A 56,039-nucleotide genomic window follows, 5' to 3' on the forward strand; every position below is an offset into this window, starting at 1 on the left:
GCCGCTGTTCAACCGGCGCGACGACGACTGGGGCGGCGACGCCGAGCGTCGCTATCGTGTGGTCGGGCGAATCATCGACGCCGTCAGGCGGGCCGTCGGGCCGAAGATCCCGATCGGGATCAAGATAAACGCGACGGATCAATTGGAGGGGGGCGTCGAGCGTGCGGACTTCTTGACGACGGTCGGGTTGCTAGACCGTTCCTCGATCGACCTGATCGACATCAGCGGCGGCGCCTATTTTCCCGGCGCGAAGGCGGCGAGCGACGGCGCGGCCAAAGGACCCTATTTCCTTCAGGCCGCCGAGGCCGCGCGGTCGCTCACCCGCAAGCCGCTGATGACGGTCGGCGGCTTCAAGCGGTTGGCGCAGGCGCAGGACGCGCTCGAAAGCGGCGTCGTGGACCTGATCGGTCTCGCCCGCGCGCTCGCGCTCGACCCGGATTTACCCAAGGGCTGGGCCGAGCGGGGCGCCGACGCCGATCCTAGCTTCCCGCGTTTTGACGATCCGCCCGCCGGGGGGATCACCGCCTGGTACACGCGGCGCCTAGCAGCGCTCGCCAATGACCGCGACGGGCCTGCGCCAAGCGCCCTCGACGAGGCCGTGAAGGCGGTGGAGACGGCGCGCGACGCGGCCTCCGCGCGGTGGCGCGCGGTCCATGCGGCGTCCGATTAAGACGTCGCCCGGCGGTCAGAGCCGCCGTTCGATCGCATCCCAAATCTGGGCTTCCAGACAGACCTCGTCGTAGCGATTGACCTCCTGCAGGCCGGTCGGCGACGTGACGTTGATCTCGGTCAGGTAGCCGCCGATCACGTCAATGCCGACGAAGATCAGACCGCGCTCCTTCAGCATCGGGCCGATGGCGGCGCAGATCTCGCGGTCGCGCGCGGTCATCTCGTCCTTCACCGCCTTGCCGCCGACATGCATGTTGGAGCGGCTCTCGCCCTCGGCCGGGATGCGGTTGATCGAGCCCGCCGGCTCGCCGTCCACCAGAATCACGCGCTTGTCGCCCTGGCGCACGGCGGGCAGATACTTCTGCACCATGAAGGGCTCGCGCGGGAAGGCGACGGCGAACATCTCCAAAAGCGAGGCCAGATTCTCGTCCCCCTTCTGCAGCCGGAAGACGCCGGCTCCGCCGTTGCCGAACAGCGGCTTGACGATGATGTCCTCGAACTCAGCCCGGAACGCCTCGACGTCGCTCTTGCTGCTGGTGATCAGCGTCGGCGGCATGAATTCCGCGAATTGCGTGACCAGCAGCTTCTCCGGCGCGTTGCGCACATGCGCCGGGTCGTTCACCACAAGCGTCTTCGGGTGGATGTGCTCCAGGATGTGGGTCGCAGTGATGTAGCCCATGTCGAAGGGCGGGTCCTGGCGCATGAGCACCACGTCGACGTCCGTTCCCAAATCCAGCGTCGTCTGGTCGCCCAGCGTGTAGTGGTCGCCCTTGACCCGGCGCAGGCTCATCGGCCGGGCGTGGGCCCAGACCTCGCCGTCGCGAAAATTCAGATCGGTCGGACGATAATGGAACACCTCGTAGCCGCGCTTCTCCGCCTCCAGACCGAGCACGAAGGTGCTGTCGCCGTCGATGTCGATGGTCTCGATCGGATCCATCTGGATCGCGACCCGCCTGGCCTCGCTCATGGCCTTCCCGCTCCGTGGTTCAATTGATCTTGCGCCGCAAATCGTCGATCAGCGCCGCCGCCTCCTGGCGCGCGTCCTCCCGGCTTTCCCGTTCCCTGTAGATTTCCAGCGCAGCGATCGCCGTGCGGAAATTGCCGATATGGGCGTTGACCAGCCCCGCTTCGCGCCACAGGGCGGCGCGCTCCGGCGCGATGGTCAGCATGCCGTCCAGAATCTCCGCCGCGCGGTCGAGCTGCTGGCCCTGGATCAGGCGGAGTTTCAGATTGTTCTGCAGGCGCAGCAGCACGTCCTTGTCGTCGGCCGCCTCGTAATGCGCGGCCTCGAGTTCGGCGTCGGCGCCCAGCGTCTGCTTGATCAGCGCGCGCAGCGAGGCCGCATCAAGCGCCGCGCCGTCGTTGAACGGATCGATCACCGCCCGCGCGCCCGCGCTTTCCAGCCGCACCAGAAAATGGCCCGGGAAGTCGAGACCGGAGGCCTCGAAGCCGACGGCGCGGGCGGTCTGGATGTAGAGCACGCCGAGCGACACCGGCAGCCCTTTGCGCCGGTCGATCACCCGGATCAGGTTGGCGTTCTGCAGGTCGTCATAGGTCTCGCGGTCGCCCTGATAGCCGTGCAGGCCGAACAGGACGTGGGTCAACGCATCCTGCGCGTCCTCGACCGACAGGCGGACGCCGGGCTCGTCGCCGACGATCGCGCGGACGTCGGCGGCCAGCCGGTCCAGATGCTCGCGATAGGGGGCGAGCTTCGCGGCCGGCGCCTCCAACGCGGCGAGCGCGAGCGCGCCCTGGGCGAGGTCGATGCGCTCCCCGCCGTCCGCTCGGCCGATCGCCTGGAGGAGCTTCCGAGCCTCAGGCTCCGGGGTGTGATCGGCGAGACTCACGAACTCGGCTCCGGCGCGGGGGTCTCGTCCGGCGCGTCGGGCTTGTTCAACTCCGCCTCCAGCGCCGCCAGCAGCGTGGCGCGGCGCGCGCCGTCCTTCAACAGCATGTGGCTGACGATGCGCCGAACGTTGGGGATGGTGCGGGCGTGCGCCTCGACGCGCGCGATCTCGGCCTGACTTTGCGCCACGCCGAAGAGATAGAGCGTCCCGCCGACCGCCTGAAGATTGTAGTTCACCGCCTTCACATCGGCGTCGAAGGTGATCTTGGCGCGCAACTCGCTCGTGATCCGGATGTCGGCGGTGGTGTCGATCGTCCCGACGCCCTCGCCGATCAGCACCTCGTTCACCACGTCGACGATCCCGTCGGTGGCCCAGGCGACGCGCACGGCCTCCACGCGATCGTCCGGCTCCGGCACGATCCCGGTCAGCAGCACGCGGCCCTCATAGACGTCGACATTGACCCGGCGGAAGGTGTCGAAACTGTAGTCGGCGAGACGCTTCTTGACGCCGATCTCGTCGGCCTCGTCGCGCACCGCCTGCTCCAGCCCGCGCTCCTCCATCGCCGCGCTGCCCGCCATCGCGCCCGCGCCCACGGCCACGCCGACCGGCGTGCAGCCGCCCAGCAGGGGGAGCGCGGCGAGCGCGGCGAGCGCGACGGCGGCGGCGCGAAGCGTGGCGGGGGCGAAGAACATGGTCGTCATGAAAGGGGGCGGGCCCGGTCCGGCGATTTGTGACGGTCGATCTTAACCCTAGGGCCGCCGGGCGTCGGCGGCAATTCCTGCGGCGCCCTACTCCGTCAGATCGTCCCAGAACTCCTTCACCTTGGAGAAGAAGCCTTCGGTCTGCGGGTTCTGGTTCTTGCCGCCGCCTTCCTTGCGGAACTCCTCCAAGAGCTCCTTCTGGCGCTTGGTCAGCTTCACCGGCGTCTCGACCATGATCTCGATATACATGTCGCCGCGCTGGTTGGCCTGCAGCACCGGCATGCCCTTGCCGCGCAGGCGGAACTGCTGGCCGGTCTGCGCGCCTTCGGGGATCTTCACCTTGGCGCGTCCGCCGTCGATCGTCGGCACCTCGATGTCGCCGCCCAGCGCCGCGTCCGCCATTTCGATCGGCACGCGGCAGGCGAGGTCGGCGCCCTGGCGCTGGAAGATCCGGTGCGGCGCCACCGACAGAAAGATGTAGAGGTCGCCCGGCGGCGCGCCGCGAACGCCCGCCTCGCCTTCGCCGGCGAGACGGATGCGCGTGCCGTCCTCGACGCCGCGGGGGATGTTGACGTTCAGCGTCTTGTCCCGGTGCACCCGGCCCGCGCCGTTGCAATCGCCGCACGGCTTGTCGATCACGCGCCCTTCGCCCTGGCATTGCGGGCAGGTGCGCTCGATGGTGAAAAAGCCTTGGCTGGTGCGCACCTTGCCGTCGCCGCCGCACGTCCCGCAAGCGACCGGCTGCGCGCCTTCGGCCGCGCCGGAGCCCTCGCAGGTCTCGCACGGGACCGAGGTCGGCACCTTGATCTCGACCTTGCGGCCGTGGAAGGCGTCTTCCAGGCCGACTTCCAGATTGTAGCGCAGATCCGCGCCGCGCGGGCTCGACCCGCGGCGCCGGCCGCCGCCGCCGCCCATGAAGTCGCCGAACATCTCCTCGAAGATGTCGGTGAAACCGCCGAAGCCGGCGCCCCGGCCGCCGCCGAAGCCGCCGCCCTGCTCGAACGCGTCATGGCCGAAGCGATCGTAGGCCGCGCGCTTCTGGTCGTCCTTCAGCGCCTCGTAGGCCTCGCCCACTTCCTTGAACTTCTGCTCGGCCTCTTCATCGCCCGGATTGGCGTCCGGGTGGTACTTCTTGGCCAGCTTGCGATAGGCGCTCTTCAGCTCGTCCTTCGAGGCGTTTCGATCGACGCCCAGGATCTCGTAATAGTCGCGTTTCGCCATCGCGGATAATCCCCGTCATCCCCTCGCTCGACGGTCGGCTCTCAAGTCCCAAGCGGAAACCCGGCCGCCGAACGGCGAAAGGCCCCGGGAGAGCGTTCCCCCGGGGCCTCCGCCGGTCTTCGGACTTATTTGTCCTTCTTGTCGTCGTCCACTTCCTCGAAGTCGGCGTCGACGACGTCGTCCTGCCCCTTGCCGGAGGCTTCGGAGGCGTCGGCGCCGGCTTCGGCGCCGCCCTCTTCGCCCTGCTGGGCCTTGTACATCGCCTCGCCGAGCTTCATGGACGCCTGGCTCAACGCCTCGGTCTTCGACTTGATCGCCTCGGCGTCTTCGCCGTCCTTGGCGTCCTTCAGCTCCTGAAGCGCCGTCTCGATGGCGGACTTGTCAGCCGGATCCAGACCCTCGCCGTGGTCCTTCAGCGCGGTCTCAGTGGTGTGGATCAGGCTGTCGGCCTGATTGCGCGCCTCGACCAGCGACTTCTTCTTCTTGTCCTCCTCGGCGTGGGACTCGGCGTCCTTCACCATGCGCTCGATCTCGTCGTCGTCGAGACCGCCGGAGGCCTGGATGCGGATCTGCTGCTCCTTGCCGGTGCCCTTGTCCTTGGCCGAGACGTTGACGATGCCGTTGGCGTCGATGTCGAAGGTGACCTCGATCTGCGGCACGCCGCGCGGCGCGGGCGGGATGCCGACCAGGTCGAACTGACCCAGCAGCTTGTTGTCCGCCGCCATCTCACGCTCGCCCTGGAAGACGCGGATGGTGACCGCCGACTGATTGTCCTCGGCCGTCGAGAAGGTCTGCGACTTCTTCGTCGGAATCGTCGTGTTGCGCTCGATCAGGCGCGTGAACACGCCGCCCAACGTCTCGATGCCGAGCGACAGCGGGGTGACGTCCAGCAGCAGCACGTCCTTGACGTCGCCCTGCAGCACGCCGGCCTGAATGGCGGCGCCGATGGCGACCACCTCGTCGGGGTTCACGCCGCGGTGCGGCTCCTTGCCGAAGAAGTTCTTCACCGCCTCGATCACCTTGGGCATCCGGGTCATGCCGCCGACCAGGATGACCTCGTCGATCTCGCTGGCCTTCAGGCCGGCGTCCTTGAGGGCGCCCTTGCAAGGATCGATCGTGCGCTTCACCAGACCTTCGACCAGCGCCTCGAGCTTCGAGCGGCTGAGCTTGATGTTCAGGTGCTTCGGCCCGGACTGATCGGCGGTGATGAAGGGCAGGTTGACGTCGGTCTGCTGCGCGGAGGAGAGCTCGATCTTCGCCTTCTCGGCGGCCTCCTTGAGGCGCTGCAGGGCCAGACGGTCCTTGCGCAGATCGATGCCGTTCTCTTTTTTGAACTCCTCCGCCAGATAGTCGATGATGGCGATGTCGAAATCCTCGCCGCCGAGGAAGGTGTCGCCGTTGGTCGACTTCACCTCGAACACGCCGTCGCCGATCTCCAGGATCGAGACGTCAAAGGTGCCGCCGCCGAGGTCGTAGACCGCGATCGTGCCGGTGCCCTTCTTCTCGAGCCCGTAGGCGAGCGCGGCCGCCGTCGGCTCGTTGATGATGCGCAGCACCTCGAGGCCCGCGATCTTGCCGGCGTCCTTGGTGGCCTGGCGCTGCTGGTCGTTGAAGTAGGCCGGGACGGTGATGACCGCCTTGTCGACCGTCTCGCCCAGATAGCTCTCGGCCGTCTCCTTCATCTTCTGCAGAATGAAGGCGGAGACCTGAGAGGGCGCATACTGCTCGCCCCGCGCCTCGACCCAGGCGTCGCCGTTGTCGGCCTTGACGATCTTGAAGGGCATCTGGTCGCGATCCTTCGCGACCTCCTTGTCCTCGAAGCGCCGGCCCATCAGCCGCTTGACCGCGTAGAGCGTGTTCTCCGGATTGGTCACCGCCTGGCGCTTGGCCGAATGGCCCACCAGACGCTCGCCGTCTTCCGTGAAGGCGACCATCGAGGGGGTCGTCCGCGCGCCCTCGGTGTTCTCGATGACCTTCGCGTCCTTGCCGTCCATCACGGCCACGCACGAGTTCGTGGTGCCGAGATCGATGCCGATAACCTTACCCATTTCGCTTTCACCTCCGATTTCAAGCGGGCGTCGCCGAGCCTTGTGATCCAAGCGCTGTCTCGGACGCCCCTTCTCTGCAAAGGTCCGATGCGCCGTCCGTCTCGGGGCCGAGCGTACGGCCGGGAAGGCCGGGATGTGACGGCGTCGGTTCCGCGGGCTATATAGGCAGGGCGAGCGAGCGCTGCAACCTGACGGCCCGGAGAAAGATGGGTCGGAGAAAGATGGGAACGCCGATGCCCGCCGAGAGCCGTGAGCCTCGCCCGATCGACCGCCGTCCGATCGACCGCCGTCCGATCGAGCCGCCCGCGCCGCAAGACGGCGCCGGCGGCGCGCGGCTATACGAAAACGCGCTGGACGCGACGGCGCAGGCGGCGCTGGCGGAGACGGTGCGCCGCGCGTTGGCCGACGCCCCGCTGTTCCGGCCGACCATGCCCAGGACCGGCAAGCCGTTCAGCGTTCGGATGACCAATCTGGGACCGCTCGGCTGGGTGGCCAGCAAGGAGGGCGGCTATCGCTATCAGGGGACTCATCCGGAGACGGGCGCCCCCTGGCCCGCGATCCCGGATCAGGTGCTGGCGGTCTGGCGCGAGGTGACGGGCCTGCCTTTCGATCCCGAGGCCTGCCTCGTCAACTGGTACGGACCCGACGCCAAGATGGGCCTGCATCGGGATGAGGATGAGGACGCGCAGGACGTCCCCGTCGTGTCGATCTCGCTCGGCGACGAGGCGCGCTTTCGCCTCGGCGGACCGGAACGCAAGGGGCCGACGACGTCGCTCCGCCTGCGCTCCGGCGACGTGCTGGTGCTCGACGGGCCGGCGCGGCGCTGTTTTCACGGGGTCGATCGGATCTATCCCGGGACCTCGACGCTGTTGGAGGGGCCGGGGCGGATCAACCTGACGCTCCGCCGGGTGACGCGGCCCGGCTAGCGGCCCGACCCTTCGCATTTCCCTCGAATGCCCGCCTTAGTCTCGCCTTGGTCCGCCCCTTTTAAGGATGGGCTCGCCTCCCCAAGTCCGGTGTTGCGACCGAGGGGCGGGCGCACGATGCGAGACTGAGACGAACCAACCAAGGGGGTCCAAGACCGATGATGTTCGCCAACCACCCGAGCGCATTCCGCCGCATCGCCGCGGCGATGGCCTTCACCTTCGCGCTGATCAACCTGCCGATGGGCGCCGCCCAGGCCGGCATGGTCGCTACAGATCAAGTCGTCGAGCAGAGCGCCGGCGCCGAAGCCGTCGAGGCGCGCGAGACCGTGGGCGCCTTCCTGGCCCGCGACGACGTCCGCCAAGAGCTGCAGGCGATGGGCGTCGATCCGTCCGAGGCGCAGGCCCGCGTCGCGAGCCTGAGCGACGCCGAGGCCGTCGATCTCGCCAACACGATCGAGGAGGCGCCGGCCGGTCAAGGCGCGCTGGGCGCGATCATCGGCGCCGGCGTCTTCATCTTCGTCGTGCTGCTGATCACCGATCTGCTTGGCTTCACCAGCGTCTTCGACTTCACCAACAAGGGATCGGCGAACCCGAGCTGATCCCGGCGTGCTGCGCGATCATCCCGTTGGGCCGATGTCGATAGGATCGATCGTCAAGACGGGGGCCGCCGCCTTGAGGGCGGCGGCCCTCGTTTTTCTGTGCGCAGGTCTCGCCGCCTGCGCCGGGACGCCGGTCGCCGACCGATTGACGGCGGCGGAGACGCGGCCCGACGATCTGCCGGTGCGCGCCGAGCTCGCCGCCACGCCCTTCTTCGCCCAGACTGCGTTCTATTGCGGGCCGGCCGCGCTGGCGGCCGTGCTGAACGAAACGGGCCTTGAGACCACGCCAGAGGCGCTTGGCGCGCGGGTCTTCACCCCCGGCCGCAAGGGCAGCCTGCAGGCCGACGTGGTGACCGCCGCGCGGCGGGCCGGACGCCTCGTCCTGCCGGTTGCAAGCATGACGGAGGGGCTGGAGGCCGTCGCGGCGGGCGATCCGGTGCTGATCCTGCAGAATCTGGGCCTCGAGGCCGCGCCGCAATGGCACTACGCGATCCTCATCGGCTACGATCTGGACGCCGAAACGGCGATTCTGCGCAGCGGCACCACCCGCCGGCTGGTCGAGGATCTGGCGACGCTGGAGCACACCTGGCGGCGCAGCGGCTTCTGGGGCCGCGTCGCCGCCGCGCCGGACGGGCCGGTCCCGACGACGGCGCGCGCCCATGACTGGCTGGCGGAAGCCGCCGGGATCGAACGCGCCGGCCTGGGCGCGGAGGCGCTCGCCGCCTATCGCACCGGCGCCGATCACTGGCCGCAGGACGGTCGCTTTCCGCTGGCGCTCGGCGGCGCGCTGTTCGCGCAAGGCGATCTCGCGGGCGCGGAGAAGGCCTTGCGCGAGGCGGTCGCCCGGTCGCCCTCAAGCGATGCGGCCCTCAACAATCTCGCCTATGTGCGCTTCCGCCAGGGCGCACTGGAAGACGCGGAGGAACTGGCCCGCCGCGCGATCGACCTGGACGGGCCGAACCGAGAGGCCGCGCGGGAGACCCTGGCGGAGATCCGGGCCGCCCGCGCGTCATAAGGCCTCTCACGCGGCGGCGGCTTTCCGCCGGGGCAGCAGAGGCGCGGCCAACAGCGCCAGAAAGCCGACGTTCAAGACGGCGTTGAACCACGCGCCCGCCAGGACGGAGCCGATCCCGTCGGCGACGAACCAGGCCAGAATCCCCGGCAACAAGAGGGCGCGCGCCAGCGCTGGGTCGCGCGGGAAGACGCGGGCGCCGACCAGATAGACGGTCCAGCCCCAGCCGACCATCAGGCCGCCGGCGATCGCCGCCAACAGCCCGGCGTCGGGGCCGAACGCCGCCGGCGCGCCGTCGAGCGGCAGGAAGACGAGGTCGAGCAGAAACGTCAGGGCCGGCGCCCCGAGCGGCGTCACGCCGACGATCATCGCAAGCCCGGTCGCGGCGACGATCAATCCGCCGGCGCGAATCATCGCAGCGCAGGTCGCAAGGGAAGCGGTCATGCGGGTTCTCCTTTATCGGTCGATGGGGGTGCGCCCTCTATGCGCCCTCTCGCGACCGGCGAACAATTACCCGTGAGGTAAGCGTTTTCCCGCGCCGGCTGGGCTATGCTGGCGGGCATGAGCGACGGATTCGCGACACGCTTGAAGGAGTGGCGCCGGCGTCGACGGATGAGCCAGCTGACGCTGGGCTTGGCCGCCAACGTCTCCGCCCGGCACATCTCCTTTCTGGAGACGGGCCGCGCGCGGCCGAGCCGCGGGATGGTGTTGAGCCTGGCGGAGCGGCTGGCGGCGCCGCCGGCGGTCCGCAACGCGATGCTGCTCGGGGCGGGCTTCGCGCCGATTTACGGGTCGCGACGCTGGGACGACGCCGAGCTGGCGCCGGTACGCGCGGCGGTGGATCGGCTGTTGACGCGCCACGCGCCCTATCCCGGATTCGCGATCGACCGGCATTGGCGCCTGGTGCAGACGAACGCGCCGGCGAGCGCCTTGTTCGGGACCGTCGGTCTGTCGAGCGGCTGCGACCTGATCGCGGCCTTGACGCCCGGCGGCGCGCTGGCGCCGATGATCGAGAATATCGAGGAGGTGCACGCCTATATGGCCGCGCGGCTCAGGACCGAAGCGGCGCATCTGGGCGGCGACGCCGTGCTGGAGGAGGCCGCGGCGCGGCTGACGCAGGCGGCCGGTCCGCCCGCGTCAGCCGACGGCGCCCTGTTGCCGGCGGCGGCGGCGACCCGACTGCGCGTCGGCGATGCGACGCTCTCGCTTTTCTCCACCGTCGCCCAATTCGGCGCGGCGGACGACGCGACGCTCGCCGACCTGCGGATCGAGTTGCTGTTCCCGGCCGACGCGCCGAGCGAACGCTGGCTGACGCAGGCCTTCTCGGCCCTTGCAGACCCGCCTCCGCGCTAGTATAAGCCCGCGGTTCCGGTCCGGGCGCAGTGCGTGCGGGCCCGGTTACTTGTTCGCGGCGCGTCCGGGCCTTTTGGGTATGCCCGGCCGCCATGAGGAGCGGGAGGCGATGCGTTTCGACGGATCGCGCCTCCCCGAACCGACAGCGTTAATGGAGTGTCGCGAAATGCCCAAGCTGAAGAACAAGAGCTCCGCCAAAAAGCGGTTCAAGATCACGGGCAAAGGCAAGGTGCGGTTCTACAGCGCCTACCTGCGCCACAACACGTCGAACCGGCCGATGCAGATGAAGCGTCAGAACCGCGGCGGTCAGATCATGGCCGACTGCGACGCCCGGATCGTGAAGCGCAATTTCCTGCGCGCGTGATCAGACCCCTTTGGACGTGAGGAGCTAAGACAATGGCGCGAGTCAAACGGGGCGTCACCACGCACGCCCGGCACAAGAAAGTCATCAAGGCCGCCAAGGGCTATCGGGGCCGTCGGAAGAACACCTTCCGGGTCGCGAATCAGGCCGTGGAGAAGGCCGGGCAGTACGCCTATCGCGACCGCCGCGTGAAGAAGCGCGAGTTCCGCGCGCTTTGGATTCAGCGGATCAACGCCGCCGTGCGCGAGGCGAGCGAGCAGCAAATGACCTACGCCCGCTTTATGGACGGCATCAAGAAGGCCGGGATCGATCTCGACCGGAAGGTGCTCGCCGACATCGCGGTGCATGAGCCGGACGCCTTCAAGGCGCTGGTCAAGCAGGCGCAGGCGGCCCACGCGTAATCAGGGGCGTACGGCCGCCTCGCGGCCGTCGACCTCCAGCGCGATCGATCAAGGACCGGCCGGTCCGTCTTCCGCCCTTCGGGCGGGCTGGCGGACGGGGGCCGGTCCTTTTCGTTCGTCCCCGCGCCGGCCGGCCCCTTCCGCGCCTCCCTTTCCAACCCGGCCCCTTTCCAACCCGGCCCCTTTCCAACGCGGCCCCCAGGGGCTAAACGAACTTCACCCTTTGAGCACGGCCCGCAGACGATCCGCGGGCGAAAGAGCGGAAGAGCGATGACGATCGATACCGAAGGCCTGGCCCAGGAGCTGATCGAGCGCATCGAGCGCGCGCAGGACCTGCAGAGCCTGGAGGCGTTGCGCGTCGAGGCGCTGGGCAAGAAAGGCCGAATCACGGCCGAGATGAAGCAGCTGGGCGGTCTCGACCCGGACGCGCGGCGCGAGGCGGGACAGGCGCTGAACGCGGTCAAGGACCGCGTCGCCGGCGCGATCGAAGCGCGTAGAAAGCGGCTTGAGGATCAGGCGTTGGAGACGCAGCTGGCGGCCGAGGCGGTCGACGTCTCCCTGCCCGCGCGGCCCGAGCGCCGCGGCAAGCTGCACCCGATCAGCCAGACGGTGGACGAGATCATCGCGATCTTCGGCCAGATGGGCTTCGAGGTCGCCGAAGGCCCCGACATCGAGGACGACTACAAGAACTTCACCGCCCTCAACATCCCGCCGGAGCATCCGGCCCGCCAGATGCACGACACCTTCTATCTGGCGGACGCGGACGGTCGGGTCGACATGTCGACCGTGCTGCGCACCCACACGAGCCCGGTGCAGGTCCGCACGATGGAGACCACGACCCCGCCGATCCGCGTGATCGCGCCGGGGCGCACCTATCGCTCCGACAGCGACATGACCCACACGCCGATGTTCCATCAGGTGGAGGGGCTGGTCGTCGACAAGAAGACCCATTTCGGCCATCTGAAGGGCTGTCTGCAGGATTTCTGCAGCGCCTATTTCGAGGTCGAGGACGTGCCGCTGCGCTTCCGGCCGAGCTACTTTCCCTTTACCGAACCCTCGGCGGAGGTGGATATCGGCTGCTCGCGCAAGGGCGGGGAGCTGACCATCGGCGCCGGCGACGATTGGCTCGAGATCCTCGGCTGCGGCATGGTGCATCCGAAGGTGCTGGCGATGTCCGGCATCGACCCGGAGGAATATCAGGGCTTCGCCTTCGGCATGGGGATCGAGCGCATCGCCATGCTGAAATACGGCATCCCCGACCTGCGCACCTTCTTCGACGCGGACGTGCGCTGGCTCGACCATTACGGCTTCGCGCCGCTGGAAGCACCCACCTTGATCCGGGGGCTGACGCCATGAAATTCACCCTCTCCTGGCTGAAGGATCATCTGGAGACGGACGCGTCTCTCGACGAGATCGCGCATGCGCTCACCGACCTCGGACTCGAGGTCGAAGGGGTGGAGAATCCAGCCGAAAAGCTGGCGCCGTTCAAGATCGCCTACGTCACGGAGGCGAAGCCGCACCCGAACGCCGACCGGCTGCAGATCTGCATGGTCGACGACGGCTCGGGCGAGCCCATCCAGGTGATCTGCGGCGCGCCGAACGCGCGCGCGGGCATGAAGGGCGTCTTCGCGCCGGCGGGCGCCTACGTCCCCGGCACGGACCTGCTGCTGAAAGCGGGCGAGATCCGCGGCGAGAAATCCAACGGCATGCTCTGTTCCGAGCGGGAGATGGGCCTTTCCGACGATCACGAGGGCATCATCGACCTGCCGGAGGACGCGCCGGTCGGCGCCGGCTTCGCCCAGTGGAAGGGCCTCGACGATCCGGTGATCGAAATCGCGATCACGCCGAACCGGGCCGACTGCCTGGGCGTGCGCGGCGTAGCGCGCGATCTGGCGGCGCGCGGGATCGGGCGCCTGAAGCCGTTCGAGACGCCGAGCGTCGCGGGGGCCTACGAAAGCCCGCTCAAATGGGTGCGCGGCGAGGCGATCGGGACGGCCTGCCCCTATGTCGCCGGGCGGCATTTCCGGGGCGTGAAGAACGGCCCCTCGCCCGCGTGGCTGCAAAAGCGGCTGACGGCGATCGGGCTTCGCCCGATCTCGGCGCTGGTGGACGTCACCAACTACGTCACCTTCGACCTGGGCCGGCCGCTGCACGTCTTCGACGCCGCCAAGGTCAAGGGATCCGAGCTGACGATGCGCCGGGCCGAGGACGGCGAGACGATCCTCGCGCTGGACGGCAAGGAGTATACGCTCGAATCCGGCATGACCGTGATCGCCGACGCGGGCGGCGTCGACGGCATCGGCGGGATCATGGGCGGCGAGCTGTCCGGCTGCACCGAGGAAACGAGCGAAGTCTTCCTCGAGGTCGCGCTGTTCGACCCGATCAAGACGGCGGAGACGGGCCGGAAGCTCGGCATCGACTCGGACGCGCGCTATCGCTTCGAGCGAGGCCTGGACCCGCAGTCCGCCGTCTGGGGCGTCGAGGTCGCGGCGAAGATGATCCTCGATCTGTGCGGCGGCGAGGCGTCGAAGACGGTCTCCGCCGGCGAGATCCCGGATGTGAGCCGTCGCGTGCGCCTGCGGCCCGCGAAGCTGAAGAGCTTCGGCGGCGTCGATTTGCCGGCGGACGAGGCGGCGGGGATCCTGGAGCGGCTCGGCTTCGGAACCGAAATCCATGACAACGAGATCATCGCCCAGCCGCCGAGCTGGCGCGGCGACATCGAGCATGAGCACTGCCTGATCGAGGAGGTCTTGCGCGTCCACGGCTACGATAAGGCGCCCGCGGTGAGCCTGACGCGCGACGACGGATCGCTGCCGCAGCCGATCCTGACGCTCCTCCAGCGGCGCACCGGCTTCGCCAAGCGCGAACTCGCCTCGCGCGGGATGCTGGAGGCGGTGACTTGGTCCTTCCTGCCGCGCGGGGAGGCGACGGTGTTCGGCGGCGGCGCGGACGAGCTGCAGCTCGCCAATCCGATCAGCGCGGATCTGGACGCGATGCGCCCGTCGGTTCTGCCCAACCTGCTGGGCGCGGCCCAGCGAAACATCGACCGCGGCCATCCCGACCCCGCGCTGTTCGAAGCGGGACCCGCCTATCGCACCCGCGCGCCCGACGGTCAGGACCTGGTCGTCGCAGGCGTGCGCGCCGGCAAGGCCGGGCCGCGCCATTGGGCGGCGGCGCCGCGCGACGTCGACGCCTTCGACGCGAAGGCCGACGTGGAGGCGGTGCTGGCGGCCTGCGGCGCGCCGGTGGACAAGCTGCAGGTCACGACGGACGCGCCCGACTGGTACCATCCGGGCCGCTCCGGCTGCCTGCGCCTCGGCCCTAACGTGCTGGCGCGCTTCGGCGAGATGCATCCCAAGATCCTGCGACGCTACGAGATCCGCGGCCGCGTCGCGGCATTCGAGATCTTCCTGGAGGCGATCCCTGAGCCGAAGGCGAAGAAGGGCGGCGGCAAGACCCGCCCGCTCCTGAAGCCGTCCAGCCTGCAGCCGGTGACGCGCGACTTCGCCTTCCTGGTGGACGCCGAGGTGCCGGCCGACAAGATCCTGCGATCGGCCGTCGGCGCCGACAAGCAGTTGGTCGCCGGGGCCAGCGTGTTCGACGTCTATCAGGGCGCCGAGCTGGAAGGCCGGAAATCGGTCGCCATCTCCGTCACCCTGCAGCCGAGCGAGAAGACCCTGACCGACAAAGAAATCGAGGCGGTCGGCGCCAAGATCGTCGCCAACGTCGAAAAGCAGACCGGCGGGGCGCTGCGCAGCTGACGGGGGAGCGGCCATGGCCGGAGGCGGGGAGGCGAAGCGGACGGGCGTTCAGCGCAAGCAGTCCTATTCGATCCCCTGCGCCAGCGCCTTCCGCGACCGCGTCGCGGCGCTGGCCGCCGCCAAAGGCGTCAATGTCGGCGACATCGCGCGCTCCATCATGCTGACGGCCCCGGCCGCGGCGATCGACGCCTTTCCCGATCCCGGCGAGCCCGCCAAGGACGATCGCGAGACCGTGGTGCTGCAATCGGGCCCCAGCGCCGGCAAACCCTGGAAGCGCAAGCCGCGCCTGCAGGTCCGACTGCCCAAGGGCCAGGACGTGGTGCGGCTGCGCAAGGCGCTGGCGCTGGCGATGGCGATGGAGGCGGGCGCGGTGCGCCTGAGCGTGGAGGACGGCAAGAGCCCCGACCGCGCCGCCGCCGAAGCCGCCTTCCGCGAGGAGGCCGAGCGCCTGCGCGCCATGGTCAAGGTGCTGGCGGCCGAGCCGCTGCCCGACGGCGTGCGCTCGCGCGACGAGGCGCTATTCGTCCTCGGCTTCCCGCCGGGCGCGCGGCCGGGCGCGGACCGGGTCAAGGCGCGCTACCGCATGTTGGCCGCCGTGCTGCATCCGGACAGCGGGGTGGGCGACACCGCGCAGATGGCGCAGCTGAACGCCGCCATGTCCTTCCTGCGCCGCAATTGAGCGTTTTATTCCTTTTTGGAATATTTATGCTTAATTTGCTTGACCGCGCTGCGGGGCCGGTCTATCAGCCTCTCCCATGACGCTCGCCCGCCGTATCGCGGAGGCCCGCCGCCAGGCCGGCCTCACCCAGGCCGATCTCGCCGATCGCCTGGGGACCGCGCAATCGACGCTGGCGCGCTGGGAATCCGGCGCGCGGGAGCCCTCGCGCGCCGCCGTGCGCCGCATGGCCCAGGCGCTGCGGGTAAGCGTCGGGTGGCTTGAATCCGGGGAGGGCGCGGGTCTCGGCCGCACGTCCGGCCCCGTACAATCGGGGGATCGCGCGGTGGAGGACCACAAACATCTGATCGAACGGGTGATCGACCATCCGGTGATCGCCTTCCAGGGGGTGCCGGGCGCCTTTTCCCATCTCGCCTGCACGCAAGCCTTTCCGGCGATGACGCCGGTCGCCTGCCCCAGTTTCGAGGACGCCTTCCAGGCGGTGGAGACGGGCGAGGCGGGCCTCGCCATGATCCCGATCGAGAATTCGCTGGGCGGGCGGGTCGCCGACGTCCATCACCTGCTGCCGGAAAACAACCTCTACATCGTCGCCGAACATTTCCAGCCGGTGCATCACTGCCTGCTGGCGCCGCGCGGCGCCACGCTCAATGGGCTGAAGACGGCGGCGAGCCACCCGCAGGCCTTGAGCCAGTGCCGCAAGACGCTGCGCGAGCTCAAAATCCGCTCCATCAAGATGGCCGACACCGCCGGCGCCGCCCAGGCGATCGCGGAGGCGGGCGATCCGAGCGCGGCGGCCGTCGCCTCGGAACTCGCCGCCGAAATCTACGATCTGGAGATTCTGCGTCCCCGCATCGAAGACAAGATCGGCAACGTGACCCGCTTCGTCGTGATGGCGAAGCAGCGGATAGAACCGCCGCCCGGCGGGGTCAAATGCCTGACCAGCTTCGTCTTCACGGTGCGCAGCGTGCCGGCCGCACTCTACAAGTCGCTCGGCGGTTTCGCGACCAACGGCGTCAACATGATCCGACTGGAGAGCTACATCTCGGTCGCCGACTACTCGACAGCCCGCTTCTACGCCGAGATCGAGGGCCACCCCGGCGACAAGAACGTCGACCGCGCGCTGGAGGAACTCGATTTCTACACGACGCGCGTCAAGCTGCTGGGGACCTACCCGCAGGCGGGCTTCCGGGCGGAGGAGTGAGGGGCGGGCGCCCGCGGCCGCTCCTCTTGGGGAAGAATGTCATCCCGGCCGCAGCGCGGCGAAGAGCCGGGATCTCGACGCCCCGGCATCGACGGCCCCGCATCGACGCCCCGGCAGGCGTCGCGAGATCCCTGGGCGGCCTGACGACCGCCCGGGACGCCAGTGAAGGGCGCGGCGCCCCTCAACAATCGAGCGTGCTCGCCCGCTCCCATTCCGTCAGCGCGCGGGAGTAGCTGTCCCACTCCGCCGTCTTGTGCTGAATGTAGGCCTCGCTGAATTCGGCGCCCAGCGCGGCCGTCAGCTTTTTGTCGGCGGCGAAGGCGCGGATCGCGTCGATCAGGTACAACGGCAGCTTCTTGGCGCGCACCTTGTGACCTTCGGCGTACATGTCGATGTCGAGACGCTTTGGCGGATCCTTCTTCCCCGCCACGCCCATCAGCCCCGCCGCCAGGAACCCGGCCTGCAGCAGATACGGATTGGCCGCGCCGTCGGCGAGACGGAATTCGAACCGCCCCTCCTCGGGCACGCGCACCATGTGGGTGCGGTTGTTTCCGGCCCAGGTGATCGTGTTCGGCGCCCAGGTCGCGCCGGAGGCGGTGACCGGCGCGTTGATCCGCTTGTAGCTGTTGACCGTGGGATTGGTCAGCGCCGCAATCGCCGGCGCGTGGGCCAGCACGCCCGCCAGGAAGTGATAGGCCATCGGGCTCAGGCCCAACTCGTCCTTCTTGTCGTCGAACAGGTTCTTCTTACCGGTCTTGTCCCAGACCGAGACGTGGCAGTGGCAGCCGTTGCCGGTCAGATGGCTGAAAGGCTTCGGCATGAAGGTCGCGCGCAGGCCGTGGCTCTCGGCGATCGACTTCACCATGAACTTGAAGAAGGCGTGACGGTCGGCCGTGACCAGCGCGTCGGCGTAGTCCCAGTTCATCTCGAACTGGCCGTTCGCGTCCTCATGATCGTTCTGATACGGACCCCAGCCGAGGGAGATCATCGCGTCGCAGATCTCGGAGATCACCTCATAGCGGCGCATCACGGCCGACTGGTCGTAGCAGGGTTTGGGGTCGGTGTCCCGCGGATCGGAGACGTCCGAGCCGTCTTCGGCGATCAGATGATACTCCGCCTCGACGCCGGACTTCATGACGTAGCCCTGCGTCGCCGCCGCCTCGATCTGGCGCTTCAGGACCCAGCGCGGCGCCTGCTCGACCGGCGCGCCCGCCATGTAGAGGTCGCTCGCAACCCAGGCGACCTCGGGCTTCCAGGGCAGTTGGATGACGCTCGCCGGGTCGGGCACGGCGAACATGTCCGGGTCGGCCGGCGTCATCACGAGATGCGTCGCGAAGCCGGCGAAACCGGCCCCGTCCTTCGCCATCCCGTCGATCGCCTGCGCGGGGACCAGCTTGGAGCGTTGGACGCCCTTCAGGTCGGTGAAGTTGATCAGGAAATATTTGACGCCGTTCTTCTTCGCGAACGCGCCCAGCTCGCCAGCAGCCATGATGCTCCCCCTTGTTCTCGCTCGTCGGCAGTCCTCAATCGCACCGCCCCGCCGTCCTGTTCTTCGTCATCACGCCCGGCTTGTTCGCGCCGGTTCGCGTCAGCCTATCACGGGATTACAGTCTCCCGGGGATCCAGTCGGTGCCGGCCAGCGGCACCTTCGCCATCGCCGCGGCCTCGATGGTGAGCGCCTGCAGATCCTCCGGCTCCAGATTGTGCAGATGGCTCTTGCCGCACGCGCGCGCCAGCGTCTGCGCCTCAAGGGTCAGCACGCGCAGATAGTTGGCGAGCCGCTGACCGGCCTTTTCCGGATCGAGGCGCTCGGCCAGTTCCGGATCCTGCGTGGTGATGCCCGCCGGGTCGCGCCCCGCCTGCCAATCCTCATAGAAGCCGGGGGCGGTCCCCAGCTTCTCGTATTCCTCGGCGAGGTCCGGGCGGTTGTCGCCGAGCGCGATCAAGGCCGCCGTCCCGATCGAGACGGCGTCCGCCCCCAGCGCGATCGCCTTGGCCACGTCCGCGCCGGACCGGATCCCGCCCGAGACGATCAACTGAACCCCGGTGCGGTGCAGGTTCAACTCCTGCAGCGCCTCGGCCGCCAGGCGCACCGCCGGCAGGGTCGGGATGCCGACATGTTCGATGAAACACTCCTGGGTGGCGCCGGTGCCGCCCTGCATGCCGTCGACCACGATCACGTCCGCGCCCGCCTTCACCGCCAGCATGGTGTCGTAATAGGTGCGCGTCGCGCCGACCTTGACGTAGATCGGAACCTTCCAGCCGGTGATCTCGCGCAGCTCGCGAATCTTGATCTCCAGATCGTCCGGGCCGGTCCAGTCGGGATGACGGCAGGCGCTGCGCTGGTCGATGTCCTTCGGCAGGGTGCGCATCTCGGCGACCCGGTCGCTGATCTTGTGGCCCAACAGCATGCCGCCGCCGCCGGGCTTCGCGCCCTGACCGATCACGACCTCGATCGCGTCGGCCTGGCGCAGATCGTCCGGGTTCATGCCGTAGCGGCTGGGGAGATACTGATAGACCAGCTTGGTCGAGTGGCCGCGCTCCTCCTGCGTCATGCCGCCGTCTCCCGTGGTGGTCGACGTGCCGACGGCCGACGCGCCGCGCCCCAGCGCCTCCTTCGCCTGGGCGGAGAGGGAGCCGAAGCTCATCCCCGCGATCGTCACCGGGATGTCGATCTTGAGCGGCTGTTCGGCGTGGCGCGTCCCCAGCGTCACGTCGGTCCCGCAAGCCTCGCGATAGCCTTCCAGCGGATAGCGCGAGACGCTGGCGCCAAGGAAGACCAGATCGTCGAAATGCGGGACCTTCCGCTTCGCCCCGAAGCCGCGGATCTTGTAGATGCCTTCGCGCGCGGCGCGCTGGATGTCGTGGATCGTCGCGCGGTCGAACAGCGCGCTTTCGCGAAGGCGGCTCGTGTCCATGCTCATTAATAGGCGCCCAGATTGTCGATCTTGAAATTGTAGAGTTTGCGCGCCGAGCCGTAGCGCCGGAAGTCGGAGACCGGACGGTCCAGGCCGGCGCGCTTCAGAAGCTCGGCCAGTTCGGCCTTGTGTTCGTCGCGCATCTCCTTCTCGACGCAGTCGGCGCCAAGCCCGTGGGCCGTCCCGCGCAGATAGATCCGCGCCTCGTAAATCGAATCGCCCAGCCCGTCGTCCGCGTCGCCGCAGATGACGAGCCGCCCCGCCTGCGCCATGAAGGCGGAGTTATGGCCGACCGAGCCGCCGACGACGATGTCGACGCCCTTCATCGAAATCCCGCAGCGGCTCGACGCGTCGCCCTCGATCACCACCAGCCCGCCATGGCCGGTGGCGGCGGCCGATTGGCTGGCGTTTCCCGTGACTCGCACGGACCCGGACATGATGTTTTCCGCCAGACCGACGCCCGCATTGCCGCGCACCATGACGTCGGCCGCCTGGTTCATGCCCGCGCAGTAGTAGCCGACATGGCCGTCGATCTCGACCGTCATCGGGTGCTTGAGACCGGCCGCGACGGCGTGCGCGCCGCCCGGATCAGCCAGTTGGAAGCGCCGCCCCTCGACCGGCCCCTCGCGGCCCTGCAGGCGGGCGTTGACGGCGCGCACCGCTTCGCCGTGCTTAAGGTCCAGCGACTCGCTTTCGGCGACCTCGCTCATGCGCTCCCCCAGGTGTAGACGGTCGCGGGCTTGGGCTCCCAGACGCTCGCGTTCTCGACGCCGGGCAGGCGGCTGATCGAGCGGTACTCGCTCGCCATTGCGACCCACTCGTCGGTTTCGGCCAGGACCGCCGGCTTGCAGGCGATCGGATCGCGCAGCACGGCGAAGCCGTTCTTGGCGCCGACGGCGAAGGTGTAGAACCCGTCCAGATCCTTGAGCGCCGCTTTAAGCGCCTCCTCCAAATCCAGGCCCTGTCGCAGACGATGCGTCAGATAGCCGGCCGCCACCTCGCTGTCGTTTTCGGTCTGGAAGACGAGGCCGCCCTCGCGCGCCAGCCAGCGCTTCAGCCCGTTGTGGTTGGACAGCGAGCCGTTGTGGACCAGGCACAGATCGTCGCCGGTGTTGAAGGGGTGCGCGCCTTCCGTCGTCACCGCGCTTTCCGTCGCCATGCGGGTGTGGCCGATCATGTGGGTGCCGGTCATCTGCGGCGCGCTGAACCGGGTCAGCACGTCTCTGGGCAGGCCGATCTCCTTGTAGATTTCGAGCGAGGCGCCGGCGCTCATGATGCGCACGGCCGGGCGATCCTCAATCAGCCAGTCGCGCATGGCGGCCGCGCTCGTCGGGCCGTCGAGGACGGCGTGACTGGCGTTCGCGCTCGCCTGGATGTCGACGCCGAGCGCGTCGCCCATCGCGGCGGCGAGCTCGCGCCAATCCTCCTGCGGATCGGCGCTGTAGAGCGTCACCTTTCCGAAGGCGCCGGCGTCGGGCTTGTCGCTGCGATAGACCGCGAAGCCGGCGCTGTCCGGTCCGCGATCGGTCATCTCTTCCAACATCGGCGAAAACAGCGCGCCCAGTTCAGCCCGCCGATCGGGGGTCTTCAGGTACAATCCGACGATTCCGCACATGCCTGGCCGGCGCTCCTTCAGCCTCTGGATCCGCAACGGGGCGTATTCCTGTCATGAAATAACTTTTAATTCAAGGAATAATCAGCCCGCATCGTCCGCGCGGTAGGAAATGATGGAAAGATAGATCGCGGGCAGCCTCACCAGCTCCTTAGGCCCGTGCACCGAGACCGCGTCGAAGAACAGCGAATCCCCCGGCTTCAGGGTGAAGGTCTGGTCGCCGTGGCGGTAGATCAGCTCGCCTTCCAGCATGTGGATGAACTCCACCCCGTCGTGGCGGAACTGGTCGTAGGCCTCCGACTCCTCAGTCAGCGTGATAAGGTAGGGCTCGACCCCCACTTCGCCGCGCACGCCGGAGCCGAGCAGCTGGTAGAGGTGGCCGGCGCGCGTGCCGCGGCGATCGATCTGCAGACCCTGTCCGGCCGGCACGTAGGAGACGTCCCGGCTCAATTCGAACGGCGTGAAGAAGCTGGAGATCGGCACCGAGAGGGCGGCCGACAGCGCAGAGAGCGTGGAGAGCGAGGGGCTCGCCTGGCCGTTCTCGATCTTTGAGAGCATGCCCTGGCTCAAGCCGGCGGCGCTCGCCAGCTCGGCCATCGTCATGTCCTGACGCTTGCGGCAGCGCCGGATCTCCTGGCCGACATATTCCTCCAGCGGTCGCGGCGCGTCCTCGGAGCCTGATGGGTCGTCAGTGCTCATGGGATGCGAGCATACCGAACCTGCCGGATGGAGCGAGAGGTTTTCTTGAGGCCTCGGCCTTTCCCCTCATAATACCGACGGGAACGAGCCGCCGCCGGTTGGCCCGGCTCAAGGCCGGGCCGACGGCTTACGCCGCCGCCCCCGCAAAAGCGTCATCCCGGCCGCAGCGCAGCGGAGAGCCGGGAGACCCGGAGTCTGAGCGAGGCGCCGGTGCTGGGACAACCCCTCTCGCCCTGCCGCCGCGAGTCGGCTAAAGGGAGCGGCATGTCGATCGAGAGCTTTTCCGACCATCATCCCGACGTCGCGCTTGAAGCCGCCGACCGGGACCGATTGCTGAGCGGCCTTAAGGAGGTTTTCGGCTACGAGCGCTTACGCCCGGGGCAGGATACGGCGCTGGCCCACATCATGGCCGGGCGCAATCTTCTGGCGGTCATGCCGACGGGCGCCGGCAAGTCGATCTGCTATCAGCTGCCGGCCGTCGTCGGCGGGGGGCTGACGGTCGTCGTCTCGCCGCTGATCGCGTTGATGCGCGACCAGGTCGCGGCGCTGCGCGCCGCCGGGGTCGAGGCGGGCAGCCTCAACAGCTCGACCGACGGGCAAGAGCGCGAGCGCATCCTGGCCGCCTTGAAGGCGGGGAGCCTGCGCCTGCTCTATCTCTCGCCGGAGCGCCTCGCCTCCGGCGACGCGGTGCGGCTGTTGGAGCGCGCGGACGTCAAGCTGCTGGCGATCGACGAGGCGCATTGCGTCAGCCAATGGGGCCACGACTTCCGCCCGGAATACACGCGGCTGGGCGAGGTGCGCCGGCGCCTGGGCGAGCCGCTTACGATCGCGCTCACCGCGACGGCCGACCGCGCGACTCGCGACGATATCGCCCGTCAGCTGTTCGACGAGCCGCCCGCCGTCCTAGTCAACGGCTTCGACCGGCCGAACCTGCGCCTCGCCATGCGGCCGAAATCGACGCCGCGCCGGCAAATCCAGGATTTCCTGGCGCTGCATCGCGGGGAGAGCGGCATCGTCTACTGCAACTCCCGCCGCCAGACGGAGGAGCTGTCGGTCGATCTGGCGGCCGACGGCGTCGACGCCCACGCCTACCACGCGGGCATGGAAAAAGAGGCGCGCGAGCGGGTGCAGGATCTGTTCCTGGCGCGCGACGGGGTCGTGATCTTCGCCACCGTCGCCTTCGGCATGGGGATCGACAAGCCGGACGTGCGCTTCGTGGCCCACGCCGGCCTGCCGAAAAGCGTCGAGGCCTATTACCAGGAAATCGGGCGCGCCGGGCGCGACGGGCTGCCGGCCGATACGCTCACCCTCTACGGCGTCGACGACATCCGCCTGCGCCGGCGCCAGATCGATGAGAGCGAAGCCCCGGAGGAGCGCAAGCGCGTCGACCGTCAGCGCCTGAACGCGCTGGTCGCGCTGTGCGAGGCGCCGCGCTGCCGGCGCCAGACGCTGCTCGCCTATTTCGGCGAGACGGAGACGGAGCCGTGCGGCAATTGCGACCTGTGCCTAGACGGGGTCGAGACCGTCGACGGCACGGTCGATGCGCAGAAGGCGCTCTCCGCCATCCTGCGCACCGGTCAGCGCTTCGGGATGGAGCATCTGATCAGCCTGCTGCGCGGCGAGCAGACCGATAAGATCGCCCGCTTCGGCCATGACAAGCTGCCGACCTTCGGCGTCGGCGCCGATCGCACCAAGAACCAATGGCGCGGCATCTTCCGCCAGCTCTACGCGCTGGGGATCGCGAACTTCGATCCGGCCGACACCGGCGCCTGGACCGTCGGTCCGCACGGCCGCGCGGCCCTGAAGGGGGAGGAGGCGGTGCGCCTGCGCCTGGAGCCGGAGCGCGCGATGCGCAATCGCCGACGCGACCGCCAGCCGGCGGCGCTGCCCGACGACGTCGATCAGGAGCTTCTCGGCCGGCTGAAGGAGCGCCGCCTGACGCTGGCGCGCGAGGAGGGGGTGCCGGCCTATGTCGTCTTCCCCGACCGCACCCTGATCGAGATCGCCGCGGCGCGACCCGGCAGCCTGGAGGATTTCCGGCGGCTTCACGGCGTGGGCGCGCGCAAGTTGGAGCGCTACGGCGAGGCCTTTCTAGAGGTGGTGCGCGGGGGCTAAGGTCTTCGCCGGATGTCGGGTCACAGGAGGAAACGGGCATGACCGCGCCGCGATGGGCGATCGACAGCGAGACCGGCCGGCTGCGCGAGGTGCTGCTGTGCCGGCCGGATCATTACAGCTGGCAGGCGACCAACGCCGTCGCCGTGAAGACGCTGAGCGACAAGACCGCCGCGCCCGACCGCGCCGCCTTCGACGCGCAGTATGACGGCATGGTGCAGGCCCTTGAGGCGGCGGACGTGACCTGCCGTTACCTGGCGGCGCCCGAGCCGCAGCTGCCCTATCAGGTCTACACCCGCGATTCGAGCCAGATCACCCCCTGGGGTCCGGTGATAACCCAGCTCTATCGCCCGCAGCGGCGCGGCGAATACGCCGGCGTCATCCGCTTCTATGACGAGACCTGCGGCGGCCCTTGGCGCTATTCGACGGCCGGCACGCTGGAGGGCGGCGACATCCACATCATCCGGCCCGGCCTGTTGCTCGTGGGCTATTCCGGCGAGCGCACGGACGAAGCCGGCGCACGCCAATTCGCCCAATGGTTCGAAACCGAGGGCTGGGAGGTGCGCCTTGAACCCTTCCCGGAGCATTTCCTGCATATGGACGTGATCTTCTCGATGGTGGCGCGCGACCTCGCGCTCGCCTGCCTTGAGGTGATGGACGACGATCTGATCCGCTGGCTGCAGGACCGCCAGATCCGTCTGATCCCGGTCAGCTACAAGGACGCGATGCAGCTTTCCTGCAACGTGCTGGCTCTGGGCGACGAGCGGGTGCTGTCGGCAAGCCATTCGAGCGCCGTCAACGCGGCGCTGCGCGCGGAGGGGCTCACCGTGATCGAAACCCCGCTCGACCTCTTCACCCGCGGCGGCGGCGGGGTTCATTGCATGACGATGCCGCTGGCGCGGGATCCGGTGTAGCGGCTCGCGCATCCCGCCCTCCCGCTTGAAGAGCGGAGGGTCGGGGAGAGAGAGAAAGAAAACCTCTCGGCGCGGGAGCGTCGAGGCGATTTGAGCGGACGTAAGGGCGCGACCATGACCCTCCCCAACCTCTCCATCGACGTCGATCGCTTCTGGGCGACGATCGAGGCCTCGGCCGCCATCGGGCCGGGGCGCAAAGGCGGGCTCAGGCGCTTGGCGTTGGACGCGGCCGACGCCGAGATGCGCCGGCTCTTCACCGGGTGGTGCGAGGAGGCCGGCTATGCGGTCACGACCGACCGGCTGGGCGACCTTTTCGCGCGGCGCCCGGGCCGGGACGAGAGCCTGGCGCCGGTGCTGATCGGCAGCCACCTGGACACGCAGGCCGCGGGCGGGCGCTATGACGGGATCGTCGGCGTGCTGGCCGGGCTGGAGGTCATGCGCTCCCTCGACGACCTCAAGATCGAGACCGAGCGGCCGATCGAAGTGGTGAACTGGACCAACGAGGAGGGCGCGCGCTTCACGCCGCCGATGATGGCGAGCCAGGTCTTCGCCGGCCGCCAGACGCTGGAGTGGGCCCTGGCCCGCACCGACGACGCCGGCGTCACGGTGGCCGACGCGCTGGCCGAGCATGGGCTCGCCGGCGAGGCGCCGGTCGGCGGCCGGGCGATCGACAGCTATTTCGAACTGCATATCGAACAGGGGCCCGACCTGGAGGCCGCCGGCGTCCCCCTGGGGATCGTCACCGGCGGCTATGTCGCGCGCGGCATGCGCATCGGGATCGACGGCGACAACGCCCATTCCGGCCCCACGCCGATGCACCGGCGCAAAAACGCGCTGGTCGGCGCCGCGCAAGCCGCCGTCGCGGTCGACGAGATCGGCTGGCGATACGCCCATCTGGACGGCAAGACCACGATCGCCCGGCTTGAGGCCTGGCCGAACAAGCCTGGGATCCTGTCCAGCGAGGCGACCCTCTTCGTCGACTTCCGCAGCCCGGACGCCGCCACCACGCAGTCAATGGAGGCGGAGATCCGCGCCGCCTTGCCCGAAGCGGCGCGGCGCAGCAACTGCACCGTCACAATCGTTGAGGATTGGACTTTCGGCGGCCCGGCCTTCGACCCCGACCTGATGGATCTCTGCCGCCGGACGGCGGAAAGGCTGGGCGTCGCGACGCTGGATCTGATGAGCCAGGCGGGCCACGACGCCTACCACCTCTCCCATCTCTGCCCCAGCGTGTTGCTGTTCACGCCCTGCGTCGACGGGATCAGCCATAACGAGGCGGAGGCGACGACGGCCGCAGATCAGGCCCCGGGGGTGACGGTTCTGTTGAACGCCGTCGCCGAGCGCGCGGGCGTCGGCCCCTGAAGGGCGCGGCGGCGCGGCGCCTCTATCCCGCCGGCGGCTCCAGCGCGTAGCCGGCGGAGCGCACAGTGCGGATCAGGTCCGCGCCGCCCTCATCGTTCAGCGCCTTGCGCAGGCGGCGGATATGGACGTCCACCGTGCGCAGCTCGACATAGACGTCGCGGCCCCACACGGCGTCGAGCAGCTGTTCGCGGCTGAAGACCCGGCCCGGATGCTCCATGAAATGGCGCAGCAGGCGGTATTCGGTCGGCCCCAGCTTCACCTCGCGCTCGCCGCGGCGAACCCGGTGGCCGGCGAGGTCCATGCGGATGTCGGCCACGGTCAGCGATTCCTCGGAAAGCGCCGGGCGGGCGCGGCGCAACAGCGCATGGACCCGCGCCGTCAGCTCGGCCGGCGAGAAGGGTTTGGGCACATAGTCGTCGGCGCCGGCGTCGAGACCGCGCACGGTGTCCGCCTCCTCGCCGCGCGCGGTCAACATGATGATCGGCAGCTGCTTGGTGCCGGGCCGCCTGCGCAGCTGGCGGCAGACCTCAATGCCCGAGAGCTGCGGCAGCATCCAGTCGAGCAGCACCAGATCGGGCGGGTTCTCCTCGACCGCGACGAGGGCCTCCTCGCCGTCTGAAACCGCGTCCACCTCGAAGCCTTCATGCTCCAGATTGTAGCGCAGCAGGGTCACGACCGCCGTTTCGTCCTCGACGATCAGGATCCGGGGCTTCAAGCCGCTCATCGGCCGGGGTCCTCCTCCGCATCCTCGCCGAGATCGTCGTCGTCCGGATCCATCACCGTGTAGTTCGAGGCGTCGGCCTTGGGACGGCGATCGGCGAGCATCTCGCCCTCGACCTGGAAGTGAATGATCTCCGCGATGTTGGTCGCGTGGTCGCCGATCCGCTCCAGGTTTTTGGCGATGAACAAAAGGTGGGTGCAGGGCGTGATGTGCCGCGGATCCTCCATCATGTAGGTCAGCAGCTCGCGGAACAGGCTGGTGTAGAGGCTGTCGACCTCCTCGTCGGATTCCCAGACCTCAACCGCCTTCTCGACGTCGCCCTGCAGGAAGGCGTCCATCACGTCCTTCAACATCGCCTGCACCAGCGCGCCCATGCGTGCGACGCCGCGGGTCAAGGGCGTGACCGGCATCTGGCTCAAGGCGGTCGCGCGCTTGGCCATGTTCTTGGCGTAATCGCCGACCCGCTCCACCTCGGACGAACAGCGCAGGGTCGCCAGGATGAAGCGCAGGTCGTTCGCCACCGGCTGGCGCAGCGCCAGCATGCGCATCACCAGCGCGTCGATCTCGCGCTCGATCGCGTCGATCTGCTTGTCCTGGTCCTTGACCTTGGCCGCAAGCTTTTCGTCGCGCCGCTCCACAGCCTGCAGCGCGGCCTGAAGCTGGGTTTCGGCCAACGCGCCCATCTGGGTGATCTGCTTGGTCAGCCGCTGGAATTCCTCATCATAGGCGGCGACGATATGCGTGCCCTGCTCCGACATCGGTGATCTCTTTCCCGTTTGCGGACGACCCGCGCCCCCGCGCGCCGCCCGACGACCAACCTATTGTGCGGCCCCGTCGTCCGACGGGGCGGCGCCTCTTATCCGAAGCGTCCGGTGATGTAGCCTTGCGTCTTCTCGTCCTTGGGATTGGTGAAGATCGTCTCGGTCTCGCCGTACTCGATCAGATCGCCCAGATGGAAGAAGGCGGTCTTTTGGGAGACGCGGGCGGCCTGCTGCATCGAGTGGGTGACGATGACGATCGTGTAGTTCTCGCGCAGCTCGTGGATCAGGTCCTCGATCTTCGCGGTCGCGATCGGATCCAGCGCCGAGCACGGCTCGTCCATCAGGATCACTTCGGGCTGCACCGCAATGGCGCGCGCGATGCACAGCCGCTGCTGCTGCCCGCCGGAGAGGCCGGTGCCCGGCTGATCCAGGCGGTCCTTCGCCTCCTCCCACAGGCCCGCCTTGCGCAGAGAGGTCTCAACCAACTCGTCGCATTCGGCCTTGTTGCGCACGATGCCGTGGATCTTCGGCCCGTAGGCGATGTTCTCGTAGATCGATTTCGGGAAGGGGTTCGGCTTCTGGAACACCATGCCGACGCGCGCGCGCAGATGCACCACGTCGACCTTGGGGTCGTAGATGTCCTCGCCCTCCATCTCGATCGAGCCCTGGACGCGGCAGATGTCCACCACGTCGTTCATCCGGTTGAGGCAACGCAGGAAGGTCGACTTGCCGCAGCCGGACGGGCCGATCAGCGAGGTGACCGCATGCTCCATGATGTCGATGTCGACGTCGAACAGGGCCTGCTTGTCGCCGTAGAAGACGTTGACCTGGCGCGCCTTCATCTTGGTGCGGCCGTCCGCGCGGGCCTTCGGGGCCGTGGGAGTCGGCGCGGCGGCGGGCGCGTTGGCGGCGTGTTCGGGGACGCCGGTCTGGGTCTGGTCGCTCATTCGGATCGCTCCTTCGCGGGTCGACGGCTCGGGGCGGCTCGGCTCACCAGCGCTTTTCGAATTTCTTGCGCAGCAGCACGGCCGTCAAATTCATCGTAATCAGAAAGGCGAGCAGCACCATGATCGCGGCCGAGGTGCGCTCGACGAAGGCGCGCTCGGGGCTGTCCGCCCAAATGTAGATCTGCACCGGCAGCACCGTCGCCGGATCGGTGAAGCCGCCCGGGATGTCGACGATGAAGGCGACCATGCCGATCATCAGCAGGGGCGCGGTCTCCCCCAACGCCTGGGCCATGCCGATGATGGTTCCGGTCAGCATGCCGGGCATGGCGAGCGGCAGGACGTGGTGGGTCATCGCCTGGATGCGGCTCGCCCCCATGCCGAGCGCCGCCTCGCGGATCGAGGGCGGCACGGCCTTAAGCGCCGCACGTCCCGCGATGATGATGGTCGGCAACGTCATCAGCGTCAGCACCATGCCGCCGACCAGCGGCGCCGAGCGCGGGAACCCGAAGAAATTCAGGAACATCGCCAGGCCCAACAGGCCGAAGACGATGGAGGGCACGGCGGCGAGGTTGTTGATGTTCACCTCGATCAGGTCGGTCCATTTGTTCTTCGGCGCGAACTCCTCGAGATAGACCGCCGTCATGACGCCGATCGGGAAGCTCAGCAGCAGGGTGACCACCAACACGTAGAAGGAGCCGACGACCGCGCCCCAGATGCCCGCCTGCTCCGGCTCGCGGCTGTCGCCGGCGGTGAACAGCGTGGTGTTGAAGGGCAAGGAGATCAGGCCGCGATTCTCCAGGTCCCACAGCCACATGACCTGCTTGTCGGAGAGGCGTCGGTCGGATTCGGCGACCGGCAGGGTGAGGATCTCCCACGAGTCCGCGGGCGCGTCGTTCACGCTCTCCAGAGGCAGGTAGACCTCGCCCGTCGCGCGGCTGTTGTCCACTGAGGTGATCTTCACGACGCCGCCGTTGATGCGCACCAGATAGGAGGGCATCCCCTCGTTCAGCGCTTCGGCGACATCGGGCTGATCGATGCGGCGCTGCAGATCCTCGATCTGTTTTTGCGCCTCCTCGATGTCGTATTCGTAGGAGGCGATGGAGCTCTCGAGGTCTGAGCGCACCTCCTCGTCCTCGACCGACTGCAGCTGGCTTTCGAAACGCTCGATGCGCGCTCGGTCGCCTTCGATGTCGTCGCGCAGATCTTCCGCCCGCTCCGCCAGCATCTCTTTCACCGCGGTCAGGATCGCGCCGAAGTCGTTGGCGGTGGACAGGATCTGAATCTCGCCGCTCGTCCCCGTCGGCGAGGCGATTCCATTGACGCGGGCGGCCGTCTCGACCTCGACCGTCTTGTCCTTGACGTAGATGTCGGCGTCGTCGTTCAGCTTCACCTCGACCGGGATCGTCTGACCGACCAGGGAGGGGTCCTCCAACACCCGCTGGCGCACCACGCCGTCGGCGGAGCCGCTCATCAGCTCGAGCAGGTGACGCCGCTCGCTACGACCCTCGACGGTGGGGAACAGGGCGGTGAAGGCGTCGCGGGTGATCCCCCGATAGCTGCCGTCGCGCAGGCTGTCCAGACTGCGATCTCCTTGCGGGTCGACCTCGCCTGGATCGATCTCGACCTCTATCGTCACATGGCTTTGCCAGAACGCCGAATAGCCCTTGGAGATGATGTCGTAGAACAGGATGAACAGGAAGGTCAGCGCCAACCCGATGGCGACGACGCCGTAGAGCTGGAAGCGCTTCTCGGCGGCGTAGCGGCGCTTCAACGAGGCGTGTACGCGCTTCGAGACCTCGTCCGGGGACGCCGGCGTCGTTCCGTTTGCGGTCGCGTCAGTCATACTGCTCTCGGTATTTGCGGACCACGCGCAGCGCGATCACGTTGAGGATCAGGGTGACGACGAACAACAGCAGCCCCAGCGCGAAGGCGGCGAGCGTCTTCGGACTGTCGAACTCCTGGTCGCCGGTCAGAAGGGTGACGATCTGCACCGTGACGGTGGTCACCGCCTCAAACGGGTTGGCCGTCAGATTGGCCGACAGACCCGCCGCCATGACCACGATCATCGTCTCGCCGATGGCGCGGCTGACCGCCAGCAGAAGGGCGCCGACGATGCCGGGCAGCGCGGCCGGGAGGACGACCTTGCGGATCGTCTCGGACTTGGTCGCGCCCAGCCCGTAGCTGCCCTCGCGCATCGCGCTGGGCACGGCCGAAATCACATCGTCGGAGAGCGACGAGACGAAGGGGATGATCATGATCCCCATCACCGCGCCGGCCGCCAGCGCGCTTTCGGACGCGACGTCGAGGCCGATCGAATCGCCCAGATCACGCAGCGTCGGCGCCACGGTCAGCGCCGCGAAGAAGCCGTAGACCACGGTCGGGATGCCGGCCAGGATCTCCAGCACCGGCTTGAGGACGCCGCGCACCTTCCGGTTGGCGTATTCCGCCATGTAGATCGCCGAGAACAGCCCGATCGGCGCCGCCACGCACATGGCGATGAAGGAGATCAGCATCGTGCCGGCGAAGACCGGGATCGCGCCGAAGGCGCCGGAGCTGCCGACCTGATCGGCGCGGATGGCGATCTGCGGCGACCATTGAAGGCCGAACAGGAATTCGGTGATCGGGATCTGGGCGAAGAAGCGCGAGGCCTCGAAGACCAGCGAGAGCACGATGCCGAGCGTGACCAGGATGGCGATGGTCGAGCTCAGCATCAGCACGGTCATGATGATGCGCTCGACCCGATTGCGCGCGCGCAGATCGGGGCTGATCCGCCGGAACGCCAGCAGCAGCCCGCCGGAGCCGAGCGCCAGCGCGATCACGAACATCGCCGCCTTCGCGGTGACCATCAGATTGGAATAGCGCGCGGCCGCCTCCTGGATCGCCGGGGACGGGTCGCTGGAGGTGATGCCGCCGGTCGCGAGGTTGCGGATGTCGTTCATCACCAGGCCGATGCGGCTCTGATCGAGGCCGGAGAGCTCCTCGGTGATGTCGGCGAGGATCATCTGCTCGACGATGGTCCCCTGGAAGGCGGACCAGACGGCCAGCAGCGCCGCCGCCGGGATCGCGCACCACAGCGCGGCGTACATGCCGTAATAGCTGGGCAGCGAATGGAGGCGGGCGCCGCGGCCGTCGCGGGCCTTCAACGCCCGGCTCTGTCCGAGGTAGTAGGCGAAGCCGATCAGCACGATCAGCGCGACGGCGAAAGCGAGCGTCATGACGGACGAGCCTCTCCTGCGGTCGGCGCGCGCGGCGCGCCTTGAGCAAAGCGGATCACGGGCCGCCTCCTACCCATTCGGGGTCGACGCGGCAAGCAAAGGGACGAACGAATAGCGGAAAATCGGCCGGGGCCGGGACGGCGTCGTCCGCCGAAGGGACGGGCCGGAAAGAGCCGGGCCGGAAGGGGCGGCGGACCCCGAAAGATCCGCCGCCCCCGAAGGCTCCGGTGCGAAGCGCCTTACGAACCGATCGGGGTCAGGTTCTCGGCCGCCTCGCGGAACTTCTTACGCTCGGCCTCCGGCATCGGGATCAGGCCCTTGTCGACCAGATACCCGTCCGGACCCCAGGCGTCGTTCGAGGTGAACTCGTCCAGATACTCCTTCATGCCGGGGATGACGCCGACATGCGCGTTCTTGACGTAGAACCACAGCGACCGGCTGACCGGGTAATCGCCCGTGGCGATCGCCTCGAAGGCCGGCGGGGTGCCGTCGATCGTGGCGCCCTGGATGTCGTCCTCGTTCTGCTCCAGGAAGGAGTAGCCGAAGATGCCGAACGCGGCCGGGTTGGCCTCCAGCTTCTGAACGATCAGGTTGTCGTTCTCGCCGGCCTCGATGAAGCGGCCGTCCTCACGCATGGTGCCGGCCACCTCCTCGAAGGCGTCCTCGTCCTCTTCGGCCATCTTGGCCATGGCGGGGATGCTCTCGGCGCCCTCGAACATCACCAACTCGACGAAGGCGTCGCGCGTGCCGGACGTGGGGGGCGGGCCCAGGACCTCGATCTCGGCGTCCGGCAGGGCCGGGTCGATCTCGGACCACTTGTTGTAGGGGTTCATGACCATCTCGCCGTCCGCATTCGGAACTTCCTTGGCCAGCGCCAGGAAGATCTGCTCGCGGGTCAGGGAGACGTCCTCGCCGGCCTTGGAGTTGGCGAAGACGATGCCGTCGTAGCCGATCTTGATCTCGGTCACCTTGTCCACGCCGTTCGAGTTGCAGCGCTCGATCTCCGAGCTCTTGATGCGACGCGAGGCGTTGGTGATGTCCGGATGCTCGACGCCGACGCCGGCGCAGAACAGCTTCAGGCCGCCGCCCGAGCCGGTCGACTCGATGACCGGGGTCGGGTAGTCGGTCGTCTTGCCGAAGTTCTCGACCACGGCCGAGGCGAAGGGGAAGACCGTCGACGAACCGACGATACGGATCTGGTCGCGCGCCTCGGCGGCGCCGGCCATCGCGACGCAGCCGAAAGCGGCGATCGCGACGGTTTTCGTAAGTGCCTTCATGCTGATTTCCATCCTGAGAGTCGTGTCGTGAAGCGTGTTGCGTCCGCAATAAAGGGGAGCGGTCACGCCCGTCCCCCCTTAAGCGTTAGGGCGGGAGATACGCCCCGGGCGCTGCGCTTTTATGATGGAAATATTACGTCTTCGTGACAGCGGCTTAGACGTCGCGATTCTTTCGCCGACCGACTGTCATATCGCGAGCGGCGGGTCGCGCCGCGCAACTGCGCCGGGAAACGATCCCCTTCGCAGCGCCTCGCGGCGGAGCGCGCCGAGAGACGGCGGCCTGCCGCCGTCAGCCGGTCGCGCGCCGTTGCGGCGTGCGGGGCGCCGCCGCCTCGCGCCGCGCCTCGGCGGCCAGCGGCAGGGTGACGGTGAAGCAGCTGCCCTCGCCTTCGCGGCTGGTGATCGACAGCCGGCCGCGATGCCGGTTGACGATGTGCTTCACGATGGCGAGGCCGAGGCCCGTGCCCCCCAGCTCGCGCGAGCGGGCGGCGTCGACGCGGTAGAAGCGCTCCGTCAGGCGCGGGATGTGTTCGGCCGGGATGCCGGCGCCCTGATCGCGGACGTCGACCGCAAGGCGGCGCGAATCGCGCGCCCGCACCTGCACCGAGACCTCGGTCCCGCGTCCGCCGTACTTGATCGCGTTGTCCACCAGATTGAGGAAGACCTGGGTCAGCTGATCGGCGTCGCCGCGCACGACAGGCTGGAACTCGTCGGGCGGAGCGAACGTGAGGACGGCGCCCCTCTGCTCGGCCTTCATCGCCAGCATGCCCCGCACGCCCTCTAGGATTTCGGCCAGATCGACCGGCTCGGTCGGACGGCTATGCTCGTCCAGTTCGATGCGCGAGAGGCTCAGGAGATCGTTGATCAACCGGAACATGCGCTCCGACTGCTCCTGCATGATGGCGAGGAACTTGTCGCGCGCCGCCGCGTCGTCCCGGGCCGGGCCGCGCAGGGTTTCGATGAAGCCGGTCAGGCTGGTCAGCGGCGTGCGCAGTTCGTGACTGACGTTGGCGACGAAATCCACGCGCATCTGTTCGGAGCGGATCAGGGCGGTGACGTCCTGCAGGTCGACCAGCAGCACGGCCTGGTCCGGCTCGCCGCCCTCCTCAGCGGCGCGTCGCGCGGGCGGCGGCTCCACCGGCTCGATCCGGGCGATGAAGGTCGCCGGCGGCGGCCCGGGCAGCGCGACCTCGACCTGCTGCGCCCCCTGTCCCGCCAAGGCGCGGTCCACCGCCGCCAACAGGTCGGGATGGCGCAGGCCCTCGCCGATGTCGCGGCCGACGAGGTTCTTGTCCAGCAGTCGCTCCGCCCCCCGATTGGCGCGAACCACGCGCCGACGTCGGTCCAGAAACAGCAACGGGTCGGGCAGCGAGGAGACGATGCGGTCCGCCACGCTCGCCTTGTAGCGCAGCGCCTCGGCTTGGGCCTCCGCCTCCTCGGCCATGCGGTTCAACCGGTCGAGCGCGGCCTTTTCGGCCTTCACGCGACGGCGCACCGCGTACAGCGATCCGCCGGCGATCGCCGCGACCAGCATGACGGCGGGACCCGGCGCGATCAGGTCGCGGTGGACGAACCAGCCGATCAGCGCCAGCGCCGGCAGCACCGCGGCAAGGAAGGATCTGACGCCGGGACCGATCATCGTCGCCTCTCGCCCGCATCGCCCTGCGGGATGGGGGGTGTCGCCGTCCGCGCGTTAGAGCAGCGAATCGTAGGCCGCCAAGGCCGCGGTCGCCACCAGATCGCTGACGCTGGCGCCCATCTGCACCACCTGCGCCGGCTTCGAGAGGCCGACCAGCAAGGGGCCGATCACCGTGCCGCCGCCCAGCTCCTGCAGCAGCACGGTGCCCAGATGGGCCGAATTGATGCCCGGCATCACCAGTACGTTGGCCGCGCCGGACAGCCGACAGAAGGGATAGACTCGCTCCATCAGCTCGTAATTCAGCGCGGTGCCGGCCGACAGGTCGCCGTCATATTCGAAATCCGCCCCGCGCAGGTCGAGGGTCTCGACGGCCGCGCGCACGCGCTCCGTGGAGTCGCGCATCGGGTTGCCGAAATTCGAGCTGCACAGGAGCGCCACCCGCGGCTCGTGCCCGAGGCGGCGCGCGTAGGCGGCCGCCTCGGTTGCGATGTCGGCCAGCATCTCCGGGTTGGGCAGATCGTGCACGCTGGTGTCGGCGACGAAGATCGTCCGGCCGCGTGCGAGCAGAATGGTCACGCCCATCGCCCGCTCGCCCGGCTTCGGGTCGATCACCTTCGTCACGTCGTCGAACGCGACCGAGAAGGAGCGGGTCGCCCCTGTCACCATCGCGTGCGCGTCGCCAAGCGCCACCATGCAGGCCCCGAATACGTTGCGATCGCGATTCACCAGCCGCTGGCAATCGCGATAGAGATGTCCTTTGCGCTGCAGGCGTCTATAGAGGAAATCCGTGTACTTTTTATTGTTCTCCGACAGACGCGCGTTGTGCACCTCGATGTCGACGCTTTCGTCGATGCCGAGCTTGCGCATCGTCTCGCGCACCATCTCCTCGCGCCCGATCAGCACCGGCTCGCCGTAGCCGGCGTTCTTATAGGAAACGGCGGCGCGGATGACGCGCTCCTCCTCGCCTTCGGCGAAGACGACGCGGCGCGGGTCGCTGCGCACCTTCTCGAAGATCATCTGCAGCATCGAGGCGGTGGGATCGAGGCGCGCGCGCAGCTCGGTCCGATAGCCCTCCATGTCCATGATCGGCCGCGTAGCGACGCTGGACTCCATCGCCGCCTGGGCGACCGCCGCCGGAACCGCGACGATGAGGCGCGGGTCGAAGGGGGCGGGGATGATGTATTCCGGCCCGAACTGCAAACGCTGGCCGCCGTAGGCCGCGGCCACCTCGTCCGGCACGTCCTCGCGCGCCAGCGCCGCGATCGCCTCGGCGGCCGCGATCTTCATCGCGTCGTTAATGGTCGAGGCCCGCACGTCCAGCGCCCCGCGGAAGATGTAGGGGAAGCCGAGAACGTTGTTGACCTGGTTCGGGAAGTCCGAGCGCCCGGTCGCCATGATCGCGTCGGAGCGCACGGCCGCCACCTCGTCCGGCGTAATCTCCGGGTCGGGATTGGCCATGGCGAAGATGATCGGCTTGTCGGCCATGCTCTCCACCATCGCCTGGGTGACCGCGCCTCTGACCGAGAGGCCGAAGAAGATGTCCGCGCCCTCCAGCGCCTCGGCCAAGGTGCGTTTGTCGGTCGGGGCGGCGTGGGCCGACTTCCACTGGTTCATGCCCTCTTCGCGGCCCTGATAGATCACGCCCTTGCTGTCGCACATGACGACATGGTCGTGCGGCATGCCCATCGCCTTCAGCAGCTCGACGCAGGCGATCGCCGCCGCGCCGGCGCCGTTCACGACAAGCGTCGCCTCCTCCAGCTTCCGACCCGAAAGGTGCAGCGCGTTGATCACCCCCGCGGCCGCGATGATCGCGGTTCCGTGCTGATCGTCGTGAAAGACCGGGATGTTCATCGCCTCGCGCAGGCGCTGCTCGATGATGAAGCACTCCGGCGCCTTGATGTCCTCCAGATTGATCCCGCCGAAGCTCGCCCCCAGCAGCCGCACGCAGTTCACGAACTCGTCGACGTCCTCGGTCTCGACCTCGAGATCGATGCCGTCGACGTCGGCGAAGCGTTTGAACAGGACCGCCTTGCCCTCCATCACCGGCTTGGAGGCAAGCGCCCCGATGTTGCCGAGACCGAGGACCGCGGTGCCGTTCGAAATCACGGCGACCATGTTGCCCTTGGCGGTGTAGTCGTAGGCGGCCTGCGGGTCTTTTTCGATGCGCAGGCACGGCGTCGCCACGCCCGGCGAATAGGCGAGGCTTAAGTCGCGTTGGGTCGTCAGCGGCTTGGTCGCGACGACCTCGATCTTGCCCGGGCGTCCCTGGGCGTGAAACAGCAGCGCGTCTTCTTCGGTGATCTTGCGGCGTTGATCGGCCATGGGCGGTTGCTCGCGTCCCTCGATATCCACATGAAACGCCGTCTCATTTGAGCGGACGGCCTCCCGGCATAGTGACGGGGGGGAGGCGCGCTTACAACATAAGTCGGCCGCGTCGCGAAACCGTCCTCCGAATTCCTCTTCCGCGTGACTTCTCGTTTAACTAGTGTAAGAAAATAAAAACAACCACGAACGGCGAGTTGGGGAAGGACGCGATGAGCGAGCATCTTAAAGGCGCCGGCGGGACGGCGGGCGGGGCGAAACCCGGTGTCGATTGCGCTGACGATCCGATCCAGTCGCTGGTTCGGATGTTCGTCGAGATGGTGCAGAAGGGCCGAATCGAGGCCGGGCAGTGCCCGGCGCGCCGGCCCGTATTCCTGAAGCCGCACGGCGTGGTGAAGGGAGTCTTCAAGATCCGCGAGGATCTGCCTGACGCGCTCAAGGTCGGGCTGTTCGCCGGGAGCGAGTATCCCGCCTGGGTGCGCTTCTCTTCCGACACGCTGCCGAGCGTCAGCGACTGGAAAACGACGCTGGGGATCGGGATCAAGCTGTTCGACACCCCGACGCCCAAGATCTTCGGCCAGCCGGAGGAGACCACCTTCGATTTCATCCTGCAGAACATGGACGTCTTCTTCGTCAACACGGCGGCGGACATGTGTGCGTTCACCAAGGCGGGCGTCGTCGACGGCGATTACGGCCCCTATCTGAAAGCGCATCCGGGGACGGCCAAACTGCTGGACGAGATGGCGAAGCCCGCCGCCTCCGTCCTCGCCTCGCCCTATTGGAGCGGGCTTCCCTTCGCCTTCGGGCCGGATCGCTTCGTCAAATACAAGCTGGAGCCGGCCCTCGCGCTCGACCCGCCGGCGGATCAGCCGGCGGACCCGACCTATCTCGCCGCCGACCTGGAGGCGCGGATGAAGGCGGGCGAGCAGCGCTTCACCTTCTGCCTCCAGTTCCGCACCGATCCCAAGACCATGCCGCTGGACGAGGCGACGGTGCGCTGGCCCGAGGCGGAGAGCCCCTACATCCCGGTCGCCGAGCTGATCCTGCCGGCGCAGGACATCACGCGTCGCGGCCAACCTGACTATGGCGAGAACCTCGCCTGGAACATTTGGCGCGTCACCAAGGAGCATGAACCGCAAGGCTCGATCGCCGCCGCGCGCAAGGTGGTCTACGCCGCCTCGGCCGAGCAGCGGCGCAACGTCAACGGCGTGCCCGACGGCGAGCCGGCGCATCCCCGACCGCTGATCGATCCCGGCCCGTGCAAGGATGCGGAGATCGTGCGCGCCGTCATCCATCCGGCGATCGGCGTGATGCGGGTCGGCGATTCCCCGGACGCCTACTTTATCGGCCCGGAGGTCCCGACGCCTCAGAACAAGCCGGCCGGCTTTTATCGCGACGACCAGGGCCGCCTGAAGCGGCAGGCGGCGCGCTTCCGGGTCTTCGGCTTGAACGCGCAAGGCGCGGTCGTGCGGGAGTTGACCGCCGGCGACGCCGACATCCGCTGGACCGCCCATCTGGCGAACCGGAAGGCCGCCTGGTATCGCTTCGACAAGGCGATGGACATTCCGCAGGCGAAAGATCTCGCCGTCCCGCTGCGCAACGCGAAGGTTTCGGAAGACGATCGCCACATCCTGGCGATCGATCCGGGGCCGCGCTCGATCAGCGGGGTCTCCGCGTCCGGGGGCGCGGAGCACGCCTTCGACAGCGGCGAGTTCAAGGGCGTCGTCGTTCCGCTCGGCGAGATGCGCACGGACGAGAAAGGGCGCCTTGTGCTGCTGGGCGGCCACGGCGTCTCGCGATCGCCCTCCGGCGCGCCGCCGGTCGACATGAAGGACCCGCAGACCTTCAACAACGCCGACGATTGGTATGACGATATGTCGGACGGTCCGGTCGACGCGCATGTGACGATCGACGGCCGCGCGGTGCCGGTGGAGGGCGCCTGGGCGATCTGCGCGCCGCCCAACTACGCGCCCGACGCGATCGGCTGGCGCACGATGTACGACCTGATGACGGACACCGCCGTCGCCGCCGGCTGGCTGCCGGTCCCGGAGACGACGAGCTTCGCCAAGGACGTGCTGCCGCAACTTTATCGGCTGAGCAATCTGCAATGGGTGAACAAGGGGCTGGCCGCAATGTTCGGCGCCGGCGGACCGATGGACTTCGCCGATCCGGCGACGATCGCGCGCCTCGCCCAGACCGGCGACGCCTTCCAGGCGCTGCGCCGCCAGCTGATGAACACCTTCCGCCCGAAGGGGCTGGGCTTCAACGATCCGCGGCTGTGGCCGTGGATTTACGGCGACGGCTTCGGCGACAAGCCGTTGTTGGAGGCGAGCGCCGACAACACGATGCTGGAGACGCCCAGCATCCAGATGCTGCATCTGACGCGCTGGGTCGACGGCGACTTCGTCAATGATTGGGATCCCGACGCCGAGCCGCCGACGACGATCGACGAGGTCCCCCTCGTCGATCAGCCGGCGACGCTGGACCGGGCGGCGATGGATTACTGTCTGGCCGACGCCTTCCATCCAGGCTGCGAGATGACCTGGCCGATGCGCCACCCGACGCTCTACGAGAAGCCTTATCGTCTGCGCCGCCGCGGCCCGGACGAGCGCGAGCCCTTCTTCGGCGCGACCATGTCGTCGGCCCAGGCGCTCTCGCTCGGCGGGCCGCTGCACGGGCAGGGGCCGGGCGACGTCACCAAATGGATGGGCCTTCCCTGGCAGGGCGACACCGCCTACTGCCGGTCCGGCTACGACCCGGACTTCGATCCCTATGTGCCGACCTACTGGCCGGCGCGGGTGCCCAATCAGGTGCTGACCAAGGCCGCCTACGACATCGTCATGGACGAGAGCAAACCGCGGGACGAGCGTCTGGCCGCCTTCATGAGCCGCGCCAGCTGGTACCGCTTCATCGATCAGGCCGACGGAATCGCAGCGCGCATGGAGCGGATGGTCCATCACTTCGGCCAGCAGGGCGTGGTGGAGCCGATGCCCGGCCCCCGGGACGACCCCGACATCCCCGCGACGCTTTACGTCGAGACCCTGGCCGAACCGCAGATGAAGGAGATGGCGCAGGCCTTCGCCGCGGTGGAGAGCGGCGAGGCCGATGCGAGCCAGAAGATCCTGGCCGCCGCGCCGCCGGAGAGCGTCGCGCGGGACCCCCGCGAACGGCGGTTGATCGAGTCCGGCTGGGGCGACGAGCGCCACCTGGCCGACGCGCGCTATATCCGTCGGCGCTAGGGCGGCGTGACGCGGACCTTTGATGTCGCCGTCGTCGGGGCGGGGCCGGCCGGCGCCGTCGCGGCGACGCTGCTTTCCCGCGCCGGCCGCCGCGTCGCGCTGATCGACCCGGCCGACGCGGCGCGCCCTGGGATCGACCCCGAAGGTCCGCCGAAGATCGGCGAGACGCTGCCGGCGGCGGCCGACCGACTGTTGCGCGCCCACGGGCTGCCGGCGGCCGGCGACGATCCGGCCCACCGGCCGATCGCCGGGTCGATCACGCTATGGGGCGGTCCGCCGCAGCGCACGGACGCCTTCGCAGACCCGGAGGGGCCGAGCCTGCGCCTCGACCGACGGCGGTTCGACGCCGCGTTGCGCGGCGCGGCGCTCGACGCCGGCGCGCGCCCCCTGCGCGCCCGACTGCGTCGGGTTGCGCGCGACGCGAACGGCTGGCGGCTGACGGCTGAGGGCGGTGCGCTATCGGCCGGCTGGCTGATCGACGCGACAGGCCGGGCGGCGGCCCTCGCCCGATCGCTCGGCGCGACGGTTGAGCGCGAGTCGCCGCAGATCGCGCTCTGGGCCGTCGGCGCCCCGTCGCCCGTCGGCGCTCCGCCCGCCGTCGACCGGACCTTGATCGAGCGCGAGTCCGGCGAGGCCGGCTGGTGGTACGCCGCGCGGCTGCCCGACGGCCGGCCGCTGGCCGCCCTGCACACGCCGCCGCGCGTCGCGGTGCGGCTGCGCGCCGATCCGACCCGCTGGCGCGCGCGGCTGGCGGCGACGCGGCTGATCGCCGATCATTTAGCCGCCGAGGCGTTCGCCGATGCGCCGCTACAAGCCGCGGACGCGCGCGGCGGCCGGCTGCTGCGCCCCGTCGGGGACGGATGGCTCGCCTGCGGCGACGCCGCCCTGCATGTCGATCCGATTGCGAGTCAGGGATTGTTCAACGCGCTCGCCGGCGGCGTGTCGGCTGCGCGCGTCCTCACGGCCGACGACCACGGAGGCGCCGCGGACGCATACGTCGCGCGCCTCGCCGACGTCTGGGCGCGCTATCGCCTGCGGCGGGAGACCCTGTCGGTGAGGTTGGCGGCGGGGGAGCGGCGGGGAAGCGCCAGCGCCGGGCCTTGCAGCGACCGCCCCTACCCCCGGCCCTTCCCCCTGTGACGGGGAGAGGGAGGAAAGGATCACTCCGGAAGCTGGAAATCCTTCAGCTCGCGCACCAGGAATTGGGACTGCAGGCGCTCGGCCTGTTCGAAGCCGATCAGCTGTTTGAACTCGGCCATCGACGTGACGGCGCGCGGCAGGTCTTGAGTGCTGTGGGCTTGGGCCAGTTTGGCGAGGTTCTCCTGCATCGCGCGGGTCGCGCTCATTAGCGCGACGAGTGGGAAGACGGCGAGGCCCGCAACCTCCTCGATCTGGGCGCCGGTCAAGTCGGTCTCCAGCCAGCCCAGCACCTGCAGCGACAGGGGAACCCCCGCCGCCTCGCGCAGCCGCTTCAGATCGTCGAGAGTCGTGAAGGTCTTGGAGATCGGTTGAACCAGATCGGCGCCGGCTTCGACATAGGCGCGCGCGCGGGCGATCGCCTCGTCGACCGTGGGGGCGTCGGTGCGCGCGACGATGACGGTCGCAGGGTTGCGGCGGGCGGCGACGGCGGCCTTGATCTTCGCGGCGCTTTCGTCGAGCGGGAGGATCTGCACGGACGCCGCCGCCGCCGGGCAGCGTTTCGGCGCGTCTTGATCCTCCAGGATCATGCCGGCGACGCCGGCGGCCTCGAACTCGCGCACCGTGCGCATGGCGTTGAGCGCGTTGCCGTAGCCGGTGTCGGCGTCGGCGATGACGGGGACGTCGACCGCGGCGCAGACGTTGCGAATGACGTCGCGGTTCTCGGTCATGGTGTAAAGCTCGACGTCGGGCGCGCCCAGCGTGGAGGCGGAGACGCCGAAGCCCGTCGTCATGATCGCGCGGAAGCCCGCCTGTTCGGCCAGCTTGGCGCTGAGGGCGTCATAGGCGCCGGCCGCCCACAGGCACGTTTTCGCGGCCAGCGCCGCGCGCAGGGCGTTATCCGTCATGGCGAAGCTCCTTCACGCGGTCGGATCGACGGCCGACCGATCGACCTTGCGATGCAGAAAGGGGACGAGGCCGCCGGCCTCCAACATCTCGACGTCGCCCTGGGACAGCGGCTCGAAGGGCAGTTCCGTGGCTTGGGTGAGGTTGCGCACCACGCCGGCGGCCCAGTCGACTTCCAGCTCGTCCCAACGCTCGACCGCCGCGAGGATCCCCGGGCAGGGCACCTGAGGAAAGCCCATCGCGATCTCGCCGCGCCAGTAGCCGGGGGCGAAGCTTTCCGCGATAACCCCGGCGATCCCGAGATGGCGCATCGCCTTCATCGGCGGATAATGCGGATGACCGTAGCCGAAATTGCGGGCGCCGATCAGCAGATCTCCGGGCAGGACCTTGTCGGCGAAGAATTTATCGTAGGTCTGCATCGCCGCGGCGGCGAGTTCGTCGATGTCCTGGATCTTGATGTTCTTCACGCCGACGATCTGGTCGACGTCGAAATCGACTTCCTCGAAGACGTAGGCGGCGCGTCCGCGCAGATTTGTCAGCGCCATGACGTCCCCCCTTAAAGATAGGCGCGCGGGTCGGCGACCCGGCCTTCGATGGCGGACGCCGCGACGGCGGCCGCGTTGCAGAGATAGATTTCCGAATCCGGCGAGCCCATGCGGCCGCGAACGTTCAGCGTGCCGGTCGAGACGGCGCGCTGGCCCTTCGTCATGGTCGCGATGCGCCCGAAGCAATAGTCGCAGGACGAGGAGGACACGAAGGCCCCCGCCTCGGCGAGAGTCGCGATCAGCCCCTCCTTCGCGGCCTGGGTCATGATCTCCTGGCTGGTCGGGATCACGTGCAGCTGGAAGCCGGCCTTCACCTTGCGGCCCTTGAGCACCTGGGCGGCGATGCGCAGATCCTCGATCCGACCCGAAACGCAGGAGCCGAGATAGCCCGAGTTCACCTCGAGGCCGAGATAATCCTTGAGGTCGGCGGTGTTCGCCGGGCTCGGCGGGACGACCACGATCGGCTCCAGGTCCGAGAGGTCGATGACGTGGCGCGCGGCGTAGGTCGCGTCCGGATCGCTGACGACCGGATCGAGCTGTTTGCGCGCCAGCGGCGCCGCCTTCGCAAGCGTCGCTTCGTCCGGATTGACGACCGCCGTGATCGCGCCGGTGAACATGGCCAGCCCGCACATGCTCTGCCGGCCTTCCAGCGAGATCTCGGCCAGCCCCTCGCCGCCGAACTCCAGCACCTGGAAGCGGCAGGAGCTGGGTCCCAGCGTGCGGACCACATGGTGGAACACGTCGCGCGCCATCACCCCTTTGGGCAGGCGGCCGACCAGATCGACGCGGGTGGTGTGCGGCACTTTGAAGGAGATGTATTCGCGCACGAAGGCCTCCAGCAGATGGCGGCGGACCCCGATCGCGAGCGTTCCAAAAGCCCCCAACTGGCTGATGTGCCCGTCGAAATGGACGACGAAGGCCCCCGGCGTCGCATAGCCCGCTTCGGCCGCCACCTGGTGGCCGATGCCGGCGCGTTCGTAGAGCGCCACGCCGTTCTCCGCGCACCACTCCCGGGTGCCGATATGAAGCTCCTCCTCCTGCGGGGTGGCGGCGGGGACCATGTGGTCGATGAAGATGCCGTAGCGCTCCGGTTCGGCCACTCTGGCGATCCCGAACTCCTCCTTCATCTGCTTGAAGATGACGTCGGTGTAGCCGGGAAAGTCATAGGCCAACACGAAGTCGGGCTTCACCTCGACATCGCTGCCCGCCGTCGCCGGGCCGCCGCCGGCCGCCCGACCCAGCACCTTCTCCGCCAAGGTGTATCCCATCGCCGCTTCCCCCGCGTCGTCTTAGGAGCTGTCGAAAAAATTCCGCATTGCCGGTCGCTCAGACCGACGCCGGGGGCGATTACAACGCCGCCCGCCCCTAAGCGTCAACATGCAAATATTTATGTCATCAGGTGATACGGTAACCAATGTTGTTTAACTTCAATACTTTACGACTTAGGGCAAAAAGGATTTTTAGAAGCGTAGGTGTCATTACGTGACATTTCTGTTGATAATTGACACCTTGAAGCGCTTCCGCCTACCTTTGTCCGACAAATGAGGGGCGCGGAAAAGACGCCCCCAACGATCACCCGCCCGCGGCGCAGACTCGAGGGCGACTTTCGTGTGCGGATTAGGGAGGAACCGATGATCCGATCATTCAAGCTGGCCGCGTTCGGCCTGGCGGCGGCGCTGGGGCTGTCCGCGATGGGGGACGGGGCGCAGGCCCAGACCCGAGAGTTGACCTTCGGCGAGTTCGGGCCGAACCGCGGCACGCGCGCCGCCGGAATCGAGTGGCTCGACAGCCAGCTGCGCGAGCGTACGGGCGGCGAACTCGGCCTCAACATCATCTGGGGCGGCGCGCTGCTGGGCGCGAAGACCGCGGCTCAGGGAATCTCCGACGGCGTCGCCGACATGGGCTCGATCGTGCCGGTCTACGCGCCGGGCAAGCTGATCTCCTATGAGGCGGCGGACGTCCCGCAGTTCGGCGACGAGTGGGTCGGCATGCGCGCGGTGCACGAACTGATGAACACCAACGAAGCCGCGCTGGCCGAGTGGGATGCGGCCAATATGGTCTATCTCACCAACTACACGACCGGCCCCACCCAGCTGCTTTCGAAAGAGCCGATCCGCACGATGTCGGATCTTGACGGCAAGACCTTCCGCGCCACCGGCCCGTTCGTCGCCGCGCTGGAGTCGGCGGGCGCCAGCACCGTTTCCGTCGGACAGCCGAAGGTCTACGAGGCGCTGTCGAACGGCACCGTCGACGGCTCCACCACCTACTACTACGTCATGAAGGCCTATAAGCATTACGAGCTGGTCGACTATCTGACCGAGCTCAACATGGGCCAGGTGCTGGCGTTCGGCATCGCCATGAACAAGGCGAGCTTCGAAAGCCTGAAGCCGGAGCATCAGGAGATCGTAAAAGACCTCGGCGACGACTTCATCGATTACATGGCCGCGAAGATGTACGAGTCCCGCCAGAGCGTGAAGGCGGAGCTGCAGGAAGGCATCGAGGGTCACACGGTCGAGATCGTCGAGCCGGACGGTCAGATGCGCGCCGAGTTGATCGCCATCGCCGAGAAGGACGCGCTCTCCTGGCTGGACAAGGCCGCGGACAAGGGCATGGACGGCGACGCCATGCTGGGCGAGTTCCGGGCCCTGATCGCAAAATACAGCGAGGAGCGGGACGCCAAGGGCTACCCCTGGGAGCGCTGATCGCCTGACGCGGACGGCGCCGCCGCCGCTCGGGCCCGGTTGACGGTCCGGCGGCGGCGGCGTCTTCTTTTCCGCGCCTCCTTTACCTTATCCTTGCCCTCCCCGCTGCAGGAGCGTCGCGCGATGAGCGCCGAGACCAAGCCACAGGACGCGCCCGCCGGCGCGCTCGCCCAAATTCCCGCGCTGGCCGGGATCGACCGCGCCATGGCCCTGGTGGAGCGCGCGGCGATGGCCGTCGGCGCGCTCGCCATTCTGGCGATGGGCCTGCTGGTCACGGGCTCGGTGATCGGCCGGGCCGTCTTCAACCACGCGATTCCGGACGACATCCTGCTCGCGGGGTTGCTCGTGGTCCCGGTCGTCGTGCTGCCGCTCGCCTACATCCAGCGCGCGGACGGCCATATCTGCGTGACCGTCACCACCGATTGGCTGCCCGAGCGCGCACGGGCGCTTTTGCGCCTGATCGGCTGCGCGCTCGGCATCGCCTTCTTCGGCGCAATGGGCTGGTTCCTGTTCCAGAAGGTGCCGGCGGAGTTCGCGCAAGGCCTCTATTACGACGGCCAGCTCGACGTTCCCTACTGGCCGATGAAGGCGGTCTTCGCGGCCGGAATCCTGCTGTTCGTCCTGCGGCTGGCGCTCTCCATCGCGGCCGAGCTTTTCATCCTGCTCGGGCGCGACGCGCGACCCGCCGCCTCGCAGAGCGAGTGAGCCGCCCATGGATCCCGTCACCATCGGCCTTTTCGCGCTGGCCGCCGTCCTGATTCTTTTGATCCTGCGCACGCCGATCGCGGTCGCGCTGGGCGTGGTCGCGACCGTCGGCATCTTCCTGATCTTCGCCTGGCGGCCCTATATGCCGTTCAATCCGGACGCCGCCTGGCGGCCGACCTTCTCGCTGCTGGCGAACAGCCCCTACGCCTTCATCACCAGCTACACGCTCTCCACCGTGCCGCTGTTCATCTTCATGGGGCATCTGGCCTATCAGGCCGGCTTCACCACCGACATCTATCACGCCGCCCGGGTGTGGCTGACCCGCGTGCCCGGCGGCGTCGCGATGGCGAGCGTGGTCGGGTGCGGCGGCTTCTCCGCGATCACCGGATCGTCCGTCGCCTGCGCCGCCGCGATGGGCCGCATCGCCATTCCCGAAATGCTGCGCTTCGGCTACGACAAGGCGCTCGCCTCCGGATCGGTCGCGATAGGCGGCACGCTGGGCTCGCTGATACCGCCGTCGATCCTGTTCATCCTGTTCGGCATCTTCGCCGAGGAATCGATCGCGGAGCTTTTCATCGCCGCCGTGATCCCCGGCCTCTTGTCGCTGTTGGGCTACGTCGTGGTGATCTTCATCTGGGCCAAGCTGAAGCCGGCGCATGCGCCGACGCCCGAGGAGGATCTGACGCGCGCGGTCCGGCTCGACGCGCTGAAGCGCTGCTGGGCGATCCTGGTGCTGTTCGCCGTCGTGATCGGCGGCATCTATCTGGGCGTCTTCACGCCGACCGAGGCCGCCGGCGTCGGCGCGATCGCCTGCCTGGCGCTGGGCCTCGTGCTGCGGCGGCTGAACGGCGCGGGAATCGTCGCCGCGCTCAAGGAAAGCGCCTTCCAGACCTCGATGATCTTCGCGATTGCGATCGGCGGAAAGCTGTTCGTCAACTTCATGGCGCTGACCGGCATCCCGGCCTATCTGATCGACGTCATCTCCGCCAGCGACGTGGAGATGTGGATGGTGATGGGGTTGATCGTGCTGCTCTATATCGGGCTGGGGATGTTCCTCGACCCGATCGGGATCATCCTTCTGACGCTGCCGCTCACCCTGCCGATCGTGGAGACTTACGGGCTCAGCTTCATCTGGTTCGGGGTGATCGTGGTGAAGCTCTTGGAGATCGGCCTCGTCACGCCGCCGATCGGCCTCAACGTCTTCGTCATCAAGTCGATCGTAGAAAAACAGGTCAGCCTGGAGGCGATCTTCAAGGGCGTCTCGCTGTTCCTGGCGGCCGACGCGATCGTCCTCGGCTTGCTGCTGGGCTTCCCGGCGCTTTCGCTCTGGCTGCCCTCCTTGATGGGGTGAGGGACCTTAACCGATCGGTTCGGCGCTTCGGCGCCGAGGCGATCTTCGCATCGAAGACCGCACCCCCTCCAAACTCCCCCCCGCGAGGGAGGGGGAAGGCTCAGGTCACCCCGCGCGGCGCTCAATCTCCCGACGGGCGGCCAGCAGGTCGCGCAAGAAGCGCGGTTCGCCGTCGGCGAGGACGTGCGGGCTGAGCCCCGCCATGCTGACGACCGCAACCAGTTTGCCGGCGGCGTTCAGGATCGGGCAGGCCGCGGCCGACAGGCCCTCGACCACATCGTCGGCGGCCATCGCCCACCCGCGCGCGCGGGTGGTCTCCCGCTCGGCCAGCAGCTGGTCGCGGCTGATCACGGAATGGGGCGTCAGTTGGGTCAACGGCGCCCGCAGCGCAGCCTCCGCCGCCTCGTCGGAAATATAGGCCAGCATCACCCGCGCGGCCGCGCCGCAGTTCATCGGGATGGCGCCGCCAATGCGCCACCACTTCACCTCCAGCATCAGATCGTCGTGGAACCGGTCAAGGCAGATCGCCGCGCCGTCGTAAAACATCGACAGGATCGTCGTGGTCTGGGTCTGACGCGAGAGCTCCTGCAGCACCGGGCCTGCGACGTCGCGCAGATCGCCGCGGTCCGGCACGGCCGAGGCGTAACGCAGCATGGCGAGGCCGAGCGCGTAGCGCTGGGTCGTCGCGTTGTAGGTGACCAGCTCGTCCTGCATCAGCGTCAGCAGCAGGCGGCGCGTCGTCCCCTTGTCGAGGCCGGCGGCCGCCGCGACCTCGGTCAAGCTCATATGGGGGCCGTGATCGACGAAGGCGTCGAGGATCGAAACCGCGCGCGAGACGGCGCGCACCGGCGACAGACCGACGGCTGAGCGCATGGTTCGCCTTCTTCTCCCGTGCCTAGCGTCGCGTGCGGAAGGCCGATTTCGGCCGGCGCGCCGGGCGGCGCACGCTGTGACACTATGCGTCACAGCGCGAGCGGACAAGAGGGTCAATCACCGCGCAGCAGCGGGACCAGATCGAAGGGCGGCCGGTCCGCGGCCGGATCGTCGGGCGCGGCGTCGATCTGACCGGAGATCAGCAGATGCGCATAGCCGTGGACGCTGGACCAGACGAGCAGGCGCAGCCGGCGATCCTCGGCCGCGTCGGCCGGATCGACGAGATAGGGCCTGACCAGAAGGCCCAGCTCCTCATAGGCCGCGCGCCGGACCGCCCGGAACTCGGGGTCGGCGAAATCCAGATCGGCCGCGCCGAACATCAGCTTGAAGGGACCCGGATTGGCGCGCGCGAACCGGACGTAAGCGACGCCTGCGGCGCGCAAGGCCGCATCCGGCCGGGCTTCCCCCTCGCGGGAGACGGCGGTTTCGCGGGCGTGGCCCAGGGCGTCGGCGAAGCGCGCGAAGGCGTCTGCGGCGAGCGCTGTCAGCAACCCGCGCCGGCCGCCGAAATGGTGCGCCGGCGCGGCGTGGCTGACGCCTGCGCGGGCGGCGCAGGCGCGCAGGCTCAGCGCCTCCCAGCCGCCCTCGTCCAGCAAAGCGCCGCCGGCGCGGATCAACGCCGCGCGCAGATCGCCGTGATGATAGTCGGTCTTCCTCTCGCTCATGGTTTTTCTTTATCTTGACGCCGTCAAGATTTCAAGCTATACCGCCCAACTTGACAGCGTAAAGATTGACTGCGAACCGAGGAGGCACCGCCATGCTGTTCGGACTGACGTGGGAGGGCTGGTTTTCGATCGCGGGATCGCTCGCGATGCTGGGCTGGGCGATCCTGATCCTGGCGCCGCGGCGCTGGCCGGCCTTGAACGCCGCGCCCTTCTACCTTCTCCCGGCGCTGTTGAGCGGCGGCTACGCGGTCCTGATCCTGCTCTATTTCGCGGACGCGCCGGGCGGCTTCGACAGCCTGGCCGGCGTGGCGCGCCTGTTCGAGAGCGAGCCGTTGTTGCTCGCGGGTTGGATCCACTACCTCGCCTTCGACCTGTTCGTCGGCGGCTGGATCGCGCGGCGGGCGGACGCGGCCGGGATCAGCCGCGTCGTGCAGGCCCCGATCCTGGCGACGACCTTCATGCTGGGGCCGATCGGCCTGCTGCTCTATCTGGCGAGCGAGGGGGCCTTGCGCGCCGCGGGGCGGAGGGCGCTCGCATGAGCCGCGCCGCCGTCTCCGCCCCCGCCGCCCGCGCCGCCGACGCCCTCCGCCCAGGCGCCGACCGCCCGGCCGGCCCCGCCCGCCTGCTGGTCCAGGGGGCGCTGCCGATGCTGGCCCTCGTCCCGCTCTGCCTGATCGCGCTCGCTGCGGACGAGCGGACGCTCAACGGCGTCTCCGTCTGGGCGAAGCCGCTCAAGTTCCAGCTCTCGGTCGCGCTGCATCTGCTGACGCTGGCCGTGCTGCTGCGCTGCGTCGCGCCGGCCTGGGCCAAGGGCCGCGCGATGCGGCCGCTGGCGCTCGCGCTGGTCGGCGCCGGCCTGTTCGAGATCGCCTACATCACCGCCAAGGCGGCGGCGGGGGAGGCCTCGCACTTCAATGTCGACGATCCGTTTCACGCCGCGATGTACAGCCTGATGGGCGTCGGCGCGGTGACGCTTGTCGCGGGCGCGGCCGTGATCGGCTGGCTGATCTTGCGCCGCCCGGCCGACGGCCTTGGCCCCGGCTTGCGCCTGGGCGCCGGCTGGGGGCTGATCCTGGGGGCGGGCGCGACGCTGATCGTCGCCGGCTATCTTTCGTCCCAGGGCGGTCACTGGGTCGGCGCGCCGGGAGCGGACGTCCCGCCCACCGACGCCGGCGGCCGGCCGATCGTCGGCTGGTCGCGTGAGGTCGGCGACCTGCGCGCGCCGCACTTCTTCGCCACGCATATGATGCAAGTCCTGCCGCTCGTCGGCTGGGCGGCCGACCGCCTCGCGCCGCGCCGCGCCCGCCCGCACATCATCGCGCTCGCCGCCGCAACCGGCCTCGCCCTGGTCGCCGGGACCTTCGCCCAGGCGTTGGCGGGGGCGCCGTTCCTCGGCCGGCTCTAGCTGCGCGGCGACAAGCAGTCGAGCGCGCTGTCGGCGAGATCGGTCATCAAGGCGGCGTAAAGGCCGGGGCCGGGTTCGAGCGTCGCGCCGAGGGGGTCGAGGACGCCGGTCGCGGCGCCCGTGCCTTCGGTGACCACCTCGACGATGCGCGGTTCGAACTGCGGCTCGGAGAAGACGCAGACCGCGCCGGTCTCCTGGATGCGATCGCGGATCGCCTGGACGCGCGCGGCGCCGGGCGCGCGCTCGGGGCTGACCGTGACCGCGCCGATGGCGGAGAGGCCGAAGCGCCGTTCGAAATACTGATAGGCGTCGTGGAAGACGATGTAGGGCCGCTCCCGCACGGGCGCGAGGCGCTCGGCGAGATCGGCCGAGAGCGCGTCGATTTCGCCGGCCGCGGCGTCGGCGTTGGCGCGGTAGCGCGCGGCGTTCGCCGGATCGGCGGCGGCGAGCGTCTCGGCCATCGCGGCCAGCATCGCCTTGGCGTTCATCGGATCCAGCCAGATATGGGCGTCGACGCCCCCGTGGGCGTGATCGTGCCCGTGGTCGTCATGCCCGTGGTCGTCATGCCCGTGGTCGTCATGCCCGTGGTCGTCATGCCCGTGGTCGTCATGCCCGTGGTCGTGCTCCTCGGCCTTGGCGTGATCATGGTCGTGATCGTGACCATGGTCGCGCCCGTGCTCGTCATGGCCGTGGTCGTCATGGCCGTGATCGCCGTGGCCGTGCTCGTCGTCATGCGAATGCGGCTCGAAGGCGGGATCGGCGCGGAAGGTCAGGGTCTCGACCCCCGCGGCCTGCATCAGCGGGGCGCTGCGAGCGTCGGCGGCCAGCGTCTCGCGCGCCTCGACCAGGAATTGCTCCAGGTCCGGGCCGACCCAGAAGACGACGTCCGCCCCCTGCAGCGCCTGCGCCTGCGACGGGCGCAGGCTGAAGGCGTGGGGCGAGGCCGCGCCCTCGACCAGCAGAGTCGGCGCGCCGACGCCGTCCATCACCTGCGCGGCGAGCGCGTGCACCGGCTTGATCGAGGCGACGACCTTGGGCGCGTCGGCGCGGGCCGGGTGCGCGGCGAAAGCGGCGGCGGCGAGCGCGGTCGAAAGCGCGAGCGCGGCGGCGGGGCGGCGGATCGGCATGGCGGCTGGTCTCCCTGCAATGTGATAACATCACGTATCTTGCGTGATGATATAACGTGTGCCATAGAGCGGCGCAATGGCTGAAGTCACCCCCCTTCCGAGCGCGTCTGGCGCGCCGGCGCGCGGCCCCGCCGGGCCGGGCGAGAGGCTGGTCGCGCTCTCCGGCGCGGGCGTCTCGCGCGGCGGGCGCTGGCTGGTGCGCGGCGTCGATCTGGAGATCGCGCGCGGCGAGATCGTCACCCTGATCGGCCCCAACGGCTCCGGCAAGTCGACGACGGCGAAGCTCGCCCTGGGCGTGCTGGGACCGGATGAAGGGGGGGTGACGCTGGGCCGCGGGGTGCGGGTCGGCTATGTCCCCCAGCGTCTCGCCATAGACTGGACGGTGCCGCTCACGGTGGCGCGGCTGATGCGGCTGACCGCGCCGCTCGGCCGGGACGAGACGCGCGCCGCGCTGACGCGCACCGGCGTCGCCCATCTGGCGGCGGCGGAGGTGCAGACGCTCTCCGGCGGGGAGTTCCAGCGCGTGCTGCTGGCCCGCGCCATCGCCCGCAAGCCCGATCTGCTGGTGCTGGACGAGCCGGTGCAGGGCGTCGACTTCACCGGCGAGCTCGCGCTATACGATCTGATCGCCGGCGTCGCGCAGGAGCTGAACTGCGGCGTGCTGCTGATCTCCCACGATCTGCATGTGGTGATGGCCCAGACCGATCGGGTGATCTGCCTGAACGGGCACATCTGCTGTCAGGGAACGCCGCACGCGGTGGCGGAAAGCGCGGAGTACCGCCGCTTGTTCGGCCGCCGCGCGGCGGAAGCCTTGGCGGTCTACGAGCACGCCCATGACCACACGCACCTGCTGGACGGGCGCGTGCGTCTGGCCGACGGGACGATCGTCGAGAGCTGCGATCACGAGCACGGCGCGAGCGCGCCGCCGGCGGGCCGGCAGGCCGGGGGCGGCGGCGATGCTTGACGATTTCTTCACCCGCGCGCTGATCGCCGGGATCGGCGTGGCGCTGGTGGCCGGCCCGCTCGGCTGTTTCATCGTGTGGCGGCGGCTCGCCTATTTCGGGGATACGCTCTCCCATTCGGCGCTGCTGGGCGTCGCGCTGGCGCTGTTGGCGGAGGTCGATCCGATCCTGGGCGTGTTCGCGGTGTGCGCGCTGACGGCGCTGGCCATGCTGGCGCTGCAGCGCCGCGGCGGGCTGTCGTCGGATTCGATCCTGGGGCTGCTGGCCCATTCGACGCTAGCGATCGGGCTCGTCGCGCTGGCCTTCATGACCTGGGTGCGGGTCGATCTGATGGGCTTCCTGTTCGGCGACATCCTGGCGGTCTCGCGCGCCGATCTGGTCGCCATTTGGTTGGGCGGCGCGGCTGTGCTGACGGTTCTCGCCTGGATCTGGCGCCCGCTCTTCGCCGCCACCGTCAATCGCGAGCTGGCGGCGGCCGAAGGCATGGCGCCGGCGCGGGCCGAGCTTCTGTTCATGCTGCTGACGGCAGGGGTCGTGGCGATCGCGCTGAAGCTGGTGGGCGTGCTGCTTATGACGGCGCTCCTGATCATCCCGGCGGCGACGGCGCGGCGCTTTGTGCGCGGACCGGAGCAGATGGCGCTGGCCGCCGCGGGGATCGGCTGCCTTGCGGTGACGGGCGGACTTTACGGCTCGCTCCAGTTCGACGCGCCGTCCGGTCCGGCGATCGTGGTGGCGGCCTTCGCGCTGTTCCTCGTAAGCCTGCTGCCGGTCGCACGCGCGGTCCGCCGGCTCGCCGGCCGCAAGGCGGAGGGGGCGGCGTGAGCGCACAGGAGGAGCCGAGCGCGCCCGATCTGACGCGCAATCAGAGCTTGGTCTTCGCGGCGCTGGACAGGGCGGAGGGGCCGATGAGCGCCTACGCCATCCTGGACGCCGTGCGCGACGAGGGCATCCGCGCCCCGCAACAGATCTACCGCGCGCTGGATAAGCTGATCGAGTTGGGGATGATCCACCGCCTGGAGAGCCTGAACGCCTTTGTCGCCTGTTGTCACCCGCACCCGCACGCGCACCAGCACGCCGTCGCCGCCTTTTCGATCTGCGAGCGCTGCGGCAAGGTCGGCGAGATGACCGACGAAGGATTGATCGACCGGCTGAAACGACTGGCGGCGGCCGACGGGTTTCAGATCCGCGCCACGACGTTGGAAGTGCGCGGACTGTGCGCGGACTGCGGCCGGACGTAGCGTCCGACGCTCGCCCGATCTCAGCGTCATCACCGATTGTCGGACGGCGCGATCGATGCTCCGATGATCCGCGCGACAGACCCGGGCGTCGCTCGGCCGGCAGATAAGGATGCGTCCAGTGTCGACGGATGATCCGCGCCGTCGCTTCCAGCGCTGCGAGCATATCGCCTTGGAAGCGGAGCGGCTTTACGATGAAGGGTGCGAGCGCGCGAGCGCGGTTCTGCTGGAGCGGATCCAGCGGACCTGCCTTTTCAAGGACGACCCCTGCCCGCACAGCGGCCCGTGCCGCCGAGCGATCGAGCGGTTGGAGCGCAAGCGCGCCGCGCGCGGCGCCTGACGCCGCCTCAGGCGGCTTCCGCCGCCGCGATCGACCGGTTCGACAAGGGTTCGATCGGGGTCCGGGCGAGAACGGCCAGCGCCGCGTCGACGACCTGCGGATCGTAGCGCACGCCGCGCCCCTCGCGCAGTTCCCCCAACACGACCTCAAGGGCCAACGCAGGGCGGTAGGGACGGTGGGTCGCCATCGATTCGACGACGTCCGCCACCGCCACGATTCGGGCTTCAAGAGCGATCGCCTCGCCCCGAAGGCCTTGCGGATAGCCCGAGCCGTCCCAGCGCTCATGATGCTGGCGTACGATGTCGGCGATCGGCCAGCCGAACTCGATCTCCTTGACGATGTCGTAGCCGATGTCCGGGTGACGGCGCATGAGCGCCATCTCCTGCGGCTCCAGCCGGCCGGGTTTGGTCAGGATCTCCACCGGCACTCCGATCTTGCCGATATCGTGCATCGCCGCGCCCAGACGAATGGCCTCGACCCGATCCGGGGACAGCGCCATCTCCAGCGCGATCGCGACGGCGACCTCGCAGGCGCGGCTTTGATGGCCGGCGGTGTAGGGATCGCGCTTCTCGAGCGTCGCCGCGAGGGCCGCGACGGCGCCGCGCAAGGCCTGACCCAGCTTATGTTCGGAGCGTTGCGCCGCCGCGAAGGCGCCGAGAGCGCGCGTCAGATCCTGGCCCAGCGCCTGATAGGCGTCCGCCTCGTCCTCCGAGAACGCCTCCGCCTCGCGGCTGTTGATCTGGAGGATCAAGCGCCGCGCCCCGTCGGAGAACGGAACCACGACGCTCGAGCGGATCTCGAAACGCGCCAACGCCTCGCCCCAGGGATGGCCGTAGGCGGCCGTGCGGGCGTCCGCCACCACTTCCGGGCGACCGGATCGCAGCGCCGCGGCGCTCGGCCCCCGGGCGAAGACGTCGTCGCTCCAGCCGATCTGAGCGACCTGCAGAAACTCCTGGGCGGGACCGCGCGAGCAGAGGGGCCGCACGCGCTTCACGGCGCCGTCCTCGGCCTCTCCGATCCAGACCAAGACGCAATCCTCAGCCGCCGCCAAGGCGCGGCAGGCCCCGTCCAGCAACATGTCGCAGTCATGCGCGGCGAGGCTCGCGCGATTGACCGCGGCGATCGCGTCCAGAGCCCGGTTCGCGCGGCGCAGCGCGAGTTCGCGCCGCTTCAGCCCGTCGATGTTGGTGTAATCGCCGGACAGGGTGACGGCGGATCCGTCTGCGGCGCGCTCGACCGCTCGGCCGCGAACGCGATACCAGATCCAGCCGCCGTCGATGGCGCTGACCCGATGGTCGACGGTGAAGTCAGCGGCCCGACCCGCCCGCACCGGGGCCAAGGCCGCCTCGACCTGCGGCCAGTCGTCCGGATGGGCGACGGCGCGCCACCCGTCGAGGGACTCGATGCTCTGCGCCGCCTCCCAGCCGAGATCGCGATTTCCGCCGGGGGTCACGGTGAAGACGTCGACCGCCGCGTCCCACCGCCAGAAGCCGTCGCGCGATTGTTCGGCCG

General features: G+C 68.8%; 50 protein-coding genes and 2 pseudogenes (2 of these 52 running past the window's edge). 25 read left to right on the forward strand and 27 right to left on the reverse strand.

Annotated elements, in window-relative coordinates; all coding sequences use genetic code 11:
- Positions 1–670, forward strand: the 3' portion of a protein-coding gene (locus RIB45_RS05655) for an oxidoreductase (RefSeq protein ID WP_350049258.1). Its footprint begins 518 nt before the window's first position; 670 of the gene's 1,188 nt are visible here — the last part of the coding sequence; its start codon lies beyond the left edge, outside the window; its stop codon occupies positions 668–670.
- Between the two features lie 15 nt (positions 671–685).
- On the opposite strand, the gene gshB is transcribed toward RIB45_RS05655, so the two are convergent.
- The 5 genes from gshB to dnaK form a co-directional block, all read right to left on the reverse strand.
- Positions 686–1,636 carry a glutathione synthase gene (gene gshB, locus RIB45_RS05660; protein ID WP_350049259.1) on the reverse strand — a complete coding sequence of 317 codons (951 nt, stop codon included), beginning with the start codon at positions 1,634–1,636 and terminating at the stop codon, positions 686–688.
- A 19-nt stretch (positions 1,637–1,655) separates the two neighbouring features.
- Positions 1,656–2,516, reverse strand: a complete 861-nt coding sequence (locus RIB45_RS05665) for a SirB1 family protein (protein WP_350049260.1) — start codon at positions 2,514–2,516, stop codon at positions 1,656–1,658.
- Positions 2,513–3,217: a BON domain-containing protein gene (locus RIB45_RS05670; RefSeq protein WP_350049261.1), complete on the reverse strand. Its 705-nt coding sequence runs from the start codon at positions 3,215–3,217 to the stop codon at positions 2,513–2,515. Before RIB45_RS05670 ends, RIB45_RS05665 begins: the two co-directional genes overlap by 4 nt.
- 87 nt (positions 3,218–3,304) lie before the next feature.
- On the reverse strand, positions 3,305–4,438 hold the full coding sequence (dnaJ, locus tag RIB45_RS05675) for a molecular chaperone DnaJ (protein ID WP_350049262.1): 1,134 nt from the start codon (positions 4,436–4,438) through the stop codon (positions 3,305–3,307).
- A gap of 125 nt (positions 4,439–4,563) precedes the next feature.
- The gene (gene dnaK / locus RIB45_RS05680; RefSeq protein WP_350049263.1) at positions 4,564–6,486 is read right to left on the reverse strand and encodes a molecular chaperone DnaK; all 1,923 of its coding nucleotides are present in this window, start codon (positions 6,484–6,486) and stop codon (positions 4,564–4,566) included.
- A 233-nt stretch (positions 6,487–6,719) separates the two neighbouring features.
- Here dnaK and RIB45_RS05685 point away from each other — a divergent pair, with 233 nt between their 5' ends.
- The 3 genes from RIB45_RS05685 (at position 6,720) to RIB45_RS05695 (ending at position 9,026) form a co-directional block, all read left to right on the forward strand.
- Positions 6,720–7,412 (forward strand): alpha-ketoglutarate-dependent dioxygenase AlkB family protein, encoded by a 693-nt coding sequence (locus RIB45_RS05685; RefSeq protein ID WP_350049264.1) that lies wholly within the window; start codon positions 6,720–6,722, stop codon positions 7,410–7,412.
- 158 nt (positions 7,413–7,570) lie between these two features.
- The gene (locus tag RIB45_RS05690) at positions 7,571–8,011 is read left to right on the forward strand and encodes a PA2779 family protein (protein ID WP_350049265.1); all 441 of its coding nucleotides are present in this window, start codon (positions 7,571–7,573) and stop codon (positions 8,009–8,011) included.
- Between the two features lie 34 nt (positions 8,012–8,045).
- Positions 8,046–9,026 carry a PA2778 family cysteine peptidase gene (locus tag RIB45_RS05695; RefSeq protein WP_350049266.1) on the forward strand — a complete coding sequence of 327 codons (981 nt, stop codon included), beginning with the start codon at positions 8,046–8,048 and terminating at the stop codon, positions 9,024–9,026.
- Between the two features lie 6 nt (positions 9,027–9,032).
- On the opposite strand, the gene RIB45_RS05700 is transcribed toward RIB45_RS05695, so the two are convergent.
- Complete coding sequence (locus RIB45_RS05700) at positions 9,033–9,467, reverse strand: hypothetical protein (protein WP_350049267.1); 435 nt, start codon at positions 9,465–9,467, stop codon at positions 9,033–9,035.
- A 117-nt stretch (positions 9,468–9,584) separates the two neighbouring features.
- On the opposite strand from RIB45_RS05700, the gene RIB45_RS05705 reads away from it, so the two are divergent.
- From RIB45_RS05705 to RIB45_RS05735, 7 genes are all read left to right on the forward strand, one after another.
- Positions 9,585–10,376, forward strand: coding sequence for an MmyB family transcriptional regulator (locus RIB45_RS05705; RefSeq protein WP_350049268.1), 792 nt, complete (start codon positions 9,585–9,587; stop codon positions 10,374–10,376).
- Between the two features lie 166 nt (positions 10,377–10,542).
- Entirely contained in the window at positions 10,543–10,740 is a 198-nt protein-coding gene (gene rpmI / locus RIB45_RS05710; RefSeq protein WP_350049269.1) for a 50S ribosomal protein L35, read from the forward strand.
- 32 nt (positions 10,741–10,772) lie between these two features.
- Entirely contained in the window at positions 10,773–11,138 is a 366-nt protein-coding gene (gene rplT / locus RIB45_RS05715) for a 50S ribosomal protein L20 (RefSeq protein WP_350049270.1), read from the forward strand.
- Between the two features lie 270 nt (positions 11,139–11,408).
- A complete protein-coding gene (gene pheS / locus RIB45_RS05720; RefSeq protein WP_350049271.1) occupies positions 11,409–12,494 on the forward strand; it encodes a phenylalanine--tRNA ligase subunit alpha in 1,086 nt (361 codons plus the stop codon).
- On the forward strand, positions 12,491–14,899 hold the full coding sequence (gene pheT, locus RIB45_RS05725) for a phenylalanine--tRNA ligase subunit beta (protein WP_350049272.1): 2,409 nt from the start codon (positions 12,491–12,493) through the stop codon (positions 14,897–14,899). The genes pheS and pheT overlap by 4 nt, the downstream gene beginning before the upstream one ends.
- A 13-nt stretch (positions 14,900–14,912) precedes the next feature.
- A complete protein-coding gene (locus RIB45_RS05730) occupies positions 14,913–15,578 on the forward strand; it encodes a J domain-containing protein (RefSeq protein WP_350049273.1) in 666 nt (221 codons plus the stop codon).
- 76 nt (positions 15,579–15,654) lie between these two features.
- Positions 15,655–16,776, forward strand: a complete 1,122-nt coding sequence (locus tag RIB45_RS05735; protein WP_350049274.1) for a prephenate dehydratase — start codon at positions 15,655–15,657, stop codon at positions 16,774–16,776.
- A 181-nt stretch (positions 16,777–16,957) separates the two neighbouring features.
- Here the strand turns inward: RIB45_RS05735 and glnT are convergent, their stop codons facing one another.
- From glnT to RIB45_RS05760, 5 genes are all read right to left on the reverse strand, one after another.
- The gene (gene glnT, locus RIB45_RS05740; RefSeq protein ID WP_350049275.1) at positions 16,958–18,265 is read right to left on the reverse strand and encodes a type III glutamate--ammonia ligase; all 1,308 of its coding nucleotides are present in this window, start codon (positions 18,263–18,265) and stop codon (positions 16,958–16,960) included.
- Positions 18,266–18,380: 115 nt separating this feature from the next.
- Positions 18,381–19,700 (reverse strand): FMN-binding glutamate synthase family protein, encoded by a 1,320-nt coding sequence (locus RIB45_RS05745; protein ID WP_350049276.1) that lies wholly within the window; start codon positions 19,698–19,700, stop codon positions 18,381–18,383.
- Entirely contained in the window at positions 19,700–20,404 is a 705-nt protein-coding gene (locus RIB45_RS05750) for a protein glxC (RefSeq protein ID WP_350049277.1), read from the reverse strand. The genes RIB45_RS05745 and RIB45_RS05750 overlap by 1 nt, the downstream gene beginning before the upstream one ends.
- Positions 20,401–21,309 (reverse strand): class II glutamine amidotransferase, encoded by a 909-nt coding sequence (locus RIB45_RS05755; protein WP_350049278.1) that lies wholly within the window; start codon positions 21,307–21,309, stop codon positions 20,401–20,403. Before RIB45_RS05755 ends, RIB45_RS05750 begins: the two co-directional genes overlap by 4 nt.
- Positions 21,310–21,390: 81 nt before the next feature.
- Positions 21,391–22,005, reverse strand: a complete 615-nt coding sequence (locus tag RIB45_RS05760; protein ID WP_350049279.1) for a helix-turn-helix domain-containing protein — start codon at positions 22,003–22,005, stop codon at positions 21,391–21,393.
- Between the two features lie 264 nt (positions 22,006–22,269).
- Between RIB45_RS05760 and recQ the strand changes: the two genes are divergently transcribed.
- The 3 genes from recQ (at position 22,270) to RIB45_RS05775 (ending at position 26,393) form a co-directional block, all read left to right on the forward strand.
- The gene (gene recQ / locus RIB45_RS05765; protein ID WP_350049280.1) at positions 22,270–24,120 is read left to right on the forward strand and encodes a DNA helicase RecQ; all 1,851 of its coding nucleotides are present in this window, start codon (positions 22,270–22,272) and stop codon (positions 24,118–24,120) included.
- Positions 24,121–24,158: 38 nt separating this feature from the next.
- Complete coding sequence (locus tag RIB45_RS05770) at positions 24,159–25,031, forward strand: dimethylarginine dimethylaminohydrolase family protein (protein ID WP_350049281.1); 873 nt, start codon at positions 24,159–24,161, stop codon at positions 25,029–25,031.
- A 114-nt stretch (positions 25,032–25,145) separates the two neighbouring features.
- A complete protein-coding gene (locus RIB45_RS05775) occupies positions 25,146–26,393 on the forward strand; it encodes a Zn-dependent hydrolase (protein ID WP_350049282.1) in 1,248 nt (415 codons plus the stop codon).
- Positions 26,394–26,415: 22 nt separating this feature from the next.
- Here RIB45_RS05775 and phoB read toward each other — a convergent pair whose 3' ends face one another.
- From phoB to RIB45_RS05820, 9 genes and pseudogenes are all read right to left on the reverse strand, one after another.
- Positions 26,416–27,117: a phosphate regulon transcriptional regulator PhoB gene (phoB, locus tag RIB45_RS05780; RefSeq protein WP_350049283.1), complete on the reverse strand. Its 702-nt coding sequence runs from the start codon at positions 27,115–27,117 to the stop codon at positions 26,416–26,418.
- A complete protein-coding gene (phoU, locus tag RIB45_RS05785; RefSeq protein ID WP_350049284.1) occupies positions 27,114–27,872 on the reverse strand; it encodes a phosphate signaling complex protein PhoU in 759 nt (252 codons plus the stop codon). The genes phoB and phoU overlap by 4 nt, the downstream gene beginning before the upstream one ends.
- Before the next feature lie 98 nt (positions 27,873–27,970).
- Positions 27,971–28,717 carry a phosphate ABC transporter ATP-binding protein PstB gene (pstB, locus tag RIB45_RS05790; protein ID WP_350049391.1) on the reverse strand — a complete coding sequence of 249 codons (747 nt, stop codon included), beginning with the start codon at positions 28,715–28,717 and terminating at the stop codon, positions 27,971–27,973.
- 148 nt (positions 28,718–28,865) lie between these two features.
- Positions 28,866–29,675 (reverse strand): annotated as a pseudogene (pstA, locus tag RIB45_RS05795) (phosphate ABC transporter permease PstA); the annotation flags it as partial.
- Between the two features lie 507 nt (positions 29,676–30,182).
- Positions 30,183–30,665 (reverse strand): annotated as a pseudogene (locus RIB45_RS05800) (DUF3333 domain-containing protein); the annotation flags it as partial.
- Positions 30,658–32,037 carry a phosphate ABC transporter permease subunit PstC gene (pstC, locus tag RIB45_RS05805; RefSeq protein ID WP_350049285.1) on the reverse strand — a complete coding sequence of 460 codons (1,380 nt, stop codon included), beginning with the start codon at positions 32,035–32,037 and terminating at the stop codon, positions 30,658–30,660. The pseudogene RIB45_RS05800 and the gene pstC, both read right to left, overlap by 8 nt.
- A gap of 239 nt (positions 32,038–32,276) precedes the next feature.
- On the reverse strand, positions 32,277–33,314 hold the full coding sequence (locus tag RIB45_RS05810) for a substrate-binding domain-containing protein (protein WP_350049286.1): 1,038 nt from the start codon (positions 33,312–33,314) through the stop codon (positions 32,277–32,279).
- Between the two features lie 289 nt (positions 33,315–33,603).
- Entirely contained in the window at positions 33,604–34,953 is a 1,350-nt protein-coding gene (locus RIB45_RS05815; protein WP_350049287.1) for an ATP-binding protein, read from the reverse strand.
- Between the two features lie 54 nt (positions 34,954–35,007).
- Complete coding sequence (locus RIB45_RS05820) at positions 35,008–37,275, reverse strand: NADP-dependent malic enzyme (RefSeq protein ID WP_350049288.1); 2,268 nt, start codon at positions 37,273–37,275, stop codon at positions 35,008–35,010.
- A gap of 212 nt (positions 37,276–37,487) precedes the next feature.
- Here RIB45_RS05820 and RIB45_RS05825 point away from each other — a divergent pair, with 212 nt between their 5' ends.
- Both RIB45_RS05825 and RIB45_RS05830 read left to right on the forward strand, forming a co-directional pair.
- Positions 37,488–40,514, forward strand: a complete 3,027-nt coding sequence (locus tag RIB45_RS05825; protein ID WP_350049289.1) for a LodA/GoxA family CTQ-dependent oxidase — start codon at positions 37,488–37,490, stop codon at positions 40,512–40,514.
- 6 nt (positions 40,515–40,520) lie between these two features.
- The gene (locus tag RIB45_RS05830; RefSeq protein WP_350049290.1) at positions 40,521–41,654 is read left to right on the forward strand and encodes an NAD(P)/FAD-dependent oxidoreductase; all 1,134 of its coding nucleotides are present in this window, start codon (positions 40,521–40,523) and stop codon (positions 41,652–41,654) included.
- A 20-nt stretch (positions 41,655–41,674) separates the two neighbouring features.
- Here the strand turns inward: RIB45_RS05830 and RIB45_RS05835 are convergent, their stop codons facing one another.
- Genes RIB45_RS05835 through RIB45_RS05845 form a run of 3 tightly spaced genes read right to left on the reverse strand, consistent with a single transcriptional unit; the run spans position 41,675 to position 44,370 of the window.
- The gene (locus tag RIB45_RS05835) at positions 41,675–42,559 is read right to left on the reverse strand and encodes an isocitrate lyase/PEP mutase family protein (protein ID WP_350049291.1); all 885 of its coding nucleotides are present in this window, start codon (positions 42,557–42,559) and stop codon (positions 41,675–41,677) included.
- Between the two features lie 12 nt (positions 42,560–42,571).
- A complete protein-coding gene (locus RIB45_RS05840; protein WP_350049292.1) occupies positions 42,572–43,102 on the reverse strand; it encodes a 3-isopropylmalate dehydratase small subunit in 531 nt (176 codons plus the stop codon).
- An 11-nt stretch (positions 43,103–43,113) separates the two neighbouring features.
- Positions 43,114–44,370, reverse strand: coding sequence for a 3-isopropylmalate dehydratase large subunit (locus RIB45_RS05845; protein ID WP_350049293.1), 1,257 nt, complete (start codon positions 44,368–44,370; stop codon positions 43,114–43,116).
- 363 nt (positions 44,371–44,733) lie between these two features.
- On the opposite strand from RIB45_RS05845, the gene RIB45_RS05850 reads away from it, so the two are divergent.
- From RIB45_RS05850 to RIB45_RS05860, 3 genes are all read left to right on the forward strand, one after another.
- Entirely contained in the window at positions 44,734–45,804 is a 1,071-nt protein-coding gene (locus tag RIB45_RS05850) for a C4-dicarboxylate TRAP transporter substrate-binding protein (RefSeq protein ID WP_350049294.1), read from the forward strand.
- A 123-nt stretch (positions 45,805–45,927) separates the two neighbouring features.
- Positions 45,928–46,509, forward strand: a complete 582-nt coding sequence (locus RIB45_RS05855; RefSeq protein WP_350049295.1) for a TRAP transporter small permease — start codon at positions 45,928–45,930, stop codon at positions 46,507–46,509.
- A 7-nt stretch (positions 46,510–46,516) separates the two neighbouring features.
- Entirely contained in the window at positions 46,517–47,860 is a 1,344-nt protein-coding gene (locus tag RIB45_RS05860) for a TRAP transporter large permease (protein ID WP_350049296.1), read from the forward strand.
- Positions 47,861–47,965: 105 nt separating this feature from the next.
- On the opposite strand, the gene RIB45_RS05865 is transcribed toward RIB45_RS05860, so the two are convergent.
- Together RIB45_RS05865 and RIB45_RS05870 are read right to left on the reverse strand one after the other, a co-directional pair.
- Positions 47,966–48,733, reverse strand: a complete 768-nt coding sequence (locus RIB45_RS05865) for an IclR family transcriptional regulator (protein ID WP_350049297.1) — start codon at positions 48,731–48,733, stop codon at positions 47,966–47,968.
- Between the two features lie 113 nt (positions 48,734–48,846).
- Complete coding sequence (locus RIB45_RS05870; protein WP_350049298.1) at positions 48,847–49,458, reverse strand: TetR/AcrR family transcriptional regulator; 612 nt, start codon at positions 49,456–49,458, stop codon at positions 48,847–48,849.
- Between the two features lie 92 nt (positions 49,459–49,550).
- On the opposite strand from RIB45_RS05870, the gene RIB45_RS05875 reads away from it, so the two are divergent.
- Entirely contained in the window at positions 49,551–49,997 is a 447-nt protein-coding gene (locus RIB45_RS05875) for an ABA4-like family protein (RefSeq protein WP_350049299.1), read from the forward strand.
- The gene (locus RIB45_RS05880; protein ID WP_350049300.1) at positions 49,994–50,863 is read left to right on the forward strand and encodes a hypothetical protein; all 870 of its coding nucleotides are present in this window, start codon (positions 49,994–49,996) and stop codon (positions 50,861–50,863) included. The genes RIB45_RS05875 and RIB45_RS05880 overlap by 4 nt, the downstream gene beginning before the upstream one ends.
- On the opposite strand, the gene RIB45_RS05885 is transcribed toward RIB45_RS05880, so the two are convergent.
- Positions 50,860–51,990: a zinc ABC transporter substrate-binding protein gene (locus tag RIB45_RS05885; protein ID WP_350049301.1), complete on the reverse strand. Its 1,131-nt coding sequence runs from the start codon at positions 51,988–51,990 to the stop codon at positions 50,860–50,862. The two genes, RIB45_RS05880 and RIB45_RS05885, sit on opposite strands and share 4 nt — an antisense overlap.
- 76 nt (positions 51,991–52,066) lie before the next feature.
- Between RIB45_RS05885 and RIB45_RS05890 the strand changes: the two genes are divergently transcribed.
- From RIB45_RS05890 to RIB45_RS05905, 4 genes are all read left to right on the forward strand, one after another.
- On the forward strand, positions 52,067–52,954 hold the full coding sequence (locus RIB45_RS05890) for an ATP-binding cassette domain-containing protein (RefSeq protein WP_350049302.1): 888 nt from the start codon (positions 52,067–52,069) through the stop codon (positions 52,952–52,954).
- Positions 52,947–53,774: a metal ABC transporter permease gene (locus tag RIB45_RS05895; RefSeq protein WP_350049303.1), complete on the forward strand. Its 828-nt coding sequence runs from the start codon at positions 52,947–52,949 to the stop codon at positions 53,772–53,774. Before RIB45_RS05890 ends, RIB45_RS05895 begins: the two co-directional genes overlap by 8 nt.
- The gene (locus RIB45_RS05900) at positions 53,771–54,190 is read left to right on the forward strand and encodes a Fur family transcriptional regulator (protein WP_350049304.1); all 420 of its coding nucleotides are present in this window, start codon (positions 53,771–53,773) and stop codon (positions 54,188–54,190) included. Before RIB45_RS05895 ends, RIB45_RS05900 begins: the two co-directional genes overlap by 4 nt.
- A gap of 118 nt (positions 54,191–54,308) precedes the next feature.
- Positions 54,309–54,527, forward strand: coding sequence for a hypothetical protein (locus RIB45_RS05905; protein WP_350049305.1), 219 nt, complete (start codon positions 54,309–54,311; stop codon positions 54,525–54,527).
- A gap of 7 nt (positions 54,528–54,534) precedes the next feature.
- Here RIB45_RS05905 and RIB45_RS05910 read toward each other — a convergent pair whose 3' ends face one another.
- Positions 54,535–56,039, reverse strand: the 3' portion of a protein-coding gene (locus RIB45_RS05910; protein WP_350049306.1) for an HD domain-containing phosphohydrolase. The gene runs 262 nt beyond the window's last position; 1,505 of the gene's 1,767 nt are visible here — the last part of the coding sequence; the start codon falls outside the window, past its right edge; the stop codon is at positions 54,535–54,537.

The organism is Marivibrio sp. (genome assembly GCF_040218065.1).
Classification (GTDB): Bacteria; Pseudomonadota; Alphaproteobacteria; order UBA8366; family Aestuariispiraceae; genus Marivibrio.

What these genes read in the sequence shown, in the direction of transcription:
- gshB (WP_350049259.1), bottom strand. Translation starts at nt 1,636, where the DNA reads ATGAGCGAGGCCAGGCGGGTCGCGATCCAGATGGATCCGATCGAGACC.
- RIB45_RS05670 (WP_350049261.1), bottom strand. Translation starts at nt 3,217, where the DNA reads ATGACGACCATGTTCTTCGCCCCCGCCACGCTTCGCGCCGCCGCCGTC.
- dnaJ (WP_350049262.1), bottom strand. Translation starts at nt 4,438, where the DNA reads ATGGCGAAACGCGACTATTACGAGATCCTGGGCGTCGATCGAAACGCC.
- dnaK (WP_350049263.1), bottom strand. Translation starts at nt 6,486, where the DNA reads ATGGGTAAGGTTATCGGCATCGATCTCGGCACCACGAACTCGTGCGTG.
- RIB45_RS05685 (WP_350049264.1), top strand. Translation starts at nt 6,720, where the DNA reads ATGCCCGCCGAGAGCCGTGAGCCTCGCCCGATCGACCGCCGTCCGATC.
- RIB45_RS05690 (WP_350049265.1), top strand. Translation starts at nt 7,571, where the DNA reads ATGATGTTCGCCAACCACCCGAGCGCATTCCGCCGCATCGCCGCGGCG.
- RIB45_RS05695 (WP_350049266.1), top strand. Translation starts at nt 8,046, where the DNA reads ATGTCGATAGGATCGATCGTCAAGACGGGGGCCGCCGCCTTGAGGGCG.
- RIB45_RS05700 (WP_350049267.1), bottom strand. Translation starts at nt 9,467, where the DNA reads ATGACCGCTTCCCTTGCGACCTGCGCTGCGATGATTCGCGCCGGCGGA.
- RIB45_RS05705 (WP_350049268.1), top strand. Translation starts at nt 9,585, where the DNA reads ATGAGCGACGGATTCGCGACACGCTTGAAGGAGTGGCGCCGGCGTCGA.
- rpmI (WP_350049269.1), top strand. Translation starts at nt 10,543, where the DNA reads ATGCCCAAGCTGAAGAACAAGAGCTCCGCCAAAAAGCGGTTCAAGATC.
- rplT (WP_350049270.1), top strand. Translation starts at nt 10,773, where the DNA reads ATGGCGCGAGTCAAACGGGGCGTCACCACGCACGCCCGGCACAAGAAA.
- pheS (WP_350049271.1), top strand. Translation starts at nt 11,409, where the DNA reads ATGACGATCGATACCGAAGGCCTGGCCCAGGAGCTGATCGAGCGCATC.
- pheT (WP_350049272.1), top strand. Translation starts at nt 12,491, where the DNA reads ATGAAATTCACCCTCTCCTGGCTGAAGGATCATCTGGAGACGGACGCG.
- RIB45_RS05730 (WP_350049273.1), top strand. Translation starts at nt 14,913, where the DNA reads ATGGCCGGAGGCGGGGAGGCGAAGCGGACGGGCGTTCAGCGCAAGCAG.
- RIB45_RS05735 (WP_350049274.1), top strand. Translation starts at nt 15,655, where the DNA reads ATGACGCTCGCCCGCCGTATCGCGGAGGCCCGCCGCCAGGCCGGCCTC.
- glnT (WP_350049275.1), bottom strand. Translation starts at nt 18,265, where the DNA reads ATGGCTGCTGGCGAGCTGGGCGCGTTCGCGAAGAAGAACGGCGTCAAA.
- RIB45_RS05745 (WP_350049276.1), bottom strand. Translation starts at nt 19,700, where the DNA reads ATGAGCATGGACACGAGCCGCCTTCGCGAAAGCGCGCTGTTCGACCGC.
- RIB45_RS05750 (WP_350049277.1), bottom strand. Translation starts at nt 20,404, where the DNA reads ATGAGCGAGGTCGCCGAAAGCGAGTCGCTGGACCTTAAGCACGGCGAA.
- RIB45_RS05755 (WP_350049278.1), bottom strand. Translation starts at nt 21,309, where the DNA reads ATGTGCGGAATCGTCGGATTGTACCTGAAGACCCCCGATCGGCGGGCT.
- RIB45_RS05760 (WP_350049279.1), bottom strand. Translation starts at nt 22,005, where the DNA reads ATGAGCACTGACGACCCATCAGGCTCCGAGGACGCGCCGCGACCGCTG.
- recQ (WP_350049280.1), top strand. Translation starts at nt 22,270, where the DNA reads ATGTCGATCGAGAGCTTTTCCGACCATCATCCCGACGTCGCGCTTGAA.
- RIB45_RS05770 (WP_350049281.1), top strand. Translation starts at nt 24,159, where the DNA reads ATGACCGCGCCGCGATGGGCGATCGACAGCGAGACCGGCCGGCTGCGC.
- RIB45_RS05775 (WP_350049282.1), top strand. Translation starts at nt 25,146, where the DNA reads ATGACCCTCCCCAACCTCTCCATCGACGTCGATCGCTTCTGGGCGACG.
- phoB (WP_350049283.1), bottom strand. Translation starts at nt 27,117, where the DNA reads ATGAGCGGCTTGAAGCCCCGGATCCTGATCGTCGAGGACGAAACGGCG.
- phoU (WP_350049284.1), bottom strand. Translation starts at nt 27,872, where the DNA reads ATGTCGGAGCAGGGCACGCATATCGTCGCCGCCTATGATGAGGAATTC.
- pstB (WP_350049391.1), bottom strand. Translation starts at nt 28,717, where the DNA reads ATGAAGGCGCGCCAGGTCAACGTCTTCTACGGCGACAAGCAGGCCCTG.
- pstC (WP_350049285.1), bottom strand. Translation starts at nt 32,037, where the DNA reads ATGACGCTCGCTTTCGCCGTCGCGCTGATCGTGCTGATCGGCTTCGCC.
- RIB45_RS05810 (WP_350049286.1), bottom strand. Translation starts at nt 33,314, where the DNA reads ATGAAGGCACTTACGAAAACCGTCGCGATCGCCGCTTTCGGCTGCGTC.
- RIB45_RS05815 (WP_350049287.1), bottom strand. Translation starts at nt 34,953, where the DNA reads ATGATCGGTCCCGGCGTCAGATCCTTCCTTGCCGCGGTGCTGCCGGCG.
- RIB45_RS05820 (WP_350049288.1), bottom strand. Translation starts at nt 37,275, where the DNA reads ATGGCCGATCAACGCCGCAAGATCACCGAAGAAGACGCGCTGCTGTTT.
- RIB45_RS05825 (WP_350049289.1), top strand. Translation starts at nt 37,488, where the DNA reads ATGAGCGAGCATCTTAAAGGCGCCGGCGGGACGGCGGGCGGGGCGAAA.
- RIB45_RS05835 (WP_350049291.1), bottom strand. Translation starts at nt 42,559, where the DNA reads ATGACGGATAACGCCCTGCGCGCGGCGCTGGCCGCGAAAACGTGCCTG.
- RIB45_RS05840 (WP_350049292.1), bottom strand. Translation starts at nt 43,102, where the DNA reads ATGGCGCTGACAAATCTGCGCGGACGCGCCGCCTACGTCTTCGAGGAA.
- RIB45_RS05845 (WP_350049293.1), bottom strand. Translation starts at nt 44,370, where the DNA reads ATGGGATACACCTTGGCGGAGAAGGTGCTGGGTCGGGCGGCCGGCGGC.
- RIB45_RS05850 (WP_350049294.1), top strand. Translation starts at nt 44,734, where the DNA reads ATGATCCGATCATTCAAGCTGGCCGCGTTCGGCCTGGCGGCGGCGCTG.
- RIB45_RS05855 (WP_350049295.1), top strand. Translation starts at nt 45,928, where the DNA reads ATGAGCGCCGAGACCAAGCCACAGGACGCGCCCGCCGGCGCGCTCGCC.
- RIB45_RS05860 (WP_350049296.1), top strand. Translation starts at nt 46,517, where the DNA reads ATGGATCCCGTCACCATCGGCCTTTTCGCGCTGGCCGCCGTCCTGATT.
- RIB45_RS05865 (WP_350049297.1), bottom strand. Translation starts at nt 48,733, where the DNA reads ATGCGCTCAGCCGTCGGTCTGTCGCCGGTGCGCGCCGTCTCGCGCGCG.
- RIB45_RS05870 (WP_350049298.1), bottom strand. Translation starts at nt 49,458, where the DNA reads ATGAGCGAGAGGAAGACCGACTATCATCACGGCGATCTGCGCGCGGCG.
- RIB45_RS05875 (WP_350049299.1), top strand. Translation starts at nt 49,551, where the DNA reads ATGCTGTTCGGACTGACGTGGGAGGGCTGGTTTTCGATCGCGGGATCG.
- RIB45_RS05880 (WP_350049300.1), top strand. Translation starts at nt 49,994, where the DNA reads ATGAGCCGCGCCGCCGTCTCCGCCCCCGCCGCCCGCGCCGCCGACGCC.
- RIB45_RS05885 (WP_350049301.1), bottom strand. Translation starts at nt 51,990, where the DNA reads ATGCCGATCCGCCGCCCCGCCGCCGCGCTCGCGCTTTCGACCGCGCTC.
- RIB45_RS05890 (WP_350049302.1), top strand. Translation starts at nt 52,067, where the DNA reads ATGGCTGAAGTCACCCCCCTTCCGAGCGCGTCTGGCGCGCCGGCGCGC.
- RIB45_RS05895 (WP_350049303.1), top strand. Translation starts at nt 52,947, where the DNA reads ATGCTTGACGATTTCTTCACCCGCGCGCTGATCGCCGGGATCGGCGTG.